Origin of the sequence: Massilia sp. AB1, assembly GCF_018119385.1 — a bacterium.
Taxonomy (GTDB): Bacteria; Pseudomonadota; Gammaproteobacteria; order Burkholderiales; family Burkholderiaceae_D; genus Telluria.
In genome coordinates this window covers 1-41,436 of the sequence record NZ_JAGKSG010000039.1, presented here as the reverse complement: position 1 = coordinate 41,436, position 41,436 = coordinate 1, and the positions used below count along the sequence as shown (strand labels likewise).

Sequence of the window (41,436 nt, the reverse complement as noted above, 5' to 3'; positions counted from 1 at the left end):
CCCTCGAGCCACTTACCCCGGCGTCCCGGCGAAGGCCGGGACCCAAGTTACACGCGGCATATGCATGCCGCACCTTCATTGATTACCGCGGCGCACCCGCCAGACGCCGCGCATCCCCCGACCCCGCAATCGACTTGCTCACACGCGGATCGCCGTAGTAATTCACATCCCCCGAGCCCGCGATGGTCAGGCTCAGCGCATCCTTCGCCCACACCGTCACATCGCCCGAACCGCCCACGCTGATGCTGGCGTCGTTGGACTGCACCTTGCCCAGGTCGACGTCGCCCGAGCCGCCGATCGATACCGACAGCTTGCGCGCGGAGCCGCCGTCGGCGCGGAATTCGCCGCTGCCGCCCAGGGTCACCGACACCGATTCCCCCTCGATGCTGCGCACGTTGATCTTGCCCGAGCCGCCCAGGTCGAACTGGAGGCGCTGGCCGCGCAGGGCGTCGGCGTCGATGGTGCCCGAGCCGCCCAGCGACAGCCGGTCGACCTGGGCCGCGGTGACCACGATCTTCATGTTGCGCGAACGCAGATTCAGGTTGCGCTTGGACGGGCGCACCTTGAGGGTGCCGTCTTCCACCACCGTCTCGATCAGCGGCAGCAGATTGTCGTCGGCCTCGACCGTCACGCCCTCGGCGGCGCCGGTGCGCAGCTCCAGCCGGGCCGGCAGCTCCAGCGCCACGCCGGTGAAATGCTGGACCTGGCGCGCCTGGCGCTTGACGCTGCCGCTGCCCTCGACTTGCTCGCCCTTGAAGGGCCAGGGGCCGGCGGAGGCGGGCGCGGCGGCGCCGACCAGGGCGGCGGCCAGCAGCAGGCTGCCCAGGATGGGGGAAGTGAGTCGGTTCTTGTGCATGGTCGTCTCCTGTGGATGCAAATGTCAGTGAGGCGATGCTAGTCAATACCCCGGACGGGCGTGGCGCGTTTGCGACGAACGGCAGGGCTCGCGGAGTGGAATGCATGCTGGGCGGACAGGCCGCCACGCGCACCGACTACCTGTTCGCCGCCATATGCACTAAAATCGTGCGCTTTTTCCCCGGATTTTCCAGGGCGGAGTAGTGCGATGAACCTGATTCTCTTCCTGGTGGCCTTCTGCGTCGGCATTGCGATGTCGGTCCAGGCCGCCGTCAACAGCCAGCTGGCCTCGTCGATCGGCGCCAATTCCGTAGCCGCCGCGCTGATTTCCTTCAGCTGCGGCACCGTGGCCCTGCTGGGCATGGCCCTGGCCAAGGACGGCCTGAGCGGCCTGGGCGCCACCCTGGCGGCGCTGCCTTCCCAGCCGCTGTGGAAATTCGCCGGCGGCTTCCTCGGCGCCGCCTTCGTGTTCGGCACCGTATTCCTGGCCCCGCGCATCGGCCTGCTCAGCCTAATCGTGCTGGTGATCGCCGGCCAGCTGTTCACCTCGATGGCGATCGACCACTTCGGCTTGATCCACATGGCGATGCGCAAGGTGTCGGCGGTGCGCCTGACGGGCGCCCTGGTGGTGGCGCTGGGCGTCGCGATCACCTTGTTCGGCGACCGGATCGTTGCAGCTTTCTCACGCTGAGCGTTTCGCGAAGCAATTTTGCTTTCGATATTGCAATTTTTGGCCGGGACTGGTTTTATAATGGTCCGCACTTGATCTTTTATTAGCGTCCCGGGCCAGATGGAACACCATACCTCTTCGCAGATTCCCACTCTCTCGTATATTGAAAACGAAGACCACCCGGTGTTCGGGACCCTGGTCGAGCAGATCCTGCACCTGCTGAACTCGAAACTGGTGTTCTCGGACATCATCATTCACCAGAACAGCCCCTTGATGCTGCGCCAGCCCAAGGGCCTGGTGGCGGTGACGGATTCGCCGATCACCAAGGAAGAGCTGGAAGAGTTCTTCGACGTGATCGAGCCGAACTGGGCCGAGCGCATCGCGGTGCGCGCCTTCGACCGCGCGATCGACCTACACACGGCGCGCATCCGCGCCAACTGCTTCCACTTCCAGGGCCGCAAGCGCCTGGGCTGCGTGATCCGCCGCTTCCCGAAAGCGCCGCTGGCGCTGTCCGAGCTGGGCCTGTCGGAAGACGAACTCCAGTTCGCGCGCCTGACCAGCGGCCTGGTGCTGATCATCGGCGACACCTGCCAGGGCAAGTCGACCACCATCGCGTCGATCCTGGACGAGATCAACAAGCAGCGCTCGGGCCACATCATCACCATCGAAGACCCGGTGGAGACCCTGATCCCGCAGCGCAAATGCATCATCACCCAGCGCGAGGTGGGCGTGGATGGCGACGTCGAGAGCTACTACCTGGGTGCGCTGGATGCGCTGCGCGAGCGCCCGGATGTGATCATGATCGGCGAGATCCGCGACGCCCAGACCGCCCAGGAGGCGCTGGCGCTGGCCGAATCCGGTCCGCTGGTGCTGGCCACCCTGCACGCGCGCTCGACCGAGCTGGGACTGCAGAAGATGCTGCGCCTGCTGGGCAATTCGGAAGCCCAGGCCCAGGCGCTGGCGCACGCGCTGCGCGGCGTGCTGTGCCAGGCGCTGCTGCCTTCGCGCGAAGGCAACCGCTATCACCTCGCCACCGAGTGCCTGACCCCGAGCGCCACCATCATGCGCCTGCTGGAGGCAGGCGACATCGGCGGCATCCGCACCCACATGAACAGCGGCCGCGATCCGGGCTGCCATACCATGAACGCTTCGCTGGAGCAGCTGCTGGCCGCGCACAAGGTGCGCGTCGAGGATGCGCGCGCCGCCACCACCGACCGGGTGGCGTTCGCGGACATGGTGTGAATCAGTCCAGCGGCACGGCGCGGTAGCGGTTCACGTCCGGCGCGCCGACCGGCGGGGCCGCGTTGCCCCAGCTGGCGCGCACATAGGTCAATACCGCCGCCACCTGGGCGTCGCTCAGTTCGTGGCCATAGGGCGGCATGCCGTAGGGGCGCGGATTGCCCGTCGTCCCGGGCGGGAAGCCGCCATTCAACACCAGCCTGATCGCATTCACCGCAGGGCTCAAGGTCACCGCGCGGTTGCCTGCCAGCGGCGGGTAGGCGGGCTGCTTGCCCTTGCCGTCGGCGCCGTGGCAGTCCACGCATTGCGCGTCGTAGATCCGCTTGCCCTCGGCCAGCAGCTGCTCGCTGGCGGGTTCGCCCACGTCCGGCTTCGGCGCTTCGCTCGCCGGCAGCGATTTCAGATACTCCGCCATCGCGCCCAGGTCCTCCGGCGTCAGGTGCTGCAGGCTGCGCGCCACCACTTCGGCCATCGGGCCGGTGCTCGAGCCGCGCGGCGAGATGCCGGTGCCCAGCAGCGCCACGATGTGCTCCTTGTTCCAGTCGCCGAGTCCCGCTTCGCTGCCGGCGGTGAGCGAGGGCGCATACCAGCCGATGGTCGGGATCAGGCCGCCGGACAAGGTCTCGCCGCTGGCGCCCAGGCGGTTGCGCGTGCTGTGGCAGGCGCTGCAATGTCCCAGTCCCTCGACCAGGTAGGCGCCGCGGTTCCACTCGGCGCTGCGCGCCGGCCTGGCCTCGAAGACGGCGGGGCGGAAGTAGAGCAGTCGCCAGCCGGCCAGCATCGCCTGCTGGTTGTAGGGGAAATCGAGTTCGTGCGGGCGGTTGGCCTGGCGTACCGGCGGCAGGCTGCGGAAGAAGGCGTACAGCGCATCCGAGTCGGCGCGCGTGACGCGCGTGTAGTTCGTGTAAGGGAAGGCCGGATAGAGCAGGCGGCCGTCGCGGCCGATGCCGTTGTGCAGGGCGTTCCAGAAATCGTCCGCGCTCCAGTCGCCGATGCCGGTTTCGCGGTCGGGCGTCAGGTTGGGACCGTGCAGCCGGCCGAAAGGCGTGTCGAGCGCGCGTCCGCCCGCATAGGCCGGACCGCCGCGCGCCGTGTGGCAGGCGATGCAGTCGCCCGCGCGGGCCAGGTAGGCGCCGCGCGCGATGTTCCCGGGCGTGGCGGCAAAGGCGGCGGGCGAGGCGGCGGGCACGTGCTGGGCGCGCGGCCAGGCGATGGCGGCGGCGGCAAGGACGGCGCCGGCGACGGCGAGGAGGGCGATGGACCGCTTCTTCATGGCCTGTCCTTCGCGCTGCCGCAGGCCAGCGGAAGCGGGCGTGCGATCGATGTGGCGGCAGCGGGGCGGGGGTCGCCCGGCACGGGTTGCGCGGCGAGCCAGCTCGAGACCGCGTTCACGTCTTCCAGGGTGAGGCGGGCGGTGATCTCGGCCATGCAGTCGGGTGCGTGGGCGCGGCGCAGCTTGTCGCGCCAGGCGCCGAACTGGGCGTTCACGTAGTCGCGCGGCAGGCCGAGCAGGCCGGGGATCGAGGGCTCGACGCCGGTCAGGCGCTGGCCGTGGCAGGCGACGCAGGCCGGCACATTGCGCGACTTGTCGCCGTTGAAGACCAGCTGGCGGCCGCGCTCCAGGGTTTGCGGCGGCATGCTGCTGGGCGCCGGCTGCGGCGCGGGCGGGTGCTGGGCCGCGAACCAGCCGGCGATCTCGCGCAGGTAGGGATCGGGCAGGTGGTCGACCAGGTAGGTCATCAAGGGATACTGGCGCCGGCCTTCGCGGAAGTTCAGCAGCTGGTTGTACAGGTAGCCGGCCGGCTTGCCGCCGATGCGCGGGTAGTAGCTGTCGTTGACCGGGTTGCCGCCCGCGTCGACACGGGCGTGGCAGGAGGCGCAGGCGACCAGGCGCTGGGCCAGGGTGTCGGGCACCGGCTGCGCGGTCTGGGCCTGCGTGGCACCGGCTGGCCAGGCAAAGATCAGTACGGCGGCAAGCAGAAGGCAGGAACGGCCTGGGTTCATCGCATCACATCGGCAAGGGAAATGCCTGGATGATAACGTGGATCAATGCTTTACGGGCGGACCGGCATCTCACCGGAGCGCTGTTCCCTTTGATTAAGTGGTATTGTCCTCCACGTGCGCTGCCGTCGTCTCCGACCAGGAGCGCCAGGTCCGCGGGCTCATGACGCCGCCGTCGGCGCCGTCGCGCGCTTGCGGTAGTCATTTTCCAATATAGGCCGCACCATGATTTCTTCCCCACCGACACCTGCAACCGGTTCCGGCGCCGCTCCTCGCATCTCCACCGGTATCGACGGGCTCGACGATATCCTCGGCGGCGGGCTGACGCCGCAGCGCGTCTACCTGGTCGAAGGTTCGCCCGGTGCGGGCAAGACGACGCTCGGCCTGCAGTTCCTGCTCGACGGCATGCGCAAGGGCGAGCAGGGCCTGTACATCACGCTGTCCGAAACGGCGGACGAGCTGCGGGCGGTGGCGGCCAGCCATGGCTGGAGGCTGGGCGAGCTGGCGCTGTTCGAGCTGGCCGGCGACACCGACCTGGACATCGATGCGCAGCAGTCGGTGTTCCATCCTTCGGAGGTCGAACTGGGGGAGACCACGCGCAACGTGATGAACCAGGTCGACCTGGTCAAGCCGGTCCGGGTGGTGTTCGACAGCCTGTCCGAGCTGCGCCTGCTGGCCCAGAATCCGCTGCGCTACCGGCGCCAGATCCTGGCGCTCAAGCAGTTCTTCGCCGCCCGCGCCTGCACCGTGCTGCTGCTCGACGACAAGACCAGCCAGTCCGACCAGCACCTGCACAGCCTCGCCCACGGCGTGATCAGCCTGGAGCAGATCGCCAAGGAGTTCGGCAAGGAGCGGCGCCGGGTCAACATCATCAAGATGCGCGGGATCCGCTTCCGCGGCGGCTACCATGACTACACGCTGGATACCGGCGGCATCACGATGTTTCCGCGCCTGGTGGCGGCCGAGCACAGCGGAGAATTCGCCGCGGCGGTCCGCTCGACCGGCTCGCCCGGCCTGGACAGCCTGCTCGGCGGCGGACTGGTGCGCGGTACGAATACCCTGATCGTCGGCCCCTCGGGCATCGGCAAGACGACCCTGTCGACCCGCTGCATGCTGTCCGCCCTGGAACGGGGCGAGAAGTCCGCGTTCTACCTGTTCGACGAAGGCCTCGACACCTTCTTCGCGCGCAGCGCCTCGCTGGGAATGGAGCTGCGGCCCTTTGCCGACAGCGGACAACTGACGATCCACCATATCGATCCGGCCGAACTGTCGCCCGGCGAGTTCGCGCAGATGCTGCGCGACGCCGTCGAACTGCGCGGCGTGAGCTTCATCGCGATCGACAGCCTGAACGCCTACCTGCAAGCGATGCCGGGCGAGCACTTCCTGACATTGCAGATGCACGAGCTGCTGTCCTACCTGAACCAGAAGGGCGTGACCACGGTGCTGGTGCTGGGCCAGCACGGCCTGGTCGGCGAGGTGCGCACCGACGTCGACCTGAGCTACCTGAGCGACAGCACCGTGCTGCTGCGCTTCTTCGAGTCGAGCGGCAGGCTACGGCGCGCCGTGACGGTCATCAAGAGCCGGACCGCGAACCACGCGCTGACCATTCACGAGCTTCTGCTCGGCAGCGACGGCATCCGGATCGGCGAACCGCTGATAGGCTTCGACGGGGTGCTGACCGGCTTGCCGAGCTACCGCGGTTCCACGCCCATGATGGTGCCGACGCCGCATGCCGCAGACTAGCGCCCGCGACGTCCGCCTGCTGGTTTTCGCGCCACGCGGACGCGACGCCGAGGTCATCGCCTCGGTGCTGGCGCAGGACGGCCATGGCTGCCTGATCGTCGCCACCTTCCCGGCGCTGCTCAGGGCGATCGAGGAAGGGGCCGGGGGGGCCATCGTGGCCGAGGAAGCCCTGCATGGCGCGGAGCTGGCGCGTCTGGCCGACTTGCTTGGACGACAGGAGGCCTGGTCGGACTTCCCCTTCGTGGTCCTGCTCGGCAAGCTGATGGGAGTCGTCGACGCGGGCGACCCCGCGCGCGCCTGGCTCAAGGACCTGGGCAACGTCATCCTGCTCGAGCGGCCGCTCAGCACCCAGACCGTGCGCAGCGCCGCCACCTCGGCCCTGCGCGCCAGGCGCCGCCAGTACCAGGCGCGCGACGTGCTGGCCGACCGAACCCGCACGGCGCAGCGCCTGAGCGAGAGCCAGGCGGCGCTGGTCCACCTGAACGCGACCCTGGAGGCGCGCATCGAGGAGCGCACCCGGGCGCTGGCCCAGGCCAACGACCGCCTGATGACCGAGGTCATCGAACGCGAACGGGTGCAGCAGGCCATGGTCCAGCTGCAGAAGATGGAAGCCATCGGCCGTCTGACCGGCGGCATCGCGCACGATTTCAACAACCTGCTGAACGTGGTCAGCGGCAGCATGGACCTGATCCTGATGCTATCCCGGGATGAGGTGGCGCGCCAGCGGGCGGAAGTGGCGCGCCGCGCCTGCCAGCGCGGCGGCAAGCTCACCAGCCAGCTGCTCGCATTCTCGCGCAACCAGAGCCTGGTGCTGCGCCCGATCCCGGTCGAGGAGCTGTTCGACGGCGTGCGCGAGCTGGTGGCCGCCTCGCTGGGGTCGGGCATCCGCGTGCGTTTCGAGCCGGACGGGGCGCAAGCCCGTGTCCTGGCCGACGCCAACCAGATGGAAATGGCGCTGCTGAACCTGGCGATCAATGCGCGCGACGCGATGCCGGCGGGCGGCGAACTGTGCTTCCATGCGGCCGTCATGCAAGCGCCCCCGGACCTGGCCCTGGCGGGCGACTTCATGTGCATCGCCGTCACCGACAACGGCGAAGGCATGCCGCCGGAGATCGCCGCCCGCGTGTTCGAGCCCTTCTTCACCACCAAGCCTGTCGGCAAGGGGACGGGCCTGGGCCTGAGCCAGGTCTACGGCATGGCCCGGCAATCGGGCGGCGCCGCGCGCATCGTGAGCCAGGCCGGTGCCGGCACGACGGTGGAGATCTGGCTGCGGCTGGCGAACCTGGACGACGACGCGCCGCCGGCCGAGGTGCACGACCTCCAGGCCAGCCGGCGCCAGGGCGTGCGCATCCTGGTGGTCGAGGACGACGCCGCGGTGCGGCGCTCGATCGTCGAATCGCTCGAGGCGCTGGGCCATGCCGTGACCGAGGCGCCCGATGGCCGCAGGGCATTGGACGCGCTGGCGGCGGGGCGCCCGGACCTGATCATCACCGACTACTTGATGCCGGGGATGACCGGTGCCGAGCTGATGCGGCACGCACGCCGGGCCTATCCGGGCGTGCCGATGATCATCGCCACGGGTTATGCGGACATGCGGGCAATCGAGGAGGTGATCGGAGAAGACCTGGTCTTGCGCAAGCCCTTCCAGCTGATGGAGCTGGCCAGCATCGTCGAACGGGCGCTCGAACGTTCCGCCGCCGCGCGCCCGGTGCCGGCCGGCGGCGCCGGCTAGTCCGGTGGATTGGCGCGCCAGTGCCGGTAGATGCGCAGCGCCACATGCGCATCGTCCGCTGCATACAGCACCTGCTTCTCGCTCAGGCGCGGCATGGCCCAGTTGGTGGTCGTGATGCGGCGCGACTTCTGCAGCTTCTGCCCGAAGAAGCGCGCCACCGCGCTCTTGGCGCCGAGCGAATTGCGCTCGCCGCGGCGCAGGGCGGTGGAGAGGTCGAGCACGTTGCGCGGTTCGATCCCGAGCTTGGCGCGCAGGCGGCGCACGTCGTCGCCCAGGCCGAAGCCGACTTTCAGGATGCGGTCCGATTCGAGCACCGGCTTGAGCACGATGAGGGCCGTCGCGCTGCCGGCCGTGCTGGCGGTCTGGAACAGATAAGCCATCCGGTCGGTGGCCAGCTGCACCAGGTGCGGCCCGGTCGAGACTTCGCCCTTGGCGAAGGTGGGCTTGGATTCGGTGTCGAAGCCGATCACGTCGGCCTCGGACAGTGCGCTCAGCGCTGCTGCGGCCTCGGCCTCGGTCCGGACGATGCGCACGTCGGCCAGCTGGATGCCGACATAGGGCGGCAGCAGCTCGTCCGGATCGACACTCATCAATTGCGCGAGAACTTGCTGGCCAGCGCCTGCAGCTTTTCCTGGCGCTTGCGGTTCGCTTCTTCCGCGGCGGCGGCGTCGCGCTCGGCCTTCTTGCGCTCGGCTTCCTTCTTGAAGCGTTCCTGCAGCTGTTCCTTGGCGTGGAGGCGGTGGGTATCGGTCACCTCGGCGCCCGGCGTGCCGTCCAGGTCGAAACGCACCTTGGCCTTTTCCATGGCGCGCAGGTAGCGCATGGAGCCGGTGTGGATGCCCAGCGCGGCGCGCATGGTCTTGCGGTCCAGTCCCGGCATGCGGGCCAGCAACTGCTTGTCGATGCCGATCGCCAGCGGCAGGCAATCGCGGAAGGCGGGGAACTCCTGCTGGAGCTGCTTGAGCAGTGCACGGGCCGACAGGGCGGGCGCTTTGGCCTGTTCCGGAGCGGCTGGGGTGGCGGTGATGTCGGCGGACTCTGCAGGGGTATTGGTATTCATTGACTTCATGGTAAGAACGGGAAAGCGAAGGATAGCACGTCGCTCGGGCGCATAGTATTGTACTAGGTCCGTACTTGTTCCAAGGATATTGTTGGGTTTTACGCCACGTGGCACGGGCGCGCGGCCGCGAAATCGTGTATGATCCGCCCCTTGCCTTGCGTAAGCCTTGCGCCGACGCAGAACCCGTAGGGGAGCCGAAGGAGGCTTGCTAATATACGAATTGCTTATATCCATTATCGGATATTTCAATTATCACCAAATCTTGCGTTGGGGCATAATATCGCCTCCTTCTATTCTTCTAGAAAAATAGATGCAAGCCCGTTTCAGCCGACGGGCTTTTTTTCGTTCGACATGCACACCGCGATTTTGACCACCGATCCTTCTTTCTTCCCGCCGCTCTCTGCCTTTGCGTGCGGGACGAGGAAATCCGTGCTTGAAGTCCCGCCCTTCGCCCTAAGGTAGGGCCACTTCCGAACCACATTTGCCAGGACCCGCTCCGCGGGTCCCGCTGGATTATTGACTTCGCAGGCGCGCCCCCGCCTCGACTGGAGAGCTTTAGATGAAGAACACCGCCAAAACCTTGACACTGACAGCGAAAAAAGCACCGGCCAAGAGCTCGGCGCCGCTGGCAGTGCCGAAAACCGCGACCTCTTATTTCCTGGAAACGGAAGCTGCGGCCAAGGTGACGGTGGTCAAGACCCGTTCGCGCCTGGCCTCGCTGAAGACTGCTGAAGCCCAGGCTGGCGAGCCGGTCGCCGAGCAGGTCGCCGACGTCCAGGCAGAAGTGGTCGAAGCGGTCGCCGCGCCGGTGGTCGAGGTGGCGCCGGTTGCCGAAGCCGCCAACGACGCTGCGGATGCCGACGCTGCAAATGACTACTTGCCGGCCGTGCCGGCAACCCCGGCCGCGCCGCCGGTCATCGTGCGCAAGCGCGGCAAGCTGGCCGCCCTGAAGGCCGTCGCCGAGCCGGAAGCTGCGCCTGCAGCTGCACCTGCCGAAGCAGCCGCCGAGCCGGCCGCCGAAGCCGCTGCGCCGAAGCTCGTGCGCACCCGCACCGCACGCCGTACCGAAGCGCCGGCCCCGGCCCCGGCCGTCGCCCCGAGCGCCGTCGGCGCCGTCAGCCAGACCACCGATGCCGCCGTGCTGGCCTCGATCGACACCACGGGCTACCTGCTGCCGCAGGTGAAGGTGCCGGGCCGCCGCGGCCGCAAGCCGAGCGAGTTCGTGCCGGAGAACGACGAAGTCGCGGCGCTGAACGCTGTCGAGCGCGCCGAACTGAAGGCGGCGTCGAAGCTGCGCGAGCGCAAGGCCAAGGGCCTGGGCGTGCTGAACGAGGCCGGTTTCTCGGGCGAGGAACTGGAAAAGCGCCGCCAGCAGCTGAAGAACCTGATCAACATGGGCAAGGAGCGCGGCTACCTGACCCATGCGGAGATCAACGACCACCTGCCGGAAAACATCATCGATCCGGAAGCGATCGAAGGCATCATCGCGACCTTCAACGACATGGGCATCGCCGTCTACGAGCGCGCGCCGGAAGCGGAAATGATGCTGCTGTCGGACCAGGCCGTGACCCCGACCAGCGAAGACGAAGTGGAAGCCGCCGCCGCCACCGCGCTGTCGACCGTCGATTCCGACTTCGGCCGCACCACCGACCCGGTCCGCATGTACATGCGCGAAATGGGCGCGGTGTCGCTGCTGACCCGCGAAGGCGAGATCGAGATCGCCAAGCGCATCGAGCAGGGCCTGAAGGACATGGTGCAGGCGATTTCGGCTTGCCCGACCACGATCTCGGAAATCATCGCCCTGTCGCACAAGATCGCCAGCGACGAGCTGAAGATCGACGATGTGGTCGACGGTTTCGTCGACCTGAACGAATCCTCGGCGCCGGCCCCGGCGGCGGCCAGCGCCTCGTCGGATGACGAGGAAGAGGAAGAAGAGGAAGTCGAAGAGGAAGAAGAGGGCGAAGGCGGCGGCGGTGGCGCGGCCGGCTACTCGGCCGAGCAGCTCGCCGCGCTGAAGAAGGGCGCGCTCGAGAAGTTCTCGCTGATCGAGAAGCAGTTCGACAAGATGGGCCATGCGTTCAAGACCCAGGGCTACGGCTCGGAAGCCTACAACGACGCCCAGGAAGTGATCTCGAACGAGCTGCTGGGCATTCGCTTCACCGCCAAGGTGGTCGAGAAGCTGTGCGACACCCTGCGCCATCAAATGGACGAAGTGCGCGCCATCGAACGCGCCGTGCTGGACATCTGCGTGAACCGCTGCGGCATGCCGCGCGCCCACTTCATCAAGGTCTTCCCGGGCAACGAGACCGACCTGGCATGGGGCGACCGCGAAGTCGACTGCGCGTATCCGTACAGCGCCGTGCTGGGCCGTAACCTGCCGGCGATCAAGGAACTGCAGCAGCGCATGATCGACCTGCAGGCGCGCGTGGCGCTGCCGCTGGCCGACCTGCGCCGCATTAACAAGCAGATGGCGGCCGGCGAGAAGCGCGCCCGCCAGGCGAAGCGCGAAATGACCGTGGCCAACCTGCGCCTGGTGATCTCGATCGCGAAGAAGTACATCAACCGCGGCCTGCAGTTCCTGGACCTGATCCAGGAAGGCAACATCGGCCTGCTGAAGGCCGTGGACAAGTTCGAGTACCGCCGCGGCTACAAGTTCTCGACCTACGCGACCTGGTGGATCCGCCAGGCGATCACGCGCTCGATCGCGGACATGGCCCGTACCATCCGCGTGCCGGTGCACATGATCGAGACCATCAACAAGATGAACCGCATCTCGCGCCAGATCATGCAGGAAACCGGCAGCGAACCGGACCTGCCGACCCTGGCCGCCAAGATGGAAATGCCGGAGAACAAGGTTCGCGAGATCATGAAGATCGCGAAAGAGCCGATTTCGATGGAAACCCCGATGGGCGAGGACGGCGATTCGCAGCTGGGCGACTTCATCGAGGACAACGCGACCCTGGCCCCGCTGGACGCCGCGCTGCACGCCTCGATGCGCAACGTGATCAAGGAAGTGCTGGACTCGCTGACCCCGCGCGAAGCCAAGGTGCTGCGCATGCGCTACGGCGTCGAGATGTCGAACGACCACACCCTGGAAGAAGTGGGCAAGCAGTTCGACGTGACCCGCGAGCGTATCCGCCAGATCGAAGCCAAGGCGATGAGCAAGCTGCGCCAGCCTTCGCGTTCGGACAAGCTGAAGACCTTCTTGCACAACAACTAAGTCCTTATGGCTTGGTGAGAATGCCGCCCTTGTGGGCGGCATTTTTTATTTGTGTGGCTGTTTTTAGCTGGTTGAACTTGGGCGGAACAATGCCAGTGGCATTGTTCCGGCCTTCGCCGGAAGTCGTAGGCGCCAGTGGCGCGTACGACGTGCTTAGAAGCGAGCTGTCGAAAATATCCGTAGTCCGCACCCTCAGCACGTCGTTCCGGCGAAGGCCGGAACCCAAGTTTGCCCGCACGCCGCCGGCCTCAACTTCTGTGCGCGCCACGCCGCCCGCCTGACATACGATACAGGTCACGCTGCCCACAGCATTCGCTTGGAAACATCAATGAAGACCGCCATCCTGTCCCGCTGCGCCACCGCGCTACTGGCCGTGTGCGCCATCCACTGCGCGCAGGCCGCCGACGAAGCCATCGTGACCGACCGCCCCGACTTCGTCGAATCGAGCAAGGTCGTCGGCAAGGGCCGGCTGCAGCTGGAAACCAGCCTCCTGCTCGAACGCGACCGCCATGAAGCGGGCCGCGAGCGCAGCGTGGCGACGCCGACCTTGCTGCGCGTCGGCGTCCATGACGATCTCGAACTGCGCGTGGAAACCGACGGCCGCATCCATGTCCAGGGCGGCGGGTCGGGCCATGCCGACACCTCGCTCGGGCTCAAGTGGCATACGATGGACGCGCGTGGAGGGCTGCCTTCGGTCGGCGTCTTGCTGCACGCCGAACTGCCAAGCGGCTCGCGCGCCTTTCGCGGCAGCGGGGTGCGGCCCTCGCTGCGCGTGGCGGGCGAGTGGGAGCTCCCGTCGGGCATGTCGCTGGGTGTGATGCCGGGCCTGGGCCGCGAGCGCGACGACGAGGGGCGCCGCTACACCTTCGGCGTCCTGGGTGTGGTGCTCGGGAAGGAAGTAAACGAACGCCTGCGCGGCTTCGCCGAAGTGGCGCTGCCGCAGATCGCGCGCGGCCGCCATGGCGGCACCCAGGCGAGTTTCGATGTCGGCGCCGCGTATTTGCTCTCCAAGTCCTGCCAGGTCGATGCCATGTTCTCGCGCGGCCTCAACAGCCGCACCCCCGATACCGCCTTCACCATCGGCTTGTCCTTCAAGCGCTAGCCTGCCGGCGCCTTCGTTGTCGAATATGCATATTGTGACGAGATCGCAGGCATGCATGCCGGTTATGTAAGCTTGTCGCAATTTCATTGGTTGCAAAAATGACAGCCGCGTACTCTCTGTCGCAGATGGCGGAAACGCGGCGCGGGGAGAGGCGGCGTGGCTGCCACAGGCGCATCGGCCTTCGCGTGCGTCGACTTCAACCCTGCAAAAAACGACAACATGAAAAAACTTTTGCTTGCCGCGGCAGCCGCAATGCTTGTCGCTTCCTATTCCCACGCCGATGCCCAGACTGTTTCACCGAAGCGCGAGCTGCGCGGCGTCTGGATCAGCACCCACCTGAGCCTGGACTGGCCGAACCGCCTGCAGACGCCCGAGCAGCAACGGGCGGCGTTAGCAAGCATCCTGGACCATAACAAGGCAACCGGCATGAACGCGGCCTTCCTGCAGGTGCGCAGCCAGGCCGACGCCATGTATCCGAGCGAGCTGGAGCCGTGGTCCTATTACTTGACCAACCAGCAGGGCAGTGCGCCGGCGCCAAGCTGGGACCCGCTGCAGTACGCCATCGCCGAAACGCGCAAGCGCGGCATGGAGTTCCACGCCTGGATCAATCCCTATCGCGCCGTGGCGAATACGGCCACCGAATCGAACAACGCACAGTATGCAGCCAGCCACGTCTCGCGCGCGCACCCCGAGTGGCTGCTGCAGGTGGGCACGGTGAAGATCCTGAATCCCGGCCTGCCGCAGGTGCGCGACCACGTGGTCGGCGTCATCATGGACATCGTCAACCGCTACGATATCGACGGACTCCATTTCGACGACTACTTTTATCCGAATGGCGTCATCAACGACGATGCGGCCTACGCCGCCGATCCGCGCGGCTTCCCGAATACCGCCGCGGGCCGCGCCGACTGGCGCCGCGACAACATCAACCTGCTGATCGAACGCGTCAACGCCGGCATCCAGGCGGCCAAGCCCTGGGTCAAGTTCGGCGTCTCGCCCTCGGGCATCTACCGCAGCAGCAGCGATCCGGCGGTCGGCTCGCCGACGGCGGCCGGCGCCCTGCAGCACTACACGCACCTGTTCGCCGACACCCGCAAGTGGATCGAGCAGGGCTGGGTCGATTATCTGGCGCCCCAGGTCTACTGGTACATGGGCCAGGCCGGCTCGGACTATTCGCTGCTGGTCCCCTGGTGGAACAACAACGCCTACGCGCGCCACATGTACGTCGGCCTGGCCGACTACAAGATGAACACCAGCGGCTGGACCAACCCCGACCAGATCAACAACCAGATCGCCCTGAACCGCTCGCTGTGGAACATCTCTGGCCAGATCCACTTCCGCCACGCCTTCCTGCAGGGGAACGCGCTGGGCTACCGGACGAGCCTGATGAACGGACACTACAAACGCCCGGCGCTGCTGCCGGTGATGGCCTGGAAGGGCCTGGGCGCGCCCGGCGCGCCGGCCAACCTGGCCGCGAGCCTGGACCAGGACAATGCGGTGCAATTGGCGTGGACCGCGCCTGGCGACAGCGCGGACGAGTTCGAGAAGACCCGCCGCTTCGCGATCTACCGCTCGGAGCAGCGCGACATGGACCTGGATGCGCCGGGCAAGCTGCTGGCCGCGACCGACATGGCCACGCCGGTTTTCGCGGACAGGACCGCCGAAGCGGGCAAGTATTACTACTACACCGTGACCGCGCTGAACCGCCTGAGCGTGGAGAGTGCGCGCGCCAATACGGTCAGCAACGATTTCGAGCCGCCCGTGGTGCGCACCCGCGAGGCGTCGGTGACCCTGGCGAATGGCACGGCCAGCATCGCGCCGGCGGAGGTCGACGGCGGGACGACCGACAACTGGGGCGTGGAGTTGCTGAGCCTGTCGCGGTCGAGCTTCTCGTGCTCGGATATCGGGACGCAGCGCGTGCAGCTGACGGCGCTGGACAAGGGTGGTCATGAGTCCAGCGCCGAGGCGTCGGTGCAGGTGCTGGGTACGATGCCGCAGCCGGAAGTGACGGCGGGAGCGGCTGCGATCACGCTGGGCTACGGGCCGCAGAGCGTGAGCTTGACGGCGAGCGACAAGGCCGGGGCCAGTGCGGAGTACGCGTGGAGCCCGGCGGCCGGACTATCGGCGACCAGCGGCGCGGTGACGAGCTTTACGCCGACCAGCGCGGGCAGCTTCAGCTTCACGGTGCAGGCGGCGAGTCCGCAGGGGTGCTTCGCGCAGGCCAGCGTGACGGTGCCGGTGATCGATGCGCGCTGTGGGGATGGGAAGGTGGCGGTGTGCCACAAGACGGGAAGCAGCTCGAATCCGGCGAGCCAGGTGTGCGTGGCGCCGAGTGCGGTGGAGGCGCATTTGAGCAAGGGGGCGGTGCTGGGGGCGTGTTCCCAGTAAGGCTGTTGGCTGCCGTACAAACTTGGGTTCCCGCCTTCGCGGGAATGACGACTCAAACGCTAATGACTACGTTCTCCAGCACGTCATCCCCGCGAAGGCGGGGACCCAAGTTCGTTATGCACTGTTAGCCTGTATTACGCAGGCCAGCCGCCACACCGTTGATGGACAAATGAATCCCGCGATTCACCCGCGGATCCACATTATCCGCCAGCGCACGGCGGCGATGAATCAGCTCCACCTGCAAGTGATTCAGCGGATCGAGATAGGCAAACCGGTTCTGGATCGACCGTGCCAGCAGCGGATTGCCTGCCAGGCGTTCAGCGGCTCCCGTAATCGCCTCCAGGCAGCGCAGCGTCTCTCCATGCTCCGCCGCGATCCGCTTGAAGATCCGCTCGCGCAGCTGCTCGTCCGCCACCAGCCCCGCATAGCGCGATGCGATCGCCAGGTCGGTCTTGGCCAGCACCATGTCCATGTTCGACAGCAGGGTGGCGAAGAACGGCCAGTCGTGGAACATCGCGCGCAGCAGTTCCAGCTTGCTGTCGCGCTCACCCTCGTTCAGCCAGCCGCTCACGGCCGAACCGAAACCGTACCAGCCCGGCAGCAGCAGGCGGCACTGGCCCCACGAGAAGCCCCAGGGAATCGCACGCAGGTCTTCGATGCGGCGGGTCGACTTGCGCGAGGCAGGGCGGGAACCGAGGTTCAGTTCCGCGATCTCGGCGATCGGGGTGGCGGCGAAGAAGTAGTCGGTGAAGCCCGGGGTCTCGTACACCAGGTTGCGGTAGGCCTTATAGGCACGCTCCGACAGTTCCGCCATCACGCCCTCGAAGCGCGCCAGGCGCTCCGCGCCCGCGCCATTGCTGGCGTGCGGCGCCAGGCTCGCTTCCAGGGTGGCCGCCACCAGCAGCTCCAGGTTGCGGCGGCCGATCTCGGGGTTGGAGAACTTGGAAGCGATGATCTCGCCCTGTTCGGTCAGGCGGATCTGGCCGTTGACGGTGCCCGGCGGCTGGGCGCGGATCGCGTCGTAGCTCGGGCCGCCGCCGCGGCCGACGGTGCCGCCGCGGCCGTGGAACAGGCGCAGCTTGACGTTCTGCTCTTCGAAGACCTCGACCAGCTTGAGTTCGGCCTGGTAGAGCTCCCAGTTCGAGGTCAGGAAGCCGCCGTCCTTGTTGGAGTCCGAATAGCCCAGCATGACTTCCTGCAGGCGGCCTTGCTTCTCGATGACGCTCGCCACCAGCGGCAGCGACATCCACTCCGACATGATGCCGGCTGCGCGCTGCAGGTCGGGAATGGTCTCGAACAGTGGGATCACCATGACGTCGCAGGCGCCGGCCGACACACGTATCAGGCCGGTCTCCTTTTGCAGCAGCAGCACTTCCAGCAGGTCGGAGACGGTCTCGGTGTGCGAGATGATGTAGTTGCGGATCGCACGGCTGCCGTAGCGCAGGCGGATCTCGCGCGCGGTGCGCAGGATCGCCAGTTCGCCGTTGGTCTCGTCGCTGTAGGTCTCGTAAGGGGTGTACAGCAGGCGCGGCTGGGCCAGTTCCTGCTGCAGCAGCGCGACCTTCTGTTCTTCGCTCAACGCGGCGTAGTCGGCCTCGACGCCGGCGCGCGCGAACAGCTCGGCCAGCACGCGCTCGTGGACGTCCGAGCTCTGGCGCATGTCGAGCGAGGCCAGGTGGAAGCCGAAGATGCGCGCGGCGCGCTTCAGGCCCGCCAGGCGCGGCTCGATCAGCACCGCGCCGTGGTTGGCGCGCAGCGAGTCGGCCAGCACTTCGAGGTCGGCGGCGAACAGCTCGGGGTCGAGGTAGGGCGCGGCATGCCCGACTTCGCGGCGCAGGATGTGGCCCACGCCCAGCTCGCGCGCGGTGGCGGCAAGGCGTGCGTAAATGCCGATCAGGGCGCGGCGGTAAGGCTCGTCGCTGCGGTGCGGGGAATTGTCGGGCGAAGCGTCGGCCAGGGTTTCCAGGGCCGGCGACACGTCCACCATCAGCGTCGAGGCGGACAGCTCGGCGCCCAGCGCGTGCACCTCGTCCAGGTAGAAGTCGAGGATGGTGGTCGACTGGCGCGTCAGCGCGTGGCGCATGGTGTCGGCGTTGACGTTCGGGTTGCCGTCGCGGTCGCCGCCGATCCAGCTGCCCATCTGCAGGTAGGTGGCGTCGTGCAGCTTCGCATTGTCGGTTCCGTAGTGGGCGGCGATTTCGCAAGCGATGTCGTCCACCAGGGCCGGCACTTCGCGCAGGAAGGTGATGCGGTAGTAGGACAAGGCGTTGTCGATCTCGTCGGCCACGGTCAGCTTGGAGTAGCGCAGCATGCGGGTCTGCCACAGGGTCGCGATGCGCGCATGCAGCAGCTGGGTGTTGCGCTGGCGTTCCTTGGGCGTGAGCGGCAGGTCGCGTTCGGCCAGCAGGCGCGCGATGTCGTGCTCGGCGTCCAGGATGCTCTTGCGCTGCACTTCGGTCGGGTGGGCCGTCAGCACCGGCGAAATCAGGGCTTCCTTGAAGAAGCCTTCCACCGTTTCCTGGCTCACGCCGGCGTCGACCAGCTTGTCCAGCGCATAGCCGACGCTGCCGGCCTGCGGGCCGGAGCCGTGCAGCAGGTGGGCGCGGCGGCGGCGGTTGTGGTGCTGGTCTTCGGCGATATTCGCCAGGTGCGAGAAGTAGGAAAACGCGCGCACCACCGAAATGGTCTGGTCGCGGGTGAGCTTGTGCAGCAGGGCGTTCAGCTCTTCGCCGGCTTTCGGATCGGCTTCGCGGCGGAAGCGCACCGCGGTCTGGCGGATTGTTTCCACCACCTCGAACACGGCGTCGCCTTCCTGGTCGCGCAATACGTCGCCCAGAATGCGGCCCAGCAGGCGAATGTCTTCTTTCAGTGGCGCATCCTTGTCCGCGCCGGAGGGGTTGTCATGTGCAGCTACGTTGTCCATATCGACCACAAGTTAAATGATTGTGCGATGGCTGTTAGCCATGGTCTGCAAGATGGCCCATGATAAAATTTGTGATCTTATGCAAGAGCCGGTTACTGGCATCGTCCGGATGGGCTCAACGACAGTGAAAGAATCCGAGTTGAAAGCTAATGAATCGGCGCAGCAGGCGCCCGCGAAACTGATTATCGCATCCCGCGAAAGCCGCCTCGCCATGTGGCAGGCAGAGCACGTGCGCGCCCGACTCGCTGCATTATATCCGGAGTGCAGCGTCGAAATTCTAGGAATGACAACCCGCGGCGACCAGATCCTGGACCGCACCCTGTCCAAGGTCGGCGGCAAGGGCCTGTTCGTCAAGGAACTCGAGGTCGCGATGGCCGAGGGCCGCGCCGACCTGGCCGTGCATTCGCTCAAGGACGTGCCGATGGAATTGCCCGAGGGCTTCGAACTGGCCGCCGTGCTGGAGCGCGAGGATCCGCGCGACGCCTTCGTCTCCAACGACTACGCCAGCCTGGACGCGCTGCCGGCCGGCGCCGTGGTCGGCACCAGCAGCCTGCGCCGCCAGGCCCTGATCGCGGCCCGCTATCCGCACCTGGTGATCCAGCCGCTGCGCGGCAACCTGGACACCCGCCTTGGCAAGCTCGACCGTGGCGACTATGCGGCCATCATCCTGGCCGCGGCCGGCCTCAAGCGCCTCGGCCTGCCCGAGCGTATCCGCGCGCTGCTCGAACCCGAGTACAGCCTGCCGGCGGCCGGGCAGGGCGCGATGGCGATCGAGATCCTGAGCGGCCAGCGCAGCGACGGCGTCGACCTGCGCGCCGTGCTGGCGCCGCTGAACCACGAAGACACCGCCCACGCCGTCATGGCCGAGCGCAAGGTGTCGCGGATCTTCGGCGGAAGCTGCCAGATTCCGCTGGCGGCCTTCGCCCAGGTTGAGGGCGGCCAGATGCGCCTGCGCGCCATGGTCGCCACGCCGGACGGCAAGCGCGTCGCCCGCGGCGAAGTGTCCGGGGCGGCGGCCCAGCCCGAATTGCTGGGCGAGCAGGTGTCGAGGCTGCTGGCCGAGCAGGACGCCCATGCGATCCTCGAAGCCTGCAAGCAGGACGCCGGCGCGGATGCCTGACCCCGTCGTCATCACCCGTCCGCGCGCCCAGGCGGAACCGCTGGCCGAGGCCGTCGCGGCGCTGGGGCGTACGCCGGTCGTGCTGCCGCTGCTGGATATCGGCCCGGCGGACGATCCGGAGCGGCTGCGCGCGGTGATGGCGCAGCTTGCCGGGTTTGCGCTGGTGGCCTTCGTGTCGCCGAACGCGGTGGACGCGGCTTTTGCCCACGTCGAACACTGGCCGGACGGCGTGGCGCTGGCCGTCGTGGGCGAGGGCAGCCGGATGGCGCTGGCGCGCCATGGCGTGAATTCCGCCAACGCGACCATTTATTGCCCGGCCGAGCAGGATCCGAGCGATTCCGAACATTTGCTCAAGCAGCTGGACCTGGCCAGCCTGGCCGGGCGCCGGGTACTGATCGTGCGCGGCGACAGCGGCCGCGAGCTGCTGGCCGAGCATTTGCGCGCCGCCGGCGCCCAGGTGGACACCGTGGCCGCCTACCGGCGCAGTGTCCCATCTTTGACACCTGAGCTCGCCACACGGCTGGATGCCTTGCTGGCACGGCCAAACGACTGGATAATCACGAGCTCCGAAGCCCTGCGCGGACTGGTCGGGCTGGCCGGGCAGCTGGACCCTGTTGCCGGGCAGAATCGCCTGCGGGGACAGCACCTGATCGTGCCGCATGCACGGATTGCCGAAACGGCCCGGACGCTCGGCTTTGCCAGGATCACCCAGACCGGTTCTGGCGACGCAAGATTACTTGCCGCGTTACAATCACAAGAATGAACGAACTGCCCAATCATCCAGATCAAGCCCAGCCGTCCGGGACGCCGTCGACGAGTCTTCAAAAGACCGAGCCTGTCGCCGCGCCGCCGCGCGCGCACGGACGCAGCATTTTCGAGACCTTGCAGCAGCCGCTGCCGCTGGCCGTCACGGTACTGGCCGTGCTGCTGGCCGTGCAGACCATCTCCACGCACAGCCGCATCAACTCGCTGCGCAAGGACATGGCGCTGAGCCTGCAGAAGGGCAATGCCGTCAACGCCGAGACTGCCGCGCTGGCGCGCGAGGTGTCGGACCAGGCCAAGGACCTGCAGATCAAGGTCGGCGTGCTGGAAAGCCGCCAGAGCGAGGCCCAGAGCCAGCAGCTGGCCCTCGAGCAGCTCTACCAGGACCTGTCGAAGAACCGCGACGAGTGGGCGCTGTCGGAGATCGAACAGGTTCTCTCGACCGCCAGCCAGCAGCTGCAACTGGCCGGCAACGTGCAGGGCGCGCTGATCGCGCTGCAGAACGCCGACCGTTCGCTGTCGCGCTCGGACAAGCCGCAATTCCTGACCATCCGCCGCGCCATCGCCGCGGACATCGAGAAGCTCAAGGGCATGCCGGCGGTCGACATGGCCGGCGTCGCCCTGCGCCTCGACAACGTGATCGCCCAGGTCGATACGCTGCCGATGGTCTCGGACGAAAAGCCGCTGCTGCCGGCCGCCCCGGTGCGCGACAGCCGCAAGAAGCAAAAAGAGGCCCCGCCCGCGGCCCTGACCCTGGGCGAGCGCGTCGGCCAGACCTGGAGCAACTGGACCCAGGAGATGTGGGACGACCTGCGCCAGCTGATCCGCGTGCGCAGCGTCGAGAAGCCGGAAGCGCTGATGCTGTCGCCGGGCGAATCCTATTTCGTGCGCGAGAACCTCAAGCTGCGCCTGCTGAACGCCCGCCTGGCCCTGCTGTCGCGGAACGAAGCGACTTTCCGCGACGACCTGACGACGGCCCAGGAAACGCTGCTCAAGTATTTCGACACGCGCGCCCGCGCCACCCAGTCGGTGCAGGCCGCGCTGCGCCAGGTGCAGGCGAACAACCTGCAGATCGAGATGCCGACCCTGGCGGACAGCCTGAACGCCGTGCGCAACTACAAAGCGAAGCAATAAGCCATGCGTTTACTCCTCTGGTTAGTCGCGCTGATGGCCGCCGCCATCGGCATTGCCGTGACCGCGCGCTTCAATCCGGGCAATGTGGTGCTGTTCTATCCGCCGCACCGGATCGACATGTCGCTCAACCTGTTCGTGGTGCTGCTGATCCTCTTGTTCCTGGTGGTGTACGGCCTGGTGCGGGCGCTGAGCGCCACGCTCAGGATGCCGGAACGGGTGGCCGCCTACCGCCAGCGCAAGCGCGAGCGCGAAGGCAACAAGGGCTTGCGCGATGCGCTCAAGGCCTTGTTCGAAGGCCGCTTCGGCCACGCCGAGAAGGCCGCCATGCGCGCTGCGGAACTGCCCGAGAACGCCGGCCTGGCGGGCCTGATCGGCGCGCGCGCCGCGCACCGCATGCGCGAGCCGGCGCGCCGCGACGCCTGGCTGGCCGGGATTGCGCACGACGCTTCGATGAAGACCGCGCGCCTGATGACGGTGACCGAACTGCTGGTCGACGACCACCAGCCGGAGGCCGCGCTGGAAGCGGTGGCCGAGCTGAACGCCAGCGGGCAGCGCCACATCCATGCGCTGCAATGGGCGATGAAGGCGAACCAGCAGGCGCGCAACTGGCCCGAGGTGCTGCGCCTGGTGCGCATCCTCGACAAGCGCAAGGCCCTGCACCCGGCGCTCTCCAGCCGCCTGCGCGAGCTGGCCTACGAGGCCCTGCTGGGCGAGCCGGGCCACGACGCCGAATCGATCCGCCGCGTGTGGTCGACGGTGCCGGCGGCGGACCGCTGCATTCCTTATATCGCGGCGCGCGCGGCGACCGCCTTCAATACGCGCGGCCTGCACGACGAGGCGCGCGCCATTGCCGAGGATGCGCTCAAGGCCAACTGGGACGAACGCGTGGTGCGCGCCTACCGCGACGCCGCCGGTCCTTCCGGTTCGCCCTCGCTGCTGGCCCAGATCGAAAGCTGCGAAACCTGGCTCAAGCAGCGTCCGACCGACCCGGAACTGGCGCTGACCCTGGGCTCGCTGTGCCTCAAGCAGAAACTCTGGGGCAAGGCGCAGCGCTACCTGGAGCAGGCCTTGTCGGACGCGACCGAGGCGCCGATGGTGCGCGAGGCGCACCTGAAGCTGGCCCAGATGCACGAGGCGCTGGGGCAGGAGCAGGAGGCGGCGAACCACTACCGCCAGTGCGCGCTGGCGAGCATCCTCTAAACGGACGCGGCCTTCGGGCCGCTTTTTTTTCGTCCGCGATCCGGCGACTCCCCCAAACTCGCACCTTTGCCTGTGTTGCACCGCACAGGCGAGACCCGTTTCGCTATAATGACGAACCATTATTGATTCTTCAGCAACCAAGGACTATTCCATGAGCTTGAACAATGTTCCAGCCGGCAAAGATGTGCCGAACGACTTCAACGTCATCATCGAAATCCCGATGAACGCCGACCCGGTCAAGTACGAGGTCGACAAGGACAGCGGCGCGATCTTCGTCGACCGCTTCATGGGCACCGCGATGCACTACCCGTGCAACTACGGCTACGTGCCGCAAACCATCGCCGACGACGGCGATCCGTGCGACGTGCTGGTCATCACCCCGTTCCCGCTGCCGCCGGGCGTGGTGGTGCGCTGCCGCGCGCTGGGCGTGCTGAAGATGACCGACGACGGTGGCGGCGATGCGAAAGTGATCGCCGTGCCGGTCGAGAAGGTCCTGCCGATGTACAAGAAGATCCAGAAGCTGGACGACCTGGAAGAGCTGCGCCTGCAGCAGATCCAGCACTTCTTCGAGCACTACAAGGACCTGGAGCCGGGCAAGTGGGTCAAGATCGAAGGCTGGGCCGATGCGGAAGCCGCCAAGGCCGAGATCACCAACGGCGTCGCTGCATTCAAGCAGAAGAGCCAGGCGTAAGTTCGCTCCGTGCCGTACAGAAGGCCGGCGTCCCTCGGGGCGGCCGGCCTTTTTTCATGGCCCTGGTGTCTTTGCCCGAATACGCGCGGCCGGGCGCCGGGCGAAAGCCAGCAGCGCGGCGCCGCCCGTGATCAGCAGCCATGCCAGCGCGTCGTCCGCGCCGGTGCGCTCCGCACGCAGGACATCCATGTCCAAGGCGAGACAGGGCTGGACCCCGGCGCCGGCCTTGACTGGCTCGCTGCCGGCGAAGATGCTGTGGCTGTCCGCATGCCTGTCGGCCAGCAGGACCGGCATGGCATGTGCATTTATGGGTGAGAAAGCGGCCGCGGCGAGGACGGCTGCCGCCAGGTGGAGGAGTGCTTGATGCATGGACGACTCCGCGTAGGGCCAAGCCATGATTGGACGAGTGCCGTTCCCATGTTAGTGGCGAGAAGGCGGACAGCGCCGGACTATGCGCAAACGCTGTGGCGGAACCGTCTGCCGGCGGCGCGGTCGCCTGGCGGGCACAAAAAAAGCCTCCCGAAGGAGGCTTGAACGACAGAAGAAACGGCGCGCTAGCGCCGCGCCGCCAGGTAGCTGCGCAGCCTCAGCTTGCCCACGATCCCGATCGGGAAGAAGTAGATCGACAGCACGAACAGCACGCCCAGCCACAGCATCCAGCGGTCCGGGTGCAGGGCGGCGGCCAGCACCGGCACGCCTTCCAGCGCGCTCGAGCCGTGCGCCATCAGCTCCTTCAGGTAGTTCTGGGCGATGATGAACAGCGCCGCGCCCACCACCGCGCCGTACATGGTGCCCATGCCGCCGATCACGACGATCAGGAGGATGTCGGTCATCACCTCGAAGCCCAGCGAGGTCTTGGGACCCACGTAGCGCAGCCACAGCGCCATCAGCGCGCCGGCCAGCGCCGCCACCAGCGCCGCGAAGCAGTTGGCCCAGATGCGGTAGACCATGGTGCGGTAGCCCAGCGCCTCGGCGCGGAACTCGTTCTCGCGCACCGCCTGCAGCACGCGGCCGAAGGGCGAGTTCACCAGGCGCAGCAGGAACAGGAAGAGCAGCAGGCAGCCGAAGAACACCAGGTAATAGGTGAGCAGCTTGCCGTCGATCGAGCGTCCGAAGACTTCGTCCTCCACCAGCTGGAAGCCGGGCGACAGCACTTCCGGCACGCTGAAGGTGACGCCGTCCTCGCCGCCGGTAATGTCCGACAGCTGCGAGGCCAGCACCGCGAACGAGGAGGCGACGGCCAGGGTGATCATGGCATAGAAGATGGCGCGCACGCGCAGGGCGAACAGGCCGACGACCAGGGCCAGCGCGAGCGCCAGCAGCAGGGCCAGGCCCAGGCCGCCGAGGGCGGCGCTCCAGGTGGGCTCGTCGACCCGCGACAGCCCGATGCCGATGCCGTAGGCGCCTATCCCGTAGAACATCGTGTGGGCGAAGGACACGATGCCGGTATAGCCGAGCAGCAGGTCGTAGGACGCCACCAGCACGATGTAGACGCAGATCGTGGCCGCTGTATTGAGCGGACGCGCTCCCGAGGTCAGGAAGGGGGCGAAGGCCAGTCCCAGGAAGATCAGGAGCAGGACGGCGGACAGCGCGCGGCTGCGCGGCTTGTCGCCGGAAAGAAGGCGGTAGAGCATGGTCAACCCCGCATTTTCGAATAGAGACCGGCCGGACGCCACAGCAGGACGGCGATCATCAGGATGATGTTCGACACCAGCGCGACCTTGGGCGCCAGGAAGCCGGCGTAGTTGGCCACCAGGGCCATCAGGAGGGCGCCGATGAAGCAGCCGCCCACCGAGCCGAGGCCGCCGATGATGATGACGATGAAGATCATGACCATCATCTCGCCGCCCATCGCAGCCGACAGGGTTTCCTTGTACAGGCCCCACAGCACGCCGCCCAGGCCGGCCAGCGCCGAGCCGGCCGCGAACACCGCCACGAACAGGCGGCGGATGCGGTAGCCGAGGGCTTCGACCATCTCGCCGTTCTCGACGCCGGCGCGGATCAGCAGGCCGATCTTGGTGCGGTTCAGAGTCAGGAACATGGCCACGAACACCACCAGGCCGACCACCACGGCCACCAGGCGGTACTTCTCGATGGCGGCGTCGCCCATCAGGATCGCCCCGCGCAGGGCGGTCGGCAGTGGCAGGGCGATGGTCTCGGCGCCCCAGATCACGTGGATCAGCTGTTCGGCCACGATCATGCCGCCCATGGTGATCAGGATCTGCTTCAGGTGCTGGCCGTAGACCGGCTTGATGATGAGGCGCTCGAAGGCCCAGCCCATCAGGGCGGTGGCCAGCATCGCCACCGTCACCGCCAGCGCCAGCACGCCGAGGTTGATCAACAGGGAGTCCATCTCGAGCCAGCCGCGCATCGGCAGCAGCACCAGGGTGGCGGTGAAGGCGCCGACCGAGACGAAGGCGCCATGGCCGAAGTTCAGCACGCTCATCAGGCCGAAGACCAGGGTCAGGCCGCTGGCCATGATGAAGATCATCATGCCCATCGCCAGGCCGGCGACGGTCAGGGTGACCCAGGTGGGGAAGCTGCCGCAGAAGGGCAGCGCGGCCAGCATCAGCGCCGGCACCAGCAGCAGCGGTGCGATGTCGCGTTTGGCGGCCGGCAGCGCGGTGTCGGCGGGCGGGGCGGCCGGGGTGGCAACAGGGAGGGATGCGCTCATGGAGTGTCCTATTGGTGGGAGTCGAGCGAGAGGCCCAGCAGTCGCTGCTGCAGCGTCTCGTCGTCGGCCAGTTCCGCCATCGAGCCGGCGTGCACGACGCGGCCGTCGTCCATCACGCTGACCGTGTCGCCGAGCGTGCGCACGAAGTTGAAGTTCTGCTCGACCAGCAGGATGGTGGTGTCGGTTTCCTTCAGCTCGCGGAAGGCCGCCATCAGGCTTTGCACGATGGCCGGCGCCAGGCCCTTGGTCGGTTCGTCGACCAGCAGGAGCTTGCGCGGCTCGACGATCGCGCGGGCGATCGCCACCATCTGCTTCTGTCCGCCGGAGAGATTCCCCGCCGGGTAGTTCCAGAACTTCTTCAGGGCCGGGAAGAAGCCGCAGATCCAGTCCACGCGCGCCTGGTCCAGCGGGCCGCTGCGCGCCGCCAGGTGCAGGTTCTCGCGCACGGTCAGGTCGGAGAACACGGCCATGCTTTCCGGGACATAGGCGATGCCGGCGCGCGCGATGTCGGGCGTGGCCATCTTCGTGATGTCCTTGCCGTCGAAGCGGATGCTGCCGCTGCTGGCCTTCCACAGGCCCATGATGGTGCGCAGGGTGGTGGTCTTGCCGGCGCCGTTGCGGCCCAGCAGGATGGACAGGCCGCCGCGCGGCACCACCAGGTCCACGCCCTGCAGGATGTGGTACTGGCCGATGTGGGTATGCACGCCGGACAGCGTCAGCAGGGGTTCACCGCCGGGCGCCGCAGGTTTAAGCATGTTGGGGTTCGGATGTTCCAAGATAGGCTTCCTGTACGATCTTCGATTGCATCACTTCGACGGGCTTGCCGTCCGCGACCAGGGTGCCGTTCACCAGCACGACGATGCGGTCCGCCAGCTGGCGCACCACGTCCATCTTGTGCTCGACCAGGAGCACGGTCTTGTTGCGCTCATCCTTTACCTTCTGGATCAGGTCGAGCACCACCGGCACCTCGTCCACGCTCATGCCGGCGGTGGGTTCGTCGAACATCATGATCTCGGGCTCCAGCGCCAGCAGGATCGCCACTTCCAGCTTGCGCTGGTCGCCGTGCGACAGGGCGCCCACGTGCATGTCGCGCCGGCCCATGAGGGACACGCGTTCCAGGTAGTGCTCGGCGCGCGCGACCAGCTCCTTGTGGCTGGACCAGATCGAGAAGAAGTTCAGGCCCATGCCAGCGCGGCTCTGCACCGCCAGGCGCACGTTCTCGATCACCGTCAGGTTGGGGAACAGGTTGGTCAGCTGGAAGGCGCGGCCGATGCCCATGCGGGTGCGGCGCGCGGGCCCGGCGCGGGTGACATCGACGCCCTTGACGAATACCTTGCCCGCGCTGGCGGGCAGCTGGCCGGACACCAGGTTGAAGTAGGTCGTCTTGCCGGCGCCATTGGGACCGACGATCACGGTCAGGGTGCCGGGGTAGAAATCGGCCGTCACCGCGTTCACCGCGACGTGGCCGCCGAAGCGGATCGTCAGGTCGCGGGTGGACAAGGAGGGCTGCACAGCGGGCTGCGAAACGAACGAGCTCATGTCAGCGCTTGTTCCGCACCGGCAGAGGCATCTCGGAAGCCGGGATCTCGCGCACCAGTTCCAGCAGGTCCCACTCGTTCTTCTGGTCCTTCTTGATGCGGAAGTGGTACATCGGCTGGATCGCCTGGTGGTCTTCCTTGCGGAAGCTCATCGTGCCTTTCGGGGTCTCGAAGCTCATGCCCTCCATCGCGGCCGCCATCTGGTCGCCGTTGCCGTTCGGGGCCTTGGACAGGGCCGTGTAGACGGCGCTGGCCGCGGCCATGCCGCCGGCGGTGAACATGTCGGGCGGGGCCTTGAAGCGCTTGGTGTGCTCGGCCACCAGCCAGTCGTTCATCTTGTTCTTCGGGAAGGCGTAGTAGTAATAAATGGTGCCTTCGGTGCCGGCGTAGCTCTTCCAGGTCTTCATCACCGGCAGGATGTTGCCGCCCGGGGCCAGGGCGATGCCGTAGCGCTGCGGCTGCATGTCGGCGATCTTGTTCATCGGGTTCGGGCCGGCCCAGACGATGGCCAGAACGCGCGGCTGCGGCTTGTCCTTGAGCGCGTCGAACAGGCGCTGGGTCGAGGCGGTGAAGTCGGTGGTGGTCATGGGCGCGTATTCCTCGTGCACCACCTTGGCCTTGCTGCCGGTGGCCGCCAGGGCTTCCTTGCCGGCCTTGATGGCGTCGCGGCCGAAGGCATAGTCCTGGGCCAGGAAGCCGACGCTGCCCGACTTCAGGGTGGAGGCGGCGGCCAGCGCGTCCTGCATCGAGCTGCGCGCGGTGCGGAAGATGTATTTATTCCACTTGTCGCCGGTGATGGCGTCGGCCACGGCCGGTTCCACGATCAGCACCTTGCGGTATTCCTTGGCGACCGGGAGCATCGCCAGCGCCGAGCCGGACGAGGTGGTGCCGACCGCGATGTCCACCTTGTCGTCGCCATAGGCTTCGGCCAGCAGGGTGCGGCCCAGGTCCGGCTTGCTCTGGTCGTCCTTGACGATCACCTTGATCTTGCGGCCGTTGATCTCCATCTTGCCGCCGGTGAGGTACTCGAGGCCCATCATGAAGCCGGTCTCGGTCTCCTTGGCGTAGGCTTCCAGCGCGCCGGTCTTGCCCGCGATGAGGGCGACCTTCAGGTCCTTGCCCTGGGCCAGGACCGTCGGCGCGGCGGTGGCGGCGAAGGCGGCCACGATGGCGACGGCGAGGGGTTTGATCAGGTGGTTCATGCTTGTCTCCTTGTTCTGTCTCAGGGTACCTGGGCCAGGAAGGCGCGGATGGCATCCAGCGCCTCGGGCTCGGTCAGCATCGGCGCGTGGCCGACATTCGGTACTTCCACATACTGCAGCTCCGGGGCGGCCTTGCGCATCCAGACCGCCTGTTCGGGTTCGACCAGGTCCGACAGCGTACCGCGCACCAGCAGGGTGGGGCGGCGCCGCGCCAGGCGCCGGAAGGCCATACGCGCCGCCAGCGAGGTCGGGGGAAGTTTACCCGTTTGCAGGGCGTGCGCAATGTTCGGATCGTAGCGTGGGCTCAACAAGCCGTCGTCGCGCTGCTCGAAGGCGCGGCGCGCCCACTTGTCCCACTCGTCGTCGGAGTTGGCGGGGAAGGCGCAGAGATTGATGTCGCGTACATGGCTGGCGGCCTCGGGCCAGGAAGCGACGGCGGCGGACTTGCCGGCATAGCCGGCGATGCGGTCCAGGCCGCGCGGCGACATGACCGGGCCGATGTCGTTGATGATGGCGGCGGCGATCAGGTCCAGGCGGCGCGCCGCCAGGGTCATGGTGATCAGGCCGCCCATCGAGGTGCCGATGAAGACGGCGCGCGCGATGCCCAGGTCGTTCATCAGCTTGATGATGTCGCCGGCGTAGACCATGGGCGAGTAGTTGGCCGGGTTGGGGTCGCGCGCCGAGTGGCCGCGGCCGCGCACGTCGACGGCGATCACGCGCCGGCCCAGGGCCGCGATCACCGGCGCGACTTCGTCGAAGTCGGACGAATTGCGGGTCAGGCCGTGGATGCAGATCACCGGCAGCCGGGCCGGGCCTGGCGCGGCCCCGGGGCTGGCGGTGGCTGCATAGTCGCGTGCGTACAGCGCCAGCCCGTCGCCGCTCGTATAGCTGATTGGTGTGTAGGTGGACACGCTGGCTTATCCTGTTGGTTCGATTGGGTAATGGCAGTCCCCGCGGCACTAGGCCGCATAGCTAGCCCTCGAACCGTCGTTCCGGCGAAGGCCGGAACCTAAGTTTGTATGCGCCGTCGAAACGCCGAACTTGGGTCCCGGCCTGCGCCGGGACGACGGTTGATGCCAACGCAGGGAGCGACTGGAACGCCGCGCCGCCTTAGAAACGGTACTCGACAGTCGCCGACACCGTGCGCGGGTTGCCGTAGAAGGCCGTCAGCGTGCCCTCGTTGCCCAGGGTCGGGAACAGGTAGCCGGCGGTCTTGTAGCGGGTGTCGCCCAGGTTCTTGCCGTGCAGGCCGGCGCGGATCTTGCCGTCGGTGCGGGTCCAGACGATGCTGGCGTCCCAGATGCGGTAGGACTCCTGGTCCAGCAGCGAACGGGTCTCGAACTGCGCGGTGGAGCCCTTGTACGACCAGCTGCCGATCAGCGAGAGCTTGCCGCTGTGCGGGCCGACCGGCAGGTCGAAGTCGTAGTTGGCGCGCAGGTTGGCGGAGTTCTTCGGGGTGTTCTGGAAGGTGCGCTGGCCCGCCACGTTCACGCCGGCGACGATGTACTCCTTGTACTCGGCGTCGATGTAGCTGTACATGCCTGCAATCATGAAGTTGCGGGTCAGATTGGCGATGGCTTCCAGTTCCAGGCCCTTGATCTTGGCCTTGCCGGCGTTGGTGGTCACGCCGGCGAAGCTGTCGTCGCGGCCGTCGCCGTTGGTGTCGATCGCCACCGAGCCCGGGATCTGCACGTCCTGGTAGTCGCTGTAGAACACGGCGGCGTTGGTGGTGATGCGGCCGCCGTTGAAGGCCGACTTCAGGCCCAGTTCGTAGGTCTCGATGGTTTCCGGCGCATAGCCCGCGCGCGCGGTCGACAGCGGGATGCGGGTGCCGACCACGTTCAGGCGCGGGTCGAAGCCGCCGCCCTTGAAGCCTTCCGAGTAGGAGGCGTAGACGTTGTGGTCCTGGTTCATCTTCCAGTTCACGGCAACGCGCGGGGTAAACTTCTTGTCTTCGCGCTCGAGCACGCCGCCACGCAGGTCGGTATCGGTGCGGAACAGGATCGCGCTCGGGTTGCCCAGCTGCGGCGAGCCGCCCAGGCCGAAGTAGATCTGGCGCAGGATCTCGGCTTCGCGCTTGTCGACCGTGTAGCGGCCGCCCAGCGATACGCTCAGGGCGTCGGTGAAGTTGTAGCTGCCGTCGGCGTAGACTGCCCAGGCCTTGGTGTCGATGTCGCCCATCGTGTAGGTCGAGGACGGGAAGGCGCCGGCCAGGATGGTGTCGAAGTGGTTGAAGGCGTTGGCGTCCATGAAGTAGACGCCGGCCACGCCCTGTACGCGCTCGCCCGTGTAGGTCAGGTTGAATTCCTGGCTGAACTGCTTGTTCTTGTACAGGGCCGGCACTTCCATGTCGACCACCGGCAGGGCGTCGAAGTCGATCGGGGCGTAGGAACGGTCCTTGCGCGCGGCGGTGATCGATTTCAGGGTCCAGGTGGGGTTGATGGTGTATTCGACGGTGGCCGAGACGCCGTAGGCCTTGACGTCCTGGTCGTGGCCCAGGGCCTTGGTCAGGTTGCCGCGGGTGTCGAATTCGTTCGACAGGATCGGGGCGCCGCTGGTGCGGCCGACGATCAGGCGGTGGCCGTTCTTCGGGTTCGAATCGTCCTGGGTGATGTCGCCGGCGATGCGGATGAACAGATCCTGGTTCGGGGTGAACTCGGCCGACAGGCGGGCCGCGGTGACGTCCTTGTCGTAGTTGCCCTTGCCGGTGAACAGGTTGGTGCCGAAGCCGTCGCGCTTGAAGCGGGCGAAGGTGCCGCCGATGCGCGCGGTGTCGGTCAGCGGGGTGCTGGCGGTGACCACGACTTCGCGCTGGTCGTAGTTGCCGACGGTGGCGCGCAGGCGCACGTCGCGCTTCGGACCGAGCTTGCGGGTCACGTACTTGACCGCGCCGCCGATGGTGTTGCGGCCGTACAGGGTGCCCTGCGGGCCGCGCAGGACTTCGATGCGCTCGACGTCGTAGATGTCCGCCACCGCGGCTTGCGGGCGGGCCAGGTAGATGTCGTCGACGTAGATGCCGACGCCGGACTCGAAGCCGGCCAGCGGGTCGGCCTGGCCGACGCCGCGGATGAAGGCGGTCAGGGTGGAATTGGTGGCGCGCGAAGCCTTGAGCGTGGTGTTCGGCAGGGCCAGGGCGAGGGCGGTCACGTCCGGCACGGCCTGTTTGGAGAGCTGGTCTGCCGAGAAGGCGGTGACCGACACCGGCACGTCCTGCAGGGTCTCCTCGCGGCGGCGCGCGGTGACGACCACCTTGGCCGGCGCGGCTTCCTCGGTCGGCGAGGCGGCCGGGGCGCCGGCGGAGGTCTGGGCGTGGGCCGCACCGATACCGCCGCCGGAGACGGCGAGCACGGCGATGGCGGACTGGGTCAGCAGGCTCAGTTTCTTCTTGGTCAGACGCATTCTTGTCTCCTTGTTTTTTGTAGGCATGCGTTCAAGATTTCGCATGCCCAGCAGTGTGCCTCGGTTGGGTTTGGTTGAATAGCTAACAATCGCCCACCCCTTTGTGCGTAAATGCACAGCCCGCTATGCTGCTTCAGTGCAAATATGTACAAGGTGGTTTCGCCAGGCTGTCAGTGCGCAGGCAGCGTGTTTACAGAGCGCACTTGCCCTAAGGAATAGCCCAAAAGCACTAACTTGGCCCGGCGATGAGGGAGGTCGACGAAAGGATTGCAGGGGGAATGTGCACTAGTGCACAATATGTCATCTTGATATCGGACAACTACCCATGAATACGCTGCCCGAGTGGACCGACCTGCGATTCTTCCTGGAGCTGGCCCGCGCCGGCACCTTGTCCGGCGCCTCGCGGCGCCTCGAGGTCGAGCACACCACGGTGGCGCGGCGCATCGACCGGCTCGAGACCCAGCTCGGGGCCACCCTGTTCGACCGCAGCCGCGAAGGCTACGAGCTGACCGAGGTCGGGCTGGCCCTGCTGCCGCATGCCGAGGCGATGGAAGGCGCGGCCCTGGCCGCGGCCGAGCAGATCGGCGGGGCGGAGGTGGCGGCGGCCGGCGTGGTGCGCCTGGGCGTGCCCGAAGTGTTCGGGGTGCGGGTGGTGGCGCCGCTGCTGGCCGGGCTGCTGGAGCAGCACCCGGACCTGTCGATCGACCTGCTGGCGCTGCCGCGCTTCGCCAACCTGGCCAACCGCGAAGCCGATCTCGGGGTCATGCTGGATCCGCCGACCACCGGCCGCTACGTGGTCACGCGGCTGGCGTCCTTCCGCTTCTACCTGTACGCGGCGCCGTCCTACCTGGCGCGCCATCCGGCCATCAGGCAGCAGTCCGACCTGGCGCGCCACGACTTCGTCGACTACGTCCAGGACCGGCTGGCCAGCCGCGAGCTGTCCTACCTGAACGAACTGGGATTCACCCCGCGCCGGCGCATGTGCTGCTCGGGCATGACGGCGCAGATCGAGGCGGCCTCGCTGGGCATGGGCCTGATGATGGCGCCGCCCTACGCGGTGCCGGACGACGGGCGCCTGGTGCCGGTGCTGCCCGGCTTCTTCGCCGAGCGCTCGTTCTGGCTGGCCGCGCCGACCGACCTGTACCGCCTGCGGCGCGTGAAGGTGGTGTGGGACCTGCTGCGCGAGCTGGCCGACAACAATCCTTCGCTGTGGTGGCACAACGGCGATATCGACAACGTGGTGCAGGCGGCCAGCCAGGGCGCGCGCGCGTGATTCGTTCCAACTAACCAGAGTCTCTTCACCATGCGCAGCCAGATCAGCGACGAGATCACCTTCCGCAAGCTCGAAATCCTGCTCGCCTACATGGAGGGCGGGAACCTGAACGCGGCCGCGCGGCTGCTCGACATCAGCGCCGTCAGCGTGCACCGCGCCCTGCATTCGCTGGAAGAGAGCATGAGCTGCCAGCTGTTCAGCCTCCAGGGCCGCAACCTGATCCCGAACGAGGCGGCCCAGGTGCTGGCCGACGTCAGCCGCGAAGTGATCAAGCTGATGGCGGACGGCATCGCCGCCACGCGCTCGGCGGCCGGCTACTCGGCCGACCACCTCAAGATCGGCTCGCTGTACTCGCTCACCACCGGCACCATCCCCGAAGTCATCATCGGCATCAAGCTGCGCAAGCCCGAACTGCAGACCGAGCTGGTGCTGGGCTCGAACGCCGACCTGCTGCACAAGCTCAAGCAGAACGCCATCGACGCCGCCCTGATCGCATTGCCCGATCCCGATCCCGACGTCGAATCGATTCCGCTGTTCGAGGACGAGATCTACTTCGCGGCGCCCAAGGGTTCGCCCTATGCGGATGTCAAGGACATCGACCTGCGCGACTGCGCCGGCGAGAAGTTCGTGGGACTGAGCGAAGGCTTCATCACCTTCCAGGGCTTCCAGGAAGCCTTCCGCATCGCCGGCTTCACGCCCACCGTCGTCACGCGGGTGGGCGACATCTTCTCGCTGATGAACCTGGTGGGGGCGGGGATCGGCTACACCCTGCTGCCGGGCCGGGTGCGCAACGTGTTCGGCGACAAGCTGCAGTTGATTCCGCTCAGGCAGGAATACCTGATGCGCCAGACCATCGGGCTGAGCTTCCTGCGGGTGCGCGAGCGCGATCCGAACCTGCTGGCGCTGGCGGCGGTGTGCCGCATGCTCAAGCACGGGTGATGCGAACGTTTCGCTCACAGTAAACGTCCCACGGTCCGCGTAATTGATCTGCGCCCGATTCGCGGCTACCTTATAAAAACCACAAAAAAGAGCATGCCCTCCACCGGAGAGGCATATATTCGGAGACGTTTCACCGGCCCGCTAGTGCGGCGCCACTTGGCGAAGGAGCACCCTCGTGTCCTCTCATATGATTTCCATTTACGTGCTGGCCCTGATGTTCATCATTGCCACCGTCCTGCCCATCAACATGGGCGTTCTCGCATTCGTCGGCGCCTTCCTGGTCGGCACCCTGGCCGCCGGGATGACGGCCAAGGGCATCCTGGCCGGCTTCCCGGCCGAACTCTTCCTGACCCTGGTCGGCATCACCTTCCTGTTCGCCCAGGCCCAGAACAACGGCACCATCGACTGGCTGGTGCGCCTCGCCGTACGGGCGGTCGGCGGCAGGATTGCCGCGATTCCCTGGGTGATGTTCGCCATTACCGCGATGCTGACCGCCATGGGCGCCGTCAGCCCGGCGGCGGTGGCGATCATCGCCCCGATCGCCCTCGGCTTCGCCGTCAAGCACAACATCAGCCCGCTGATGATGGGCCTGATGGTGATCCACGGCGCGCAGGGCGGCGGCTTCTCGCCGATCAGCATCTATGGCGGCATCACCAACAAGATCGTGCAGAAGGCCGGCCTGCCGCTGTCCGAGATGACGACCGCGCTGGTCAGCCTGGGCTTCAACTTCGCGGTATGCGTGGTGCTGTTCTGCCTGATGGGCGGCCTGCGCCTGATGCGCGAGGGCCGCCCGGCCGCCCGTGGCGGCGCCATGCCGGCGATGCCTTTCGGCGCCCAGGTGGCCGTGGCCGCCCAGGGCCCGCAGATCTACGGCGATGCCGAAGCCGAGGCATCGAGCGAAGAACAGCTCACCCGCCAGCGCTCGGCCGACTCGCTGGCCGCCGTCAACACCGCAGGCGGGTCCGGTACGGCCGCCCTGGCCAAGGCCGAAGACCATGCCGGCCCGACCTTCCAGCAACTGGCGACCGTGGTCGGCCTGCTGGCCCTGGGCGTGCTGACCCTGATGTACAAGCTGGACATCGGCTTCGTCGCCGTCTGCATCGGCCTGGTGCTGTCGCTGATGGCGCCGCAGGTGCAGAAACGCGCCATCGGCCAGGTGTCCTGGCCCGAGATCATGCTGATCGTCGGCGTCAGCACCTATGTGGGTGTGATGCAGAAGATGGGCACCATCGACTTCGTCGGCACCAGCGTGGCCAGCCTGACCTCGCCGCTGGTGGTGGCGCTGCTGCTGCTCTTCGTCGGCGCCATCGTGTCCGCCTTCGCCTCGTCGACCGCGGTGCTGGGATCCCTGATTCCGCTGGCGGTGCCCTTCCTGCAGAGCGGCACCGGCGTCGATCCGATCGGCTTCATCGCCGCGATGGCGGTCGCATCGACCATCGTCGACGTCAGCCCCTTCTCCACCAACGGAGCACTGGTGCTGGCCAGCGCGCAAGGCATCGACCGCGACGTCTTCCTGCGCCAGCTGATGATCTATGGCGGTATCGTCACCGTGGCCGCACCGGTCCTGGTGTGGCTGCTGTTCGTCGTGCTCTAAACAGGCACGGCCATTTTTCGGGAAACGCTATGCAAGACGCACAACGCCGCTGGGATACACAGCAAACCAACCGCAGCGCACGTCTCGACCGGGCCAGGAACGCCCTCGGGAACGACCTGCAGGGCAAGATCGTGGGAGCCAACCGCATCGTCGATCTCCTTCACGCCGTGCTGGAATGCGGCGACCGTGTCTGCCTGGAGGGGAACAACCAGAAGCAGGCCGACTTCCTCGGCAAGGCGCTGACCAAGCTGGACCCGAACCGCATCAACAACCTGCACATGCTGTTGTCGGTGCTGTCCCTTCCCGAACACCTGGACGTGTTCGAGAAGGGCATCGGCTCGCGCCTGGACTTCTCCTTCTCCGGGCCGCAAGCCGGCCGCCTGGCCAAGCTGGCCCAGGCGGGCAAGCTGAATATCGGGGCGATCCACACCTACCTCGAGCTGTTCGGCCGCTACTTCGTCGACCTCACGCCGCGCATCGCGCTGGTGGCGGCCGAGATGGCGGACCGCGAGGGCAACCTGTACACCGGCCCGAACACCGAGGACACGCCGGCCATCGTGGAGGCCACGGCCTTCAAGAGCGGCATCGTGATCGTCCAGGTGAACAAGGTCGTCGACAAGCTGCCGCGCGTGGACATCCCGGCCGACTGGGTCGAGTTCGTGGTGCAGTCGCCCACGCCTTACTACATCGAGCCGCTGTTCACCCGCGATCCGGCCCAGATCTCCGAGATCCAGGTCCTGATGGCGATGATGGCCATCAAGGGCATCTACGCGGAATACCAGGTCGACCGCCTGAACCACGGCATCGGCTTCGACACGGCCGCCATCGAGCTGCTGCTGCCGACCTACGCGGCGGAACTGGGCCTGAAAGGGAAGATTGCCCGCCACTGGGCGCTCAACCCGCACCCGGCGCTGATCCCGGCCATCGAGGCGGGCTTCGTCGAGTCGGTGCATTCCTTCGGTTCCGAGCTGGGCATGGAGAACTATATCCGCGCCCGGCCCGACGTCTTCTTCGTGGGGCCGGACGGATCGATGCGCAGCAACCGCGCCTTCTCCCAGGCAGCCGGCCACTACGCCTGCGACATGTTCATCGGCTCCACCCTGCAGATCGACTTGCAGGGCAATTCCTCGACCGCGACCCTGGGCCGGATTTCCGGCTTCGGCGGCGCACCCAACATGGGCGCCGACGCGCGCGGCCGGCGCCACCCGAGCGCGGCCTGGCTGAAAGCGGGCCAGCAGGCAAAGGACGGGCGAAATGCGGGGCGCAACACCATCCCGCGCGGCCAGAAGCTCGTGGTGCAGATGGTCGAGACCTTCCGCGAGCACATGGCCCCCGCCTTCGTCGAAAAGCTGGATGCCTGGCAGCTGGCCGAGCAGGCCGGCATGGCGATCCCGCCGGTGATGATCTACGGCGACGACGTGACCCACATCCTGACCGAGGAAGGCATCGCCAACCTGCTGCTGTGCCGCAGCGACGAGGAGCGCGAACAGGCGATCCGCGGCGTGGCCGGCTACACGCCGGTGGGCATGGGACGCGACAAGCGCATGGTAGAGAACCTGCGCGACCGCGGCGTGATCCGGCGCGCCGAAGACCTGGGCATCGACAAGCGCATGGCCACCCGCGACCTGCTGGCCGCCAAGAACATGAAAGGCCTGGTGCGCGCTTCCGGAGGGCTGTACGATCCACCGAAGCGCTTCAGGAACTGGTGAGGAAACCACGATGGAAACATTGAACTATCGCTTCGAGCAGGGCAATCGGCCCCTGAGCAGCATGCCCCAGCTGGTGGGCGTGGTCAGCTCGGGCAACCTGGAAGTCCTGATCGAGCCGGCCCAGCTGGGCGGCGCCTGCGAAATCGAAGTGCACACCGCCGCCGTCGGCTTCGGCGCGACCTGGCAGGCGGTGATGGCCGACTTCCATGCGCGCTGGGGCCTGGCGGACGCGCGCATCTGCATCAACGACATGGGCGCCACCCCGGCGGTGGTCAGCCTGCGCCTGGACCAGGCGGTGGAGTCGGCAACGGGAGGCCAGCCATGAGCAGCTATCTGGAACTGAGCGCGCGCCAGCGCATCCCGGCGATCTTCGACGCCGGCAGCTTCGAGGAATTCCTGCCGCCCGCCGCGCGCGTCACCAGTCCGCACCTGTCGCAGCTGAATGCCCCGGTGTCCTTCGACGACGGCGTTTTGGTCGGCAAAGGAAAGCTCGGCGGGCACACCGTGTTCGGCGCGGCCCAGGAGGGCGGCTTCATGGGCGGCGCGGTGGGCGAAGTCCATGGCGCCAAGCTGGTGGGCATGCTGCGCCGCGCGATCGACGAGCAGGCGCACGCGGTCGTGCTGCTGCTCGAATCGGGCGGCGTGCGCCTGCACGAAGCCAACGCCGGCCTGATCGCGGTGTCCGAAGTGATGCGCGCGATCCTGGACGTGCGCGCGGCCGGCATCCCGGTGATCAGCGTGGTGGGCGGATCGAACGGCTGCTTCGGCGGCATGGGCATCGCTGCGCGCTGCGCCAACACGGTGATCATGTCGGAAGAAGGGCGGCTCGCCATGTCCGGCCCCGAGGTGATCGAGACCGCCAACGGCGTCGAGGAATTCGACGCCCGCGACCGCGCCCTGGTGTGGCGCACGACCGGCGGCAAGCACCGCTACCTGATGGGCGACTGCCAGGCCCTGGTGCCGGACGACGTGGCCGCCTTCCGCGCCGCGGCGCTGGACGCCATCGAACAGGTGCGCGGCAGCGGCGCCGAGCTGACCCTGGACGACCTGCTGGCCGAGCAGGAGATGCTGTCGCGCCGCATCCAGGATGCGGACGGACTGCGCGATCCGATGGACGTGTGGAAGCAGCTCGGCATTCCCGATCCAGCCGCCGTGCCGGTGCTGGAACCGGAAGCCTTCCTGGCGCTGGCCGCGCAGATCAAAGGAGTACGATGATGGACTGGCAAACTTTGGCGGCGCAGCTGTTCCCTGCTGGCCACGATATCGTGGAGCGCGACAACTTCCTGTCCGGCTGCGCCCAGGTGGACGGGCAGGCGGTCGACGTGATCGGCACCACCGAGCACGCGCCGATCGGCATCGAGATCGCCCTGGCCCAGGCCAGGGCGGTTCTGCGCACGGTGCAGTCGCATCCAGGCCGGCCGATCGTGATCCTGATCGACACCCAGGGGCAGCGCCTGCGCCACCGCGATGAAATGTTGGGCATCAACAGCTACATGGCCCACCTGGGCAAGTGCATCGACCTGGCGCGGCGCAAGGGCCACACGGTGGTCGGCCTGGTGTACGACCAGGCGCTGTCCGGCGGTTTCATCACCAGCGGCCTGATCGCCAACGCCTGCTTCGCGCTGCCGGAAGCGACCATTCGCGTGATGGGCCTGCCGGCGATGGCGCGCATCACCAAGGTGCCGGAAGAGCGCCTGACCGAACTGGCCAAGGACAATCCGGTGTTCGCGCCGGGCGCCCACAACTACCTGCGCATGGGGGGGCTGCACGGACTGTGGGAAGGCGACCTGGCCGGCGCGCTGGCCATGGCCCTGCAGGTCAGCCGTCCGGAAGACCGCCGCATGGAGCTCGGCCGCGAGCGCGGCGGGCGCCTGCTGGCCCAGCCGGTGGCGGACGCGGTGCGCCGAGGCAGCGATGTTCGCCCGGCATGACCTGGTCTGGCTGACCGCGCGCGGCTGGGAACAAGTCCTGGCCGCCATGCCGCAGGAGCAGTCCGGGGCGCTGGACGCGTGGTCGCGCGCCGGCTGGCCGGCCGTGGTGCGGCGCGACGAAGTGGAGCAGGCGCCGGACCAGCTGTCGGTCGGCTTCGCGCTGCCGCCGCGTCCCCTTGATGGCGTCAAGGTGAGGGTGGCCGCACGGGTCGCCATCGCCGACGTGGCGCGCCACGCGGCGCCGCTGCCGCTGGTGGCCGCGATGGACGCCGTGCCCGAGCGCTGGCGCGCCGGGCTGGCGGCGCTGGAGCAGGAAGCGACCGCCCACGGCTTCGTGCTGGGGGCCTACGGTTCGGTGGCGCTGCAGGCGATTACCGGGCAAGCTTATCTCAAGGAGAGTTCGGATATCGACCTCCTGCTGCGCCCCTTGAATACGGCGCACCTGCGCGACGGGCTCGCGCTGCTGGCCCGGCACGCCGAGGTGCTGCCGCTGGACGGCGAAATCGTCTTTCCCGACGGCCGCGCGGTAGCCTGGAAGGAGCTGCACGCGGCCATGGACGGCGTGCGCGGCACCCGCGTGCTGGCCAAGGAAATGGGGCGGATCTCGCTTTCCCTGGTGAGCGAGTTGCTTGCCACGCTGGAGGAAACGGAATGCCTGATTTGACAACCGAGCTGATTGTAGAACGTCCGGGATCGCGGACCGATGAGCGCTTCGCCGGGCGCATTGCGCGCCTCGCGGTACGCAGCCTGTACGCCGAGCTGGCCCTGTATCCGAAACCGGGCCTGGTCTCGCTGGTCGACAACGGCAGCCACGACGACATGAACGCGGAGACCTTCCTGCGCAGCCTGTTCTCGCTGCGCCGCTACTTCCGCGACATCTGCGAGGCCGGCATGCAGGACGCGCCTTTCCAGGTGCTCAAGCGCCTGGGCATCGCGGCCGAAAAACGCATGCTGCGCGCGACCGGGGGCATCAATACCCACCGCGGCGCCATCTTCTGCGTCGGCTTGCTGTGCGCCGCCATCGGCCGCTGCCAGGCGCGCGGCATCCTGCTGTCGCCCGAGGCGATCCGCGCGGTGCTGCTGGAGCGCTGGGGCCAGGCCCTGTTCGCCCATACGGCCGACGGCAACGTGGCCTCGCACGGCACCCAGGTGGTGCTGCGCTATGCCGCCAGCGGCGCAAGGGAAGAAGCCGCGCACGGATTGCCGTCGGTGTTCGAGGTCGGCCTGCCGGCGCTGTGCCGCACCCTGGCGGCGGGCCGCAGCATGCGCCTGGCGCGGGTCGACGCGCTGTTTTCACTAATGGCGCGGGTCAGCGACACCAATGTCTATCACCGGGG

Annotated in this window: 35 protein-coding genes; 21 read left to right on the top strand and 14 right to left on the bottom strand. The window is 67.3% G+C overall.

The window, feature by feature from the left end; all coding sequences use genetic code 11:
* Nucleotides 1–82 precede the first annotated feature (82 nt).
* Nucleotides 83–856, bottom strand: coding sequence for a head GIN domain-containing protein (locus J8847_RS18945; protein WP_211526269.1), 774 nt, complete (start codon nucleotides 854–856; stop codon nucleotides 83–85).
* Nucleotides 857–1,063: 207 nt separating this feature from the next.
* On the opposite strand from J8847_RS18945, the gene J8847_RS18940 reads away from it, so the two are divergent.
* Complete coding sequence (locus tag J8847_RS18940) at nucleotides 1,064–1,546, top strand: DMT family transporter (RefSeq protein WP_211526268.1); 483 nt, start codon at nucleotides 1,064–1,066, stop codon at nucleotides 1,544–1,546.
* Between the two features lie 99 nt (nucleotides 1,547–1,645).
* Nucleotides 1,646–2,767, top strand: a complete 1,122-nt coding sequence (locus J8847_RS18935; protein ID WP_211526267.1) for a type IV pilus twitching motility protein PilT — start codon at nucleotides 1,646–1,648, stop codon at nucleotides 2,765–2,767.
* Nucleotide 2,768: 1 nt separating this feature from the next.
* On the opposite strand, the gene J8847_RS18930 is transcribed toward J8847_RS18935, so the two are convergent.
* Together J8847_RS18930 and J8847_RS18925 are read right to left on the bottom strand one after the other, a co-directional pair.
* Nucleotides 2,769–4,037, bottom strand: coding sequence for a cytochrome c (locus J8847_RS18930; protein WP_211526266.1), 1,269 nt, complete (start codon nucleotides 4,035–4,037; stop codon nucleotides 2,769–2,771).
* Complete coding sequence (locus J8847_RS18925) at nucleotides 4,034–4,768, bottom strand: cytochrome c4 (RefSeq protein ID WP_229513026.1); 735 nt, start codon at nucleotides 4,766–4,768, stop codon at nucleotides 4,034–4,036. Before J8847_RS18925 ends, J8847_RS18930 begins: the two co-directional genes overlap by 4 nt.
* A gap of 222 nt (nucleotides 4,769–4,990) precedes the next feature.
* Between J8847_RS18925 and J8847_RS18920 the strand changes: the two genes are divergently transcribed.
* Together J8847_RS18920 and J8847_RS18915 are read left to right on the top strand one after the other, a co-directional pair.
* The gene (locus J8847_RS18920) at nucleotides 4,991–6,508 is read left to right on the top strand and encodes an ATPase domain-containing protein (RefSeq protein ID WP_211526265.1); all 1,518 of its coding nucleotides are present in this window, start codon (nucleotides 4,991–4,993) and stop codon (nucleotides 6,506–6,508) included.
* Nucleotides 6,495–8,240 carry a response regulator gene (locus J8847_RS18915; protein WP_211526264.1) on the top strand — a complete coding sequence of 582 codons (1,746 nt, stop codon included), beginning with the start codon at nucleotides 6,495–6,497 and terminating at the stop codon, nucleotides 8,238–8,240. The genes J8847_RS18920 and J8847_RS18915 overlap by 14 nt, the downstream gene beginning before the upstream one ends.
* On the opposite strand, the gene J8847_RS18910 is transcribed toward J8847_RS18915, so the two are convergent.
* Both J8847_RS18910 and J8847_RS18905 read right to left on the bottom strand, forming a co-directional pair.
* Complete coding sequence (locus J8847_RS18910) at nucleotides 8,237–8,830, bottom strand: 3'-5' exonuclease (RefSeq protein ID WP_211526263.1); 594 nt, start codon at nucleotides 8,828–8,830, stop codon at nucleotides 8,237–8,239. The genes J8847_RS18915 and J8847_RS18910 overlap by 4 nt on opposite strands.
* Nucleotides 8,830–9,300, bottom strand: coding sequence for a ProQ/FINO family protein (locus tag J8847_RS18905; protein ID WP_211526262.1), 471 nt, complete (start codon nucleotides 9,298–9,300; stop codon nucleotides 8,830–8,832). The genes J8847_RS18910 and J8847_RS18905 overlap by 1 nt, the downstream gene beginning before the upstream one ends.
* Before the next feature lie 559 nt (nucleotides 9,301–9,859).
* Between J8847_RS18905 and rpoD the strand changes: the two genes are divergently transcribed.
* The 3 genes from rpoD (at nucleotide 9,860) to J8847_RS18890 (ending at nucleotide 16,010) form a co-directional block, all read left to right on the top strand.
* On the top strand, nucleotides 9,860–12,520 hold the full coding sequence (gene rpoD / locus J8847_RS18900; RefSeq protein WP_211526261.1) for an RNA polymerase sigma factor RpoD: 2,661 nt from the start codon (nucleotides 9,860–9,862) through the stop codon (nucleotides 12,518–12,520).
* A 328-nt stretch (nucleotides 12,521–12,848) separates the two neighbouring features.
* A complete protein-coding gene (locus J8847_RS18895; protein WP_211526260.1) occupies nucleotides 12,849–13,622 on the top strand; it encodes a transporter in 774 nt (257 codons plus the stop codon).
* 252 nt (nucleotides 13,623–13,874) lie between these two features.
* A complete protein-coding gene (locus J8847_RS18890; RefSeq protein ID WP_211526259.1) occupies nucleotides 13,875–16,010 on the top strand; it encodes a family 10 glycosylhydrolase in 2,136 nt (711 codons plus the stop codon).
* Between the two features lie 124 nt (nucleotides 16,011–16,134).
* Here the strand turns inward: J8847_RS18890 and ppc are convergent, their stop codons facing one another.
* On the bottom strand, nucleotides 16,135–18,933 hold the full coding sequence (ppc, locus tag J8847_RS18885) for a phosphoenolpyruvate carboxylase (protein ID WP_211526258.1): 2,799 nt from the start codon (nucleotides 18,931–18,933) through the stop codon (nucleotides 16,135–16,137).
* Between the two features lie 109 nt (nucleotides 18,934–19,042).
* Between ppc and hemC the strand changes: the two genes are divergently transcribed.
* From hemC to ppa, 5 genes are all read left to right on the top strand, one after another.
* Nucleotides 19,043–20,053, top strand: coding sequence for a hydroxymethylbilane synthase (gene hemC, locus J8847_RS18880; protein ID WP_211526257.1), 1,011 nt, complete (start codon nucleotides 19,043–19,045; stop codon nucleotides 20,051–20,053).
* Nucleotides 20,046–20,816 (top strand): uroporphyrinogen-III synthase, encoded by a 771-nt coding sequence (locus J8847_RS18875; RefSeq protein WP_211526256.1) that lies wholly within the window; start codon nucleotides 20,046–20,048, stop codon nucleotides 20,814–20,816. The genes hemC and J8847_RS18875 overlap by 8 nt, the downstream gene beginning before the upstream one ends.
* Nucleotides 20,813–21,949 carry a uroporphyrinogen-III C-methyltransferase gene (locus J8847_RS18870; RefSeq protein ID WP_211526255.1) on the top strand — a complete coding sequence of 379 codons (1,137 nt, stop codon included), beginning with the start codon at nucleotides 20,813–20,815 and terminating at the stop codon, nucleotides 21,947–21,949. Before J8847_RS18875 ends, J8847_RS18870 begins: the two co-directional genes overlap by 4 nt.
* Nucleotides 21,950–21,952: 3 nt before the next feature.
* Nucleotides 21,953–23,149, top strand: coding sequence for a heme biosynthesis protein HemY (locus J8847_RS18865; RefSeq protein WP_211526254.1), 1,197 nt, complete (start codon nucleotides 21,953–21,955; stop codon nucleotides 23,147–23,149).
* Between the two features lie 151 nt (nucleotides 23,150–23,300).
* On the top strand, nucleotides 23,301–23,840 hold the full coding sequence (gene ppa, locus J8847_RS18860) for an inorganic diphosphatase (protein WP_211526253.1): 540 nt from the start codon (nucleotides 23,301–23,303) through the stop codon (nucleotides 23,838–23,840).
* A gap of 54 nt (nucleotides 23,841–23,894) precedes the next feature.
* Here the strand turns inward: ppa and J8847_RS18855 are convergent, their stop codons facing one another.
* The 8 genes from J8847_RS18855 to J8847_RS18820 form a co-directional block, all read right to left on the bottom strand.
* On the bottom strand, nucleotides 23,895–24,209 hold the full coding sequence (locus J8847_RS18855; protein ID WP_211526252.1) for a hypothetical protein: 315 nt from the start codon (nucleotides 24,207–24,209) through the stop codon (nucleotides 23,895–23,897).
* A 185-nt stretch (nucleotides 24,210–24,394) separates the two neighbouring features.
* Complete coding sequence (locus J8847_RS18850; RefSeq protein WP_211526251.1) at nucleotides 24,395–25,474, bottom strand: branched-chain amino acid ABC transporter permease; 1,080 nt, start codon at nucleotides 25,472–25,474, stop codon at nucleotides 24,395–24,397.
* A 2-nt stretch (nucleotides 25,475–25,476) separates the two neighbouring features.
* Complete coding sequence (locus J8847_RS18845; protein ID WP_211526250.1) at nucleotides 25,477–26,514, bottom strand: branched-chain amino acid ABC transporter permease; 1,038 nt, start codon at nucleotides 26,512–26,514, stop codon at nucleotides 25,477–25,479.
* Between the two features lie 8 nt (nucleotides 26,515–26,522).
* Nucleotides 26,523–27,269, bottom strand: a complete 747-nt coding sequence (locus tag J8847_RS18840) for an ABC transporter ATP-binding protein (protein ID WP_211526249.1) — start codon at nucleotides 27,267–27,269, stop codon at nucleotides 26,523–26,525.
* A complete protein-coding gene (locus J8847_RS18835) occupies nucleotides 27,262–28,053 on the bottom strand; it encodes an ABC transporter ATP-binding protein (RefSeq protein WP_211526248.1) in 792 nt (263 codons plus the stop codon). The genes J8847_RS18840 and J8847_RS18835 overlap by 8 nt, the downstream gene beginning before the upstream one ends.
* Nucleotide 28,054: 1 nt before the next feature.
* Entirely contained in the window at nucleotides 28,055–29,254 is a 1,200-nt protein-coding gene (locus J8847_RS18830; RefSeq protein WP_211526247.1) for a substrate-binding domain-containing protein, read from the bottom strand.
* A 20-nt stretch (nucleotides 29,255–29,274) separates the two neighbouring features.
* Nucleotides 29,275–30,165 carry an alpha/beta fold hydrolase gene (locus J8847_RS18825; protein WP_211526246.1) on the bottom strand — a complete coding sequence of 297 codons (891 nt, stop codon included), beginning with the start codon at nucleotides 30,163–30,165 and terminating at the stop codon, nucleotides 29,275–29,277.
* A 199-nt stretch (nucleotides 30,166–30,364) separates the two neighbouring features.
* Nucleotides 30,365–32,653 carry a TonB-dependent receptor gene (locus J8847_RS18820; RefSeq protein ID WP_211526245.1) on the bottom strand — a complete coding sequence of 763 codons (2,289 nt, stop codon included), beginning with the start codon at nucleotides 32,651–32,653 and terminating at the stop codon, nucleotides 30,365–30,367.
* A gap of 325 nt (nucleotides 32,654–32,978) precedes the next feature.
* Between J8847_RS18820 and J8847_RS18815 the strand changes: the two genes are divergently transcribed.
* The 9 genes from J8847_RS18815 to J8847_RS18775 all read left to right on the top strand — a co-directional run.
* Complete coding sequence (locus J8847_RS18815; RefSeq protein WP_211526244.1) at nucleotides 32,979–33,926, top strand: LysR family transcriptional regulator; 948 nt, start codon at nucleotides 32,979–32,981, stop codon at nucleotides 33,924–33,926.
* Nucleotides 33,927–33,956: 30 nt separating this feature from the next.
* Entirely contained in the window at nucleotides 33,957–34,865 is a 909-nt protein-coding gene (locus tag J8847_RS18810; RefSeq protein ID WP_211526243.1) for a LysR family transcriptional regulator, read from the top strand.
* A 175-nt stretch (nucleotides 34,866–35,040) separates the two neighbouring features.
* A complete protein-coding gene (locus tag J8847_RS18805; RefSeq protein ID WP_211526242.1) occupies nucleotides 35,041–36,459 on the top strand; it encodes an SLC13 family permease in 1,419 nt (472 codons plus the stop codon).
* Nucleotides 36,460–36,488: 29 nt separating this feature from the next.
* Nucleotides 36,489–38,168 carry a malonate decarboxylase subunit alpha gene (mdcA, locus tag J8847_RS18800; RefSeq protein ID WP_211526241.1) on the top strand — a complete coding sequence of 560 codons (1,680 nt, stop codon included), beginning with the start codon at nucleotides 36,489–36,491 and terminating at the stop codon, nucleotides 38,166–38,168.
* A 10-nt stretch (nucleotides 38,169–38,178) separates the two neighbouring features.
* Nucleotides 38,179–38,493 carry a malonate decarboxylase acyl carrier protein gene (mdcC, locus tag J8847_RS18795; RefSeq protein ID WP_211526240.1) on the top strand — a complete coding sequence of 105 codons (315 nt, stop codon included), beginning with the start codon at nucleotides 38,179–38,181 and terminating at the stop codon, nucleotides 38,491–38,493.
* Nucleotides 38,490–39,383: a biotin-independent malonate decarboxylase subunit beta gene (locus J8847_RS18790; RefSeq protein ID WP_211526239.1), complete on the top strand. Its 894-nt coding sequence runs from the start codon at nucleotides 38,490–38,492 to the stop codon at nucleotides 39,381–39,383. Before mdcC ends, J8847_RS18790 begins: the two co-directional genes overlap by 4 nt.
* The gene (locus tag J8847_RS18785) at nucleotides 39,383–40,099 is read left to right on the top strand and encodes a biotin-independent malonate decarboxylase subunit gamma (RefSeq protein ID WP_211526271.1); all 717 of its coding nucleotides are present in this window, start codon (nucleotides 39,383–39,385) and stop codon (nucleotides 40,097–40,099) included. The genes J8847_RS18790 and J8847_RS18785 overlap by 1 nt, the downstream gene beginning before the upstream one ends.
* Nucleotides 40,083–40,763: a malonate decarboxylase holo-[acyl-carrier-protein] synthase gene (mdcG, locus tag J8847_RS18780; RefSeq protein WP_229513023.1), complete on the top strand. Its 681-nt coding sequence runs from the start codon at nucleotides 40,083–40,085 to the stop codon at nucleotides 40,761–40,763. Before J8847_RS18785 ends, mdcG begins: the two co-directional genes overlap by 17 nt.
* A partial coding sequence (locus tag J8847_RS18775) for a triphosphoribosyl-dephospho-CoA synthase (protein ID WP_211526238.1) occupies nucleotides 40,751–41,436 on the top strand: 686 nt, incomplete at its 3' end. The genes mdcG and J8847_RS18775, both read left to right, overlap by 13 nt.

Bases quoted from the DNA above. Each gene is read 5' to 3' on its own strand.
- J8847_RS18945 (WP_211526269.1), bottom strand. From the start codon at position 856: ATGCACAAGAACCGACTCACTTCCCCCATCCTGGGCAGCCTGCTGCTG.
- J8847_RS18940 (WP_211526268.1), top strand. From the start codon at position 1,064: ATGAACCTGATTCTCTTCCTGGTGGCCTTCTGCGTCGGCATTGCGATG.
- J8847_RS18935 (WP_211526267.1), top strand. From the start codon at position 1,646: ATGGAACACCATACCTCTTCGCAGATTCCCACTCTCTCGTATATTGAA.
- J8847_RS18930 (WP_211526266.1), bottom strand. From the start codon at position 4,037: ATGAAGAAGCGGTCCATCGCCCTCCTCGCCGTCGCCGGCGCCGTCCTT.
- J8847_RS18925 (WP_229513026.1), bottom strand. From the start codon at position 4,768: ATGAACCCAGGCCGTTCCTGCCTTCTGCTTGCCGCCGTACTGATCTTT.
- J8847_RS18920 (WP_211526265.1), top strand. From the start codon at position 4,991: ATGATTTCTTCCCCACCGACACCTGCAACCGGTTCCGGCGCCGCTCCT.
- J8847_RS18915 (WP_211526264.1), top strand. From the start codon at position 6,495: ATGCCGCAGACTAGCGCCCGCGACGTCCGCCTGCTGGTTTTCGCGCCA.
- J8847_RS18910 (WP_211526263.1), bottom strand. From the start codon at position 8,830: ATGAGTGTCGATCCGGACGAGCTGCTGCCGCCCTATGTCGGCATCCAG.
- J8847_RS18905 (WP_211526262.1), bottom strand. From the start codon at position 9,300: ATGAATACCAATACCCCTGCAGAGTCCGCCGACATCACCGCCACCCCA.
- rpoD (WP_211526261.1), top strand. From the start codon at position 9,860: ATGAAGAACACCGCCAAAACCTTGACACTGACAGCGAAAAAAGCACCG.
- J8847_RS18895 (WP_211526260.1), top strand. From the start codon at position 12,849: ATGAAGACCGCCATCCTGTCCCGCTGCGCCACCGCGCTACTGGCCGTG.
- J8847_RS18890 (WP_211526259.1), top strand. From the start codon at position 13,875: ATGCTTGTCGCTTCCTATTCCCACGCCGATGCCCAGACTGTTTCACCG.
- ppc (WP_211526258.1), bottom strand. From the start codon at position 18,933: ATGGACAACGTAGCTGCACATGACAACCCCTCCGGCGCGGACAAGGAT.
- hemC (WP_211526257.1), top strand. From the start codon at position 19,043: ATGGGCTCAACGACAGTGAAAGAATCCGAGTTGAAAGCTAATGAATCG.
- J8847_RS18875 (WP_211526256.1), top strand. From the start codon at position 20,046: ATGCCTGACCCCGTCGTCATCACCCGTCCGCGCGCCCAGGCGGAACCG.
- J8847_RS18870 (WP_211526255.1), top strand. From the start codon at position 20,813: ATGAACGAACTGCCCAATCATCCAGATCAAGCCCAGCCGTCCGGGACG.
- J8847_RS18865 (WP_211526254.1), top strand. From the start codon at position 21,953: ATGCGTTTACTCCTCTGGTTAGTCGCGCTGATGGCCGCCGCCATCGGC.
- ppa (WP_211526253.1), top strand. From the start codon at position 23,301: ATGAGCTTGAACAATGTTCCAGCCGGCAAAGATGTGCCGAACGACTTC.
- J8847_RS18855 (WP_211526252.1), bottom strand. From the start codon at position 24,209: ATGCATCAAGCACTCCTCCACCTGGCGGCAGCCGTCCTCGCCGCGGCC.
- J8847_RS18850 (WP_211526251.1), bottom strand. From the start codon at position 25,474: ATGCTCTACCGCCTTCTTTCCGGCGACAAGCCGCGCAGCCGCGCGCTG.
- J8847_RS18845 (WP_211526250.1), bottom strand. From the start codon at position 26,514: ATGAGCGCATCCCTCCCTGTTGCCACCCCGGCCGCCCCGCCCGCCGAC.
- J8847_RS18840 (WP_211526249.1), bottom strand. From the start codon at position 27,269: ATGCTTAAACCTGCGGCGCCCGGCGGTGAACCCCTGCTGACGCTGTCC.
- J8847_RS18835 (WP_211526248.1), bottom strand. From the start codon at position 28,053: ATGAGCTCGTTCGTTTCGCAGCCCGCTGTGCAGCCCTCCTTGTCCACC.
- J8847_RS18830 (WP_211526247.1), bottom strand. From the start codon at position 29,254: ATGAACCACCTGATCAAACCCCTCGCCGTCGCCATCGTGGCCGCCTTC.
- J8847_RS18820 (WP_211526245.1), bottom strand. From the start codon at position 32,653: ATGCGTCTGACCAAGAAGAAACTGAGCCTGCTGACCCAGTCCGCCATC.
- J8847_RS18815 (WP_211526244.1), top strand. From the start codon at position 32,979: ATGAATACGCTGCCCGAGTGGACCGACCTGCGATTCTTCCTGGAGCTG.
- J8847_RS18810 (WP_211526243.1), top strand. From the start codon at position 33,957: ATGCGCAGCCAGATCAGCGACGAGATCACCTTCCGCAAGCTCGAAATC.
- mdcA (WP_211526241.1), top strand. From the start codon at position 36,489: ATGCAAGACGCACAACGCCGCTGGGATACACAGCAAACCAACCGCAGC.
- mdcC (WP_211526240.1), top strand. From the start codon at position 38,179: ATGGAAACATTGAACTATCGCTTCGAGCAGGGCAATCGGCCCCTGAGC.
- J8847_RS18790 (WP_211526239.1), top strand. From the start codon at position 38,490: ATGAGCAGCTATCTGGAACTGAGCGCGCGCCAGCGCATCCCGGCGATC.
- J8847_RS18785 (WP_211526271.1), top strand. From the start codon at position 39,383: ATGGACTGGCAAACTTTGGCGGCGCAGCTGTTCCCTGCTGGCCACGAT.
- mdcG (WP_229513023.1), top strand. From the start codon at position 40,083: ATGTTCGCCCGGCATGACCTGGTCTGGCTGACCGCGCGCGGCTGGGAA.